Source organism: Chitinophaga fulva (genome assembly GCF_012927205.1).
Lineage (GTDB): Bacteria > Bacteroidota > Bacteroidia > Chitinophagales > Chitinophagaceae > Chitinophaga > Chitinophaga fulva.
In genome coordinates, this window is the sequence record NZ_JABBGC010000004.1 from 115,343 (window position 1) to 173,013 (window position 57,671).

Consider the following 57,671-nt stretch of genomic DNA (forward strand, 5'->3'; position numbering starts at 1 on the left):
TGTAATAAACAGAAAGTAGTCATCTGCCTAAAACGAAGAAGGTGAAAGGAAATCATCTCCATAAAACAAAGGGAAAGAGGTAGTTATCACCACAAAAAAATACCCTTGCTGTGACAATGCAGCAAGGGCTTTAAAAACATTCACATGTCATCTGCAGAAAGATAAGCTACTGACAGATGTTGATAATCAAAATTGAAGCCTAGTAATATGTTGAATAAGATGAATGCTAATGTTGGAAAGTTATCATGCAGGATGCATGTGCATAACTTCTGTTATCGAAGATAGAAATTACATTTTGTAAAATTGGTTAACCATTCGTTAACGTAAACGTATAGCCTTGAATGCTATCTTTTCTTGTACCATTTTCCCTTTCCCTGATAGCATTTTCCAGCCGCTTGCAGATGCCGCTGCTTATGTATATTTTTTGACCGGTGCTATAAAAAAATCCAGCGTTATGAAACGACTTGTACTGTTGTTATGGACGGTATGTTTGTATCCTGCCCTTTTTGCTCAGGACATGCCTGATATGTGGACCAAATCAGGCGGTAACAACACTGCCCACCCGGGCCTGAAATGGTTCACCGGAGCCAAATTCGGCCTCTTTATCCACTGGGGACTGTACTCCAAACTCGGCGGCCGCTGGAAAGACAGCAGTTACTACGGCAGCGGCGAATGGATCATGAACCGGGCAAAAGCACCGGCAAAAGAATATGCAGAGGTTGCTAAAACCTTCAACCCACAAGGATTTAACGCGGAAGAATGGGCCAATACCGCCCGGGAAGCCGGCGTGAAATACATGGTCATCACCGCCAAACACCACGAAGGATTTAGTATGTACGATTCCAAGGTGACAGACTTCGATATCGTAGATGCGTCACCGTATGGTAAAGACCCCATGAAGGCCCTCTCCAAAGCCTGTCGCGATAAAGGAATTCAGTTTGGCTTTTATTACTCCCAGTTCCTCGACTGGCATGAACCAAACGGCGGCGGCAATAGCTGGGACTTTAAAACAAAAGATAAAGATTACCAGCAGTATTACCGTACCAAATCTATCCCGCAGCTGAAAGAACTGCTCACCAATTACGGTCAGCTGGGACTGGTGTGGTTCGATATGCCGGGAGGCCTCACGCCGGAACAGACCAAACAGATGATTGACAGCCTGCGCCTGCTACAGCCCAACTGTCTGTTCAGCAGCAGGGTGGGCCACGGTCTCGGCGATTACCGCGATTTCGGCGATTCTGAAGTACCCCCGGTGCCCATCACAGGCGCATGGGAATCTATCTATACCCACAACGATTCCTGGGGATATATTCAGCATGATCTCAATTTTAAATCTCCCAAAGAAATTATACAACTCCTTTCCAACGTGGCTTCCAAAGGTGGTAACCTGATGCTCAACGTAGGGCCGGACGGTGACGGTAAATGGCCACAGTATTCCATCGATTATCTGAAAGCTACCGGTAAATGGTTAAAGCAATATGGTGAAAGTATCTATGGTACTACCTATGGGCTCATTCCCGCACAGCCATGGGGCGTTACTACCAGCAAGCCCGGCAGACTGTTCCTTCATGTATGGGAGATGCCGGCCGACCGCCAGCTGCGGATTCCCGGTGTAGATGCACAGGTTAAATCCGTTAAAATACTGGGCACGGGTGCAACACTCACCTTCAAACAGCAGCCGGGAGAAACCACCGTACAACTGCCTGTAACGCTGCCGGATACACGTAATACGGTATTGGTGATGGAATACAGCGGCAACCAGTCCGATCGCTCACAACTGCGTACGCAAACAGTCAGCAGCCAATATCCGCAGGCGGAAATACCCACCGTATGGGCCATCTATAACGGCGCTGCCAAAAACAAACTGTTTACATGGTCGCATTATTTCGGCGACTGGAAACATGATAACCTCGCGTATGATATGACGACACCGGAAGATGCATTGGTGTTCCCACTGGATGTACAGGACGCAGGAGATTATAAGATCATGCTGGATTATGCCTGTGAACAATCCAGCGCTTCACAGCAGGGCGTTGTAACCCTCAACGGGCAACAACTGCCCTTCCTGACACTATTTACCGGTCAGTTCGATAGTCATAGGCCCATGATATTTATCCGGCATGCTATCGGTATCCTGCACGTGGATAAGCCCGGGATAAACAACCTGACCGTCAAACCCGTGTCAGGCAATCAAAAGGAATTGTTCCGGTTGCGTAAGGTTATCCTGCAACCGGTGAAATAAGGACTGCTAAATTTATAGTGACCAATGAAAAAAATGACACCCCTGCTATTGACAGCAGGCTTGTATGCCACGCTGGCAACGGCTCAGACAAAGATGCCGGCCCGCGACTGGCTGATTGACCCGAAAGGGTTTACGGCCACTGCCACAGAAAAGGGAAAAGAAATTGTGCTCAGTAATGGTTTGCTGAGCCGCAGTTTTCGTACTGCCCCCAACGTTATTTGTACTGACTTCCGTAACCTGGTGAGCGGAGAACAGTTGCTGCGTGCCGTAAAACCGGAAGCCCGCCTCTTTATCAATGGCCGCGCTTACCAGGTAGGTGGCGCCACCGGTCAGCGCCAGCATGCTTATCTGTTGCCCGACTGGCTGGACAACCTGCAGGCTGGCGCCCATGATTTTGTATATACCGGCCACCAGATTACTGACCTTCAACCTGTGCTCAACTGGAAAGCCAACCGCTGGTGTTCCAATCCCCGGCAGGCTACCGGTAAAGCTGTGATCTTTACCTATAAGGCGCAGGCACCCGAATTGCAGGGCGTTACCGTAAAGGTGCACTACGAAGTTTTTGACGGTATTCCGCTGCTGGCCAAGTGGCTGGAGGTGACTAATGGTACCGGGCAAACGTTAAATCTGGACCAGGTAGTAAATGAAATACTGGCAACGCCGGAAGAAGAATCCACCGTGGTGGGCAGCCCGGATAAGATAAAGACACCGCATGGTATTTATGTGGAAAGCAATTACGCGTTCAACAACTCCATGACGGCCAGGCTCAGCGATCAGACCACCCACTGGAAAACAGACAGCACCTACACCTCACAGGTGAATTATGACCGGCTGACGCCCTGTTTGCTGGAAGTACATCCCAAAGTGCCCGTAGGTGTTGTGATGGCGGCGGGCGAACGTTTTGAATCCATCCGTACTTACGAACTGTTGCTCGACGGTTATGACCGTGAACGTAACGGGCTGGCCCAACGCCGCATGTACCGCGTACTGGCGCCATGGACCACGGAGAATCCCATCTTCATGCACCTGGTCAGCACCGACCCCGTGAAGGTGAAAAATATCATCGATCAATGTGCGGCTACCGGTTACGAAGGCGTGATCCTGAGCTTCGGCAGCGGCCTCAACATGGAAGACACCAGTGCCGCCAATATCGCGAAATACAAGGCATTGGCTGATTACGCCCATAGCAAAAAAGTGATGCTGGGTGGTTATTCCCTGTTTTCGAGCAGGCGTATCAGTGATGAAGATGATGTGATCAATCCTGCTACCGGTAAGCCCGGCGGCGCTTTCTTCGGCAACGCTCCTTGTCTGGGCAGTAAATGGGGCCTCGGATATCTCGATAAACTGAAACATTTTATTACCGCTACCGGCTTCGACATCTTTGAAAATGACGGGCCTTATCCCGGCGATGTCTGCGCTTCCACCACCCACCCCGGGCATAGTGGTAAAGACGATTCCCAGTGGAAACAAATGCAGCTGCAAAAAGGACTGTATCGTTTCCTGAACGCCCAAGGGGTATATATCAACGCACCTGACTGGTATTTCATGGACGGCACCAACAAAATCAGTTTGGGTTACCGGGAAGGGAATTTCTCTCTGCCAAGAGCAGAACAGCTGATTCTCAACCGGCAGAATATTTTTGATGGTACCTGGGAGAAAACGCCTTCCATGGGCTGGGGTTTTGTGCCGCTGAGCGAATATCATGGCGGCGGCGCTGCTGCCACGCTGGAGCCGCTTAAAGACCACCTCGATACCTATGATCAGCTGATGATGCAATACTATGGCGCCGGTGTACAGGCATGCTACCGCGGCCCGCGGTTGTATGATACCGATGCTACGCGTCAACTGGTACAACAGGTAGTAAGCTGGTATAAAAAGTACCGCGATATCCTCAATACCGATGTGATGCATCTGCGCCGCCCTGATGGCCGGGACTGGGATGGTATCATGCATATCAGTTCCACGCTGCCGCAGAAAGCGATGGTGATGCTGTATAATCCCACAACAGCGCCTATCACCCGGGAAGTGGCGCTGCCGCTGTATTATACGGGGCTTACCCAAACCGTGAAAATAAGAGAGAAAGAAGGGGCGCTGAAAACGTATAGCCTTGACCGCCAGTATACCGCTCATGTGAAAGTGACCATTCCGGCATCCGGGTATACCTGGTTGGTAGCAGAGTAAACATCAACAATGAAAAATTTTTAATTACGATTTATGAAGAAACTGACATTCGCCGTTATTACACTGCTGTGTTGCCTGCAAATACAGGTGCAGGCGCAACAGAAGAAGATCTTCAACGAAACGCCGGAGCAAACGGAAAAGCGTCTTTCCTGGTGGCTGCACGACCGCTTCGGCATGTTTATCCACTGGGGCTTATACTCCCTGCCTGCCCGCCATGAGTGGATCAAAAACTACGAGCGCATGACAGACAGCGCTTATCAGAAGTATTTCGACAACTTTGATCCTGATCTTTATAACCCGCGTGAATGGGCCCGCATGGCCAAAGCGGCGGGTATGAAGTATGCTGTGATCACCACCAAACATCATGAAGGTTTCTGTCTCTTCGACTCCAAATACACCGATTATAAAGCCACGAAGACCGCTATCAAAAAGGACCTGATCAAGGAATGGGTGGATGCTTTCAGGGCGGAAGGACTGAAGGTAGGGTTTTATTATTCGCTGATTGACTGGCATCATCCTGACTTTACCATTGACAGGGTGCATCCGCAGCGTGTCAGTGATCCGAAGGAATACGAAAGGCTCAATAAAGGCCGTGACATGGAAAAGTACCGTACTTACCTGTATAACCAGGTGCGGGAGCTGATGACCAATTATGGAAAGATTGATATCCTGTGGACGGATTTCTCTTATCCGGGCGCGAATGGTAAAGACCATAACGACTGGAATTCGTTGGAACTGATCAAAATGGTACGCAAGCTGCAGCCAGGCATCATCATCAACGACCGGCTGGACCTTGGCGAATATGATGATGGTGGTGATTTTGTGACGCCGGAACAATACAAGGTATCAGAGTGGCCTACCCGTAATGGCAAGCGGATACACTGGGAAACCTGTCAGACTTTCTCCGGTTCCTGGGGATACTACCGTGATGAGACTTCCTGGAAAGACAATAAGCAGCTGCTGGTGTTGCTGATAGAATCTGTCAGCAAGGGCGGCAACCTGTTGCTCAATGTGGGGCCTACTTCGCGCGGGCTGTTCGATACCCGTGCACAGGAGCGGTTACAAGGCATGGGGGACTGGATGAAAGTCAACGGCCGTTCTATTTATGGCTGTACAGAGGCGCCTGCCGGTATTCAACGGCCGGATAATACCCTGCTTACCTACAATCCTGACACAAAAAGACTGTATGTGCATTTGCTCGATTATCCGTTGCAGCGCATAGAGCTGCCAGGGCTGAAGGGCAAAGTAAAATATGCGCAGTTCCTGCACGATGGATCTGAACTGAAAATGAAAGAGACGGATAAAGGCGCATTGGCCATAGATGTGCCGGTGCGCAAGCCGGACGTGGAAATTCCGGTAATAGAGCTGATACTGGAATAGGTCCGCATCAATATGCAATGAGTATGAAAACGCAAAAGCGGAGGGTTTTAATAAGCCTTCCGCTTTTTGCGTTTTTTCGGCTATCAGAAAAAAGACTTCTTTTTGTGAGAAAAGGTGTTATTTTTATCGTACCATTTCTTTTTGTTAAACATTCGGAATGAAGCTATTAGTTGAGATTAAGCGCATATCTTTGACACAACCGACGTCTTAATCAGCTTCAGGATGCCGGAAACCCTGGAGCATCCCAATGTCACCAATACAGCAATGGAACAACCATATCCGTATTACCAGCCAGCTGTGTACAACAGGTGATCAGGAGTATGTCCGTTAGTAACGGGAACGTATATACCGGGTACCGGGATAAGCAGCGGCGGAACACTAAAACCATTAAAACCATATTTTCCCCGGATAAACCATCAGTCGGCAGCCGGGGCCGATGAAGTAAAAGGTACTCAACATTGTAAGGTTGTCAGGAAGTTCATCAACCAGTTATGGAACAGCAGCAATGGAGAAGCATACAAAAGCCCTATGTTTTCCCGGGTGTACATCAACCCATACCGGAAAACCAAATTTGAAAAAATAAATAAGGAAGTAGAAAAACGCGCAGAAATGGTTAAAATATAATATATATGATTAAATATAATTTGTTAGAATTGCAAAAATAGCAGGCTTTCAAAAAGCTGATAACTAGTAGATTGTAATTCAGTTAATCCTTAGTTTGTTGATTTAAACCACGTTAGTTGTTAGTTTTTATTCTAATATTGAACAAATTGTATATTAATATTTATTGAAAAACCATATACGTATCCGATTGACTACTGATCGTAATTGTTTCAAATTTGTTTGGGGTATGGAAACCGTGTGAACTTTCCATTATGCAAAATATTCAACCATACCAGCTTCCAGACTTACGATAAAAAATGGAAGATTTTCATACGAAATATACATAACCCAAAAGGAATAATATGAAAAAAGTGGGGCCTATAAATGCTGGTCATTTAGGAGAAGGGGAGGTTTATGAAGTGGCGGCATTGCATAGCGAATCAACGAACATGTTACAACAATTAGCTAAAGATATCTGTAACCTTGTTTTTATGGATATAGAGATACCTGGATTGACTGCGATTGAGGCTGCCAGTATTGTAAAAGCTGCGTATCCCGACATAAATGTGATTTTGCTGACTTTAAATGAGAAGGATAAATCCCTGATCGAGATGCCTGTCCGGGAGGAAGGGCTGGCGGTGGACCACATACCGCCCGTGTCATTGACGGAATTCATTTCACAAGTCTACGAAACAGCCCTGCAATCTAATATGGTGGCAGTGAACAAGGTATTGGCGTTTTTCCGGAAAGAACGCGGAAATACTCATGATCCCTATGGATTATCACCCCGTGAAAAGGAAATCCTGCGTTGCCTGGTCAATGGTGATACCTATAAGCAGATTGCCGAACACTGTCACATCAGTGTGGGAACAGTCCGCTCGCATATCATGAACATTTACCGTAAACTTGACGTGAATTCCCGTTCCAATGCCATTGTGAAAGCCATGAAAGAACGGCTGGTGTGAACTTTTTCGGTTAATGCTGACCTGTGCCATGAAAGTACAACTGATGTAAGTACTAGCGCCTGTGCCTGAAGCCCTCAATGGAAACCGATGTTAATGCCAACCCTGGTATGCTGGCCAAATGCATGCAGCCCATACCGGTAACCTAATCCTTTTCAATGAAAGACATGTGTCAACCACGTGACAAAACGGAGAGCCTGTAAGCGCTTACGCCGACAGGATAACTTTTGCACCAATGGACGGCCATGAAAAATCATGTATAACGGATTTAAAAGGTTGGTGAGCAGACACCGTCCGGCTATGTTTAGACAGTGTTCCGGTTTCCATGCGGGTGCCCGGTTGGGGTTTCCGAGTGCGGTCTCCATTTGTCCCTGCTTCGATCTCCGCCCATCAGGCGAATCAGCAGTAACCATGGCCATCACGGTTTAAAAAAATACCGATAAAAGACAAAATAATAGTGAAAGTTATGCAACCGTTTGCATAACTTTCACTATTCTATTTTAGGCCAGCTGCAAAAACACGTTATGAGAAAAAAAACAGCAGCCGGGAAATAGCGTCAACAACCAGATTCAGGATCGCTTTGGGAACACCGTGATACAATGAACTGCCATGGCAATGGCGGTAGCGGCGTTTCTTTTGACCAACAATTTTGACCAACAACGTATATGAAAAGAACAGGATTTTGGTGGATGTTATGGTGTCTGTTGTCCGGCAGTTATTTTTGTCAGGCGCAACAATCAACCCGCCTTACCCAACACTGGGAATATCTCCGGGGAGACCTTGGTGGTATCTGGGAAGCTGTAAGGCCCGTTGCAGACGGTAGCCCGGAGTCAGTGCCCCTGTGGCAACCGGTAACCCTTCCACACTGCTTCAACGCTGCCGACGCCGTAAGCCCGGAAGAAAACTACTATGAAGGCCCCGGCTGGTACCGCTCCCTGCTGGATGTTAAAAATCCCTATACCGACGGCCGTACCTTGCTGCATTTTGAAGGCGCCGGACAAAAAACAGCGGTATACATATACACTACCAAAGTAGCCACTCATACTGGCGGCTACGATGAATGGACTGCTGATATCACCGAAGCGGTACGGCAGTTCCTGCAATCACCGGAAGCCAAACGGTTTAAAGGAAAAGTACCAGTATCTATCCGTTGCGACAACACCCGCGATCTGGAAATGATCCCTTCAGACATGTCAGACTTTAATGTATACGGTGGCTTATACCGATACGTTAATCTCGTATATGCGCCGGCGTTATCCTTTGAAACATTGCATATACAGGCCGTTACAGACGCCGCCGGCAGCAACGGTACATTGACTATCAGCGCGGCATTCCGTAATCCCGGCCATATCAGCCGCGGCGCGCTGGAATTACGGATACTCGATCCGCAAAATAAAGTCGTAAAAGAAATCCGCCAGGACATTGATATATCATCCGGTGAACAACAACTGGCAGGCATCTCCCTGAAAAAGCCCGTGTTATGGTCACCTGACCAGCCGCGCCTGTACACAGTGGAAGCCCGCCTCACGTCCGCTGCGGGCACCACCGAATGGAGAGATCATACCGGCTTCCGCCACTTTGAATTTGTGATACAGGGCCCTTTCCTGCTCAACGGTAAACGGCTGCTCCTGCAAGGTACACACCGCCATGAAGACCATGCCGGCGTTGCGGCGGCCATGACAGAAGACATGATACGGAAAGAAATGCTGCTCATTAAAAACATGGGCGCCAATTTCATCCGCCTTGGGCACTATCAGCAATCCCGGATTGTATTGCAACTATGTGACAGCCTCGGTATCCTCGTATGGGAGGAAATTCCCTGGTGCAGAGGCGGCCTTGGCGGCGATGTCTACAAAGAGCAGGCACGCAGGATGCTCACCAATATGATCAGCCAGCATCGTAACCACCCGGCGGTCATCCTCTGGGGACTGGGCAATGAAAACGACTGGCCCGGCGATTTCCCTGAATTCGACAAAGAAAAAATCCGTGCGTTCATGTCGGAACTGAATGTCAGGGCGCATCAGCAGGATAGCACCCGCAAAACCACCATCCGGCGCTGCGACTTCTGTAAAGATATCGTGGACGTATACTCGCCCTCCATCTGGGCCGGCTGGTACCGCGGCCGCTATACGGAATACAAATCCGAAAGCCTGAAAGAAATTGCCCGCGTACCCCGCTTCTTCCACGCTGAATGGGGCGCCGATAGTCATCAGGGCCGCTTTGCGGAAGAACCGGAGCAGTTCATCAAACAAATTGCTACCGGCAAAGGCGCTGATGAACGCACCGGTGATTTTGCGCTCACCGGCGGTAATGCCAGAGCATCTAAAGATGGCGACTGGTCTGAGTCCTATGCGGTAAATCTCGTGGATTGGCACCTGAAAGAACAGGAGACCATGCCTCAACTGACCGGCACGGCATACTGGGTATTTAAAGATTTTTCCACACCACTGCGGCCGGAAAACCCTGTGCCTTATGTTAATCAGAAAGGCATTGTGGCCCGTGACCTCACCCCTAAGGAAATATACTACGTGTTCCAATCGTACTGGACCAAAACACCCATGGCACACATCTACGGCCACGGTTGGCCTGTACGCTGGGGCAGAGAAGGAGAAGCCAAAGAGATACGTGTGTATTCCAATTGCACCGAAGCAGAGCTGTTTGTAAATGGTCAAAGCGTTGGCGTTAAAAAACGCAGCAGCCAGGATTTTCCCGCTGCAGGCCTGCGCTGGCTGGTGCCATTACAAACCGGCGACAACCAGGTAAAAGTGGTGGCCCGTCAGGGTAAAGAAAGCGTTACTGATGAACTCAACTGGCAATACCAGACTGCTGCGTGGTCCAAACCTGTAAGACTGATACTGGAAGAGGATAAATCCTTTACCGGCAACGATCTCCGTAAGGTGTGCGTAAAAGCCGTTGATGAAAAAGGTGTGCTGTGCCTCGATGCGGCCAACGAGATCACTTTCTCACAGGCAGGAGATGGTCAGCTGATCATCGATCAGGGTACAGCCAGTGGCTCCCGCAAAGTACAGCTGGCTAACGGGCAAGGCTGTATTTTCCTGCGTACCAACCATCACGGCGGCACGGCAGTAGTAGCTGCTACCGCTAAAGGGATGACCTCCGGCATCACTACCATTACCTATTAACTGTACTCAAACACGATGTGCTCATGAAAAAACTTTTTACCGGAATTGGCCTGCTGATTTTTTCGTGGCAGGCAAATGCCGCCACCCCGGCCGATTCCCTGCTGAAGCTCTGGTACAAACAACCTGCCCGGCAATGGGTGGAAGCGCTGCCTGTGGGCAATGGCCGCATTGGCGCCATGGTCTTCGGCGGCGTACAAAAAGAAGAACTTCAGCTCAATGAAGGATTTCTTTGGTCCGGCACACCGCGCAACGGTGATAACCCGCTCGCCAAAGAAACGTTGCCACAGATGCGCCAGCTACTCAACGAAGGCAGGTACAAAGAAGCTGATAAGCTGGCCAAAAAAATGATGGGCACCTACAGCGCGCGTTACATCACGCTGGGGAGTCTTTTCATTGAAAATGACGTGCCGCAGAACGCTGAAAACTATTATCGTGAGCTGGACCTCAACCGCAGCATCAGCAAGGTTTCTTATACCGCTGATGGCGTGTATTATACCCGGGAAGTATTTTCCAGCTATCCCGCGCAGCTGCTGGTTGTCCGCTACACCGCCAGTAAACCGGGCATGTTGCGATTCCACAGCAGCTTCGCTAACCCGATGCCACATACGAACAAGGCAGTCAACAACCACTACCTTGTGATGAAAGGCCGTTGCCCGGAATATGTGGCCAGCCGCCCTTATGAAGCGAAACAAATCGTTTACGGCGATAAAGGCATCAACTATGAAGTGCATATGGACGCCCGCACCAATGGCGGAAAAGTAACGACCGATACGGCCGGTATTACCGTCAGCGGCGCTACCGAAGCGATGCTGCTGGTGTCTATCGGTACCAGCTACAAAAGCCCGGAAGACTGGGCCGGCGATCCTGCTGCTGCCGCGATGGCTCCGCTGAAGAAAGCGCAAAACACGCCCTATGCGGCGCTGCTGAATACTCATCTGGCAGATTATCAACGGCTGTTCAGCAAAGTAACACTTAACCTCGGTACGGATGGCAGCGAACAACTGCCTACCGACGAACGCCTGAAAGCCTATACCAGTGCCGGCGGTAACCGCGATCCGCAATTGACCACGCTGCTGTACCAGTATGGCCGCTACCTCATGATTGCAGGCTCCCGTAAAGGCGGCCCCGCGCTTTCCCTTCAAGGCCTGTGGAACAAAGAGATGCAGCCACCATGGGGCTCTAACTACACCATCAATATCAATACAGAGATGAACTACTGGCCTTCCGAAACAGCCAACTTATCGGAGTGCGGCCAGCCATTGTTTGACTTCATCCATAAAATGGCCAAACGCGGACGTGTAACCGCTGCCGTTAACTATGGTGCTTCCGGGTGGACTGCCCACCACAATACAGATATCTGGGCGATGACCAATCCGGCTGGTGGCTTTGATTTCAGCGACCCCAACGGAAATCCCAAATGGGCGATATGGCCTATGGGCGGGGCATGGCTGAGCCGTCACCTGTGGGAACATTATCTGTTTACCGGTGATAAACAACAGCTGGTACAGATGTATCCCGACCTGAAAGGCGCTGCGGAATTTATGCTCGACTGGCTCGTTAAAAACGAAAGCGGTCAGTGGGTGACGAACCCCTCCACTACGCCCGAAAATAATTTCCTTATAGACGGCAAAAGGGAAGGTTCTGTCAGCATCGCTTCCACCATGGATTTGTCTATCATCCATGATCTGTTTACCAACACCATACGGGCTGCCACGGTGTTGGGCAAAGACGCTGACCTGATCGCTAAAATGAAAGACAGGATGAAAGATATATATCCATTCCACGCAGGACAATATGGCCAGCTACAGGAATGGTATAAAGACTGGGACGACCCGAAAGACAGCCACCGGCACGTATCTCACGTGTATGGCCTCTTCCCGGGCAACTTCATCAACCCTCGCCGGGATGCGGTCCTCGCGGCAGCGGCTAAACGCAGCCTGCTGCTGCGCGGCGATGGGGGCACCGGATGGTCCAAATCCTGGAAGATCAACTGGTGGGCACGCCTCGAAGACGGCAACCACGCCTATACGATGTTGAACAAACAATTGTTCCTCGCCGGTGGACAGGAAGTGAGCGTAGCCGACAACAGCGGCGGCTCTTATCCCAACCTGTTCGATGCGCATCCACCTTTCCAGATAGACGGCAATTTTGGTGTTACTTCCGGTATCACAGAAATGCTGGTACAGAGCCATGATGGCGTAATTCACCTGTTGCCCGCCCTGCCCGACGTGTGGCCTGCCGGCTCCGTAAAGGGCTTAAAAGCACGCGGTGGTTTTGAAGTCGATATGGAATGGAAGAACGGTCAGCTCACACATGCTGTGGTGCGCTCCGCACTGGGCGGCAATCTGCGCGTGCGCACATCGAAACCGGTGCAGATCAACGGTGCTACGCTACAACAAGCCTCCGGCGTTAATAACAATCCTTTTTATCCCTTGCCCATACCTGTAAAAACAGAAGTGAAAGATGCCTCCAAACTGGCGGAGCTATCACTTAAAAAAGTGTATGAGTATGACGTGCCCACCGTGGCTGGTAAAACCTATGACATACGATGAGTTTCAGGAAAGCAATATTGAGTTTAGCCGTTGGCGTTATATCAACTGCTACCGTTGCACAGGTAAAGGGAGACGATGATGGCATCCTTGCCCAGAAAGCTGCCAGCCGTGATAAAGCAGCTATAGACTCCGCTGTCAACGGCTGGTGGACCGCCTCCATGAAAAACCATGACCAGCGCATCGCCTGGTGGCGTGAAGCGCGATTCGGCTGCTTTATTCACTGGGGCGTATATTCCGTGCCGGGCGGCGAATGGAACGGCAAAAAAGTGGAAGGCTATGCCGAACACCTGATGCGGAAAGAGAAAATCAGTCGACAGGAGTATGCGCAAAAACTGATACAACACTTCAATCCGGCACACTTTGATGCCGATGCGTGGGTGAAAATGATCCGCGACGCCGGCATGCGTTACCTCATCATCACCGCCAAACACCACGATGGCGTGGCCATGTATCCCACCGCTATTAGTGATTACAGTATCGGCCAATCGCCTTTTAAGCAGGACCCGATGGCCGCCCTGTCTGCCGCCTGTAAGAAATACGGCATCCGCTTCGGCTTCTATTATTCACACGCATTTGACTGGGAACATCCGGACGCTCCCGGCAACGATTGGGATTATGATAATCCCGGAGGAGATAAAAACCTGCATGGCGGCGCTAGCTGGTATGATGCACATCCGGAACTGCTGCCCAAAGCCGTGAAGTATGTCAACGAAAAATCCATTCCACAGATACAGGAACTGTTGCGCAAATATCATCCGGATATCCTCTGGTTTGATACACCGCACAAGCTGCCGCTGAGTGAAAATATCCACATCCTGGAAGCCATCCGTGCGGTGGATAAACATGTGGTGGTGAACGGAAGGTTGGCCCGCACAGGCAAGATCTCCTTCGGTGATTATAAAAACACTTCCGACAGGCCGGCAGAGTTTTATCCTGTCACCGGTGACTGGGAAGCGATCCCCACTACCAACGAATCGTATGGGTATTCCCGTTATGACAGCAGTCATAAGCCGGTTGGGTTCTTTATCCGCCTGATGGCCAAAGCCGCAGCTAAAGGAGGGAATCTGCTGATGAACATAGGCCCTGAAGGCGATGGTACCATCGATCCACGGGATACCGTTATTCTGCATGGTATTGGCGCCTGGATGCAGCAGAACGGAGAGAGCATCTACGGCACTGCCGCCACACCATTACCAGCACAGCCCTGGGGCGAAAGCACCCGGAAAGGAAATAAGCTGTATCTGCACGTATTTCAATGGGGCAGCCCGTTGTATGTGGGTGGGTTGTATGGAAAAGTGGAAAGAGCTTACCTGCTGGCCAATAAGCAGCCGGTAAAAGTGGTCCGCGTGAATCCCAAAGATCTGAGCATTGTTCTGCCTGAAACGGCGCCAGATAGCATTAACAGCGTAGTTGTCCTCGAAATGAAAGATATGAAGGGTGATAGCGTGCGTGTGCTCGATACCCGCCGGCTAACGAATGTGCTGCGGGCGTTCGATGCCACACAGCATGGCAAAGGCTTCTCTTTCGGTGACGGTAAAAAAGCGGCGTACTTTGTACAGGGCTGGAAAAACATGGACCAGTACGTTAGCTGGAAAATACGGACTACCCGCGACGCAGTGTTTGATATTAGCATCAAATACGCTACCGATCAGCCTCCTGGCAATGCCTACGAAATCCGCATCGGCAAAAATGTGATCCATGCTGAAGTGAAATCTGCTAAAAAAACGGAGATCGTAACACAGACATTACAGGAAATCAGGCTGCCTGCCGGAGAATATGAGATCACCGTTAAGCCTACGCAAATCAGTGGGCCGGAGCTAATGAAATTATTTGAAATCACTATGCAACCAAAATCATGATCGTTATGAAAAAACAATCCCTGATATTGACGGGCTGTTTGCTGCTGGGCCAGCTGCTGGCCAGGGCGGGAGAAACAGACCAGTTTATAAAATCACTGAAGGGCAGTCCTGCGACTGTTTATCAATCAGGCGGTGCGGTGGCGCCGGCTGCGATAAAGGTAGTACGCAACTGGTCCGGCGAGCTGTGCGATGTGCGTGTAGTCAACACCGGTAGTCAGCCAGTACGGCTGAAAGAAGTGGTGCTGGGTGCTGTTGGTAAAGTACTCGCGCCCTCTACACCGTTTTATGCTGAAGGTTTCCAGATGCTGACACAATCAGCGGGCACACTGGCAGCACCAAAGGCTTTGGGTAATTATACCGATGAGGGCCACTATAAGATACCCAAACCTGATGGCTATCTAGCGGTATACAACCTGCTGCGCCTGTATCCGGCAAAGGACGTGCAGCTGCTGTTGGGATATACTTCCAGTAACCGTTTTGTAGGCAAGTTCTATTTGTCGGCCGACACCATCAAAGCCGTGGTGGACCTGGAAGACCTGGAACTGGCGCCGGGTAAGGAGTTTAAGCTGGAAGAACTGATGGTGCTCAGCGGTAAGGATGGCAATAACCTGCTGGACCGCTTCGCAAACCGTATCCATCATTTTCATCCACGGCTGGAATTTAAAGCGCCGCCTACCGGCTGGTGTTCCTGGTATTGTTTCGGTCCAAGAGTGACCGCACAGAATATTTACGATAACCTCGATTACATCAAAACTAATATCCCCGCGCTGCAGTACATCCAGCTGGATGATGGCTATCAGCCGCATATGGGAGACTGGCTGGAAGTAGGAAATTCTTTCGGAGGTAATGTACAGCAGGTGCTGCACACCATCCGTGACAAAGGGTTTGAGCCGGCCATCTGGGTGGCGCCTTTTATCTGCGACAGCAATTCCACTATTTTCAAACAACATCCGGACTGGCTCGTGAAAGACAAGAGTGGCAAACCATTGCGCAGCGACCTTGTGACTTTCGGCGGCTGGCGCCTGAAACCATGGTATGTGCTGGATGGCACGCATCCCGAGGTACAGCGGCATTTTGAGCAATTGTTCCGCACTATGCGCAATGATTGGGGCGTGACCTACTTCAAGCTCGACGCCAATTTCTGGGGAGCCATCCATGGCGGTGTTTATTACGACAAGCAGGCTACCCGGGTAGAAGCTTACCGTCGTGGCATGGAAGCTGTGCTCAAAGGCACGCGCGATGCGTTTATCCTGGGATGTAACCATCCGTTGTGGCCGTCGCTGGGGCTGGTACATGGTTCCCGCAGCAGTATGGACATCAAACGTACCTGGACGGTATTTGAAAAGTCTGGTCGTGAGAATCTTTATCGTTCCTGGCAAAATGGCCGCCTGTGGTGGAATGACCCGGACTGCCTGGTATTGACCGGTAATATGCCTGACAATGAATTTAATTTCCATGCAGCGCTGATATATGCTACCGGCGGTATGTTGCTCAGTGGAGATGATCTTACTAAAATAACACCTGAGCGGTTGAACATGCTGCGTAAAGCGGTGCCGCCTACCGCTAAGGCAGCAGCTTTCACCGATACTGATTTTGAAGTGGGAGAAGTCAATACCACTACAGGAAAAAATATTATCTTTCTCAACTGGCAGACATCTCCCAAAAAAATAACAGTAAAACTGGACAAGCCCGGTGAGGTGCTGGATTACTGGACAGGGAAAAGTTACGGCCGGCATACCGGCAGCTTTACTATGGAAGTAGGCGGGCATGACGGAAAAGTATTCACTATAAAACGCTGATAACATCGGCGGCACAGGCAGCAAAGGAGCAACTGTCTTCTTTGCTGCTTTTTCATGAAACAAATGTCTTTACAGCATGCGGTACGTTTTACTCTTTTTGTTGTTGTTTGCAGGACAAACAAAGGCGCAGTCTCCCTTTCTGAAGAAAGTACTGCAAGACACCAGGCCGGCTATTGTGGAGCGGGCAGCCTGGGCCATGCAACAAATGCCACTGACTATTACAGCGTTTAGCTGTGACCGTAGTGCCGGCGGTAAACACGATTTTTATTCAGAAGGTGATTATTGGTGGCCCAACCCTGCGCATGCCGACAGTCCGTATGTACAGCGTGACGGGCAAACCAACCCCGATAATTTTGTGGAGCACCGTCAGGTGATGATCCGTTTCAGCCGTATTATGGGCGCGCTGGCAGCGGGTTATGTAGCTACTAAAGACAAGACTTACTTGCAACATGCGTTGGTGCATGCCCGGGCCTGGTTTGAAGAGGAGGCCACCCGGATGAATCCCAGCCTGCTGTATGCACAGGCCATCAAGGGGAGGGCAACCGGCAGGGGAATTGGTATCATTGATACCATTCATCTGCTGGAAGTGGTGCAGGCACTGCAGATCATGGAGAAGGCGGGTATGATACCCCCTTCAGACCTGGCGGCTTTTAAGCGCTGGTTTACAGCCTATCTTACATGGATGACCACGCATCCTTATGGTAAGGATGAGATGAATGCCAAAAACAACCACGGTACCTGCTGGGTGATGCAGGTGGCCGCTTTTGCAAAATTTACCGGTAACAGGCAATGGACTGATTTCTGTGTCAATCGGTATAAGACGGTGCTGTTGCCCGCACAGATGGCAGAAGACGGTAGTTTTCCACAGGAGCTGCGGCGTACTAAACCTTACGGCTACTCGCTGTTTAATCTTGATGCTATGAGCACCATCTGTCAGTTGTTGAACGACAAAAAGAATGACCTGTGGCGGTATACGTCTGAGCAGCGCAATATGGCCAAAGGCATGGCTTTCCTGTATCCTTATGTAAAAGATAAAAGTACCTGGCCGTATCCCAAAGATGTGATGTACTGGAGCGAGTGGCCGGTGGCGCAGCCTTTCCTGTTGTTTGGCGCAGCCGCTTATAACAACACCGATTATTACCGGCTCTGGCTGATGTTAAACCATGACCCGGAGGTAGAAGAAGTGCTCCGAAACCTGCCTATCCGTAACCCTGTGATTTATTTGTGATTTAGGATTTTTTTTAATATCTTTAGGTTCCTATGAAATAAAAACTTTAGAGGTATGAGTTGGATGAACGACTTGTATGTTATTTACCAGAAACTGGATGCCAACAGTTGTGAAGCGGTAAAAAATGACATTCTTAAAGCCCAGATAGATGGCTGCAGCAGAGGAGAAATTTATTTTCTGGTCCTGCAACAGTTGTTGCAGATAAAAAAGGAAAAAGCGCCTGTATACGAGTTGATAAAAGACGAAGTGGAAAGCTTTATCCATTACAGCAGTAATCCGTATAAGTTATCCGCCTAGTTCTTCTATCAGCTTCTGCACCTTGATATAATTGGGAGCCTGGGATGGTATTTTAAGTAACCAGTCCAGACATTCCTGCTTGTGTCCTTCCTTAAGATAGCTCAGTCCCATATAAAAAGCGGCTTCATATTTAAGATCGTTGCTTTGCTGGTATACCTGTACCAGATCTGCCCTGGCCGGCTCCAGCTGGTTCAGGTCAACCTTGCTTACGCCGCGGTAATAGCGGGCGTAGAGGTTATTGGGATGTTGTTGCAGTACTTTGTCGAGGATGGCGATGGCATCGCTGAAATGGCCACGGTTGAATTTCTCGATGGCTTCCCGCGGTAGCCGGAGGCTGTCAGTATCAGGCGTGAGCATTTCGGTGGAAGCAAACTGGCGGTAGATGTTTTTCCGCCAGGGGCTGATGTAGAGCATGATGGCGACACCAGCGGCGAACAGGGCGATGAGTATGACGGTGTTACGGATAGGGGTGGGCGTGCTTTCTTTCGGTGCGAACCATGCGTTGCGGCGGGAAAACAGCAGATGCAGGATAGCATCGCGCGCAGGATCTTTACAGATGCGCTGTGCCAGCAGCCGGCGGAACAGCTCAAATCTTTTTACCTGCTGCTGAAGCGCAGCATCGGTTTTCAGGCGGGCTTCGAAAAGCTTTTTTTCTGCTTCGGGCATCTGGCCTGAGAGGAAACGATCGGCGGCTGCAAGGTCTTCTGCGGCCATGCCACCGGATTTCAGCCGGGCATCGAGGTCTTTGAAGAGGGAGAGGTAGCAGGTTTGCCTGTTGGCAGGTAGTTCCTGTACCGGTATTTTAGTAGCAACGGCAATGTCTTCCTGCAGGCAATCGGTGAGCGCCCAGCTCAGCAGTTCTTTACAGGAATCGTTGAGCTGGAGATATTGACCGTAAGCGAGCCTTCTTTTTTCGCCTTCCCTTAGTACATCTTCTATATCCATCATATCATCGCGGGTGAGGGCGGCGTTTTCTTCCGCTTCCAGGCCGGCGATGCGTTGTCCCCGCTTCTCCAGTTCACGCTCCCAGATACGTTTGCAGAGCAATTGCAGAAAGGGCTCAAAAGAGCTTACCTGCAACGGATGACGCCGTGCATAGTAGTAGATGTCCATCAATGCTTCTTCAAAAATATGGGCTGCGTCTTTGACAGTGCCGCTCTTCTGCAGTATGAAACGCTTCTCTTTGGAGGCGAAACGCTGGTAGATATCATCAATTATTTCAGGGGTATGATGCAGCAAGCCCTCAATGTAGTCCTGGTCGTAGTGTATTTCAGGTGACATACCTATCGTTTTTGCCATTTCTGTCTGTATTAAAAATATTAAACCTTCCCGAGGTGGCCTAATTATTTATTCTGTGCTCCGGCTTTTGTATCTTGCCGGCTATACCAGTTTTCCAGCCACAGGACAGTAACTTTTTACACCTATGCCAGCCATTGATGAGCTGATTATACGTTTTATCCAATCTCCGCACGATCCGGTGTTACAGGAGGCTATCGCGGCTTTTGTCGCTGAAAGCCCCGAGCAGGCGCGTTATGTGGAAAACAAGCTGGCAGCATGGCTGACAGCTTCGGGCACACCTGTTGTTGCCACCACTGCGGTGAAAACAACAGCATTGCCGGCTTTCCTTTATACTGTCAAAACATGGGTGGCAGCTGCAGTGCTCATGGTGCTGGTGGCGGTACTGCTGTTGTGTTTCCGTCAGACAGCGCCGCCCCGCAAAATGTTTGCTCATGTCAACAATACCGGCCGGGTAGATTCATTACGTCTTCCGGGTGGTTATATCATACTGAACAAAAACGCGGCCATTTCGTTCGACAGCAGTGACCGGCAATCGGTTTATGCCGAGGTGTCAAAAGGAGATGTGTTTTTTGATCTCAACAGTAATACTTCGTGTACGGTGCTGGTTCCCGGAGATTACCGGCTGGAAACGGCTGCTGCGGCCTTTCATGTGCACGCGTCTGCCAAAGGGGCGAAAGTGTTCGTGACCCGTGGCAAAATCGGCATTTCGGGGAAAAGGCCGGACACCATGATGCTTACTGCCAGCATGCAGGGAATACTGGAACACCAGAAAGCGCCAGCCCGGAAAAAGCTGGCCAGCCAGGCCCCGCTGGCATGGAAGACAAGGCAGCTGGCCTTCCGCAATGTGCCCGCAGCGGAAATACTGGATGCGGTTTGCAGTTTTTATGATATTCAGATCATGATCCCCCCTTCTGCAGAAAGCCGTTGTGCGAAAAAAATCACCATCAACCTGAACAAAAAAACGGAAAAAGAAACCATTGCATTGTTACAACAAAGCCTGTCGGCCCACCTGGTAAAAGACAGTGTGGACACTTATTACCTGACGCTTAAATAAGGCAATAAACATCTATCCGGCGCCGGGAGGCCGGGCCGTTGTGGGGTGGGTTAAAGACTATTGGAATGCGTACAGTACAGGGGGTTATGGTAGTGTTACAGGTTCAGTCCTGCGTGCAGGCGCAGAAGTACCTGTTTTAAGGAGGTGATGTCTTCTTCTCCTACGACTTCAACGTAGCTTGTTTCGATTTCTTTGATAGATTCAGAGGCTTCTATCAGCAGCATTTTCCCCATATCGGTGAGGAAGATAAGGCTGGCGCGATTGTCGGTGTCATGCTTGCGGGTGGCAATGTAGCCTTCTGCTTCCAGGTTTTTGACCACTTTGCTCATCGCTTGCTTGCTGATGCGGGCTTTTTTAGCCAGTTCATTGTTGATCGTGCCGGCATCATCGATGTTGATCAGCACCACCATGTCGCCGGGGCGGAAGTTTTTGTAACCCCGTTCCAGCAGCTTTTCTGTCAGGCGCTGATCGAGGTCTTTTTTCACGAGGCTGAGCAGACGGCCCAGGCTGGACTTCCTCCGGGCCAGGGATGCCTCGTATCTTTCTTCTGTTGTACTCATAAATACTGTAGGTAGGTTTGGTATGTCGAAACAACGAAGGGCTGACATGGAGTCAACCCTTCGTTCAATATGATTATGGTAAAGAACAGTGCTGTTTGTACACGTAATCAGCCATTACGGTATTGTCTCAAATATGCTTTCTGCTCTGGCGTAGCATCTCAGTCCGACGATGGTATTGCTTATCCCCACCCTTACTCTTTGTGCAGACCTGATGCTGGTAGATGTCAGTCAATCAGAGCCTAAAGCCCCCGCTATGCCCATTTCCAGGCCTCTCAGCTCTGCCAGTCCGCGCAGGCGGCCGATAGCGCTGTAACCCGGATTGGTTTTCTTCTGCAGGTCGTCCAGCATCTGATGCCCATGGTCCGGCCGCATTGGAATGGAAACATTGCGGCGTTTCATGGTGAGCAGGATGTTTTTCACCACGGCAAACATATCTACGTCGCCTTCGAGGTGATTGGCTTCGTGGAAGTTGCCCTGTGCATCACGTTGTGTGCTGCGCAGATGGATGAAGTGGATATGATCGCCCAGTCGTTCGATCATGCCGGGCAGATCGTTATCGGCACGCACACCATAGGAACCGGTGCAGAAACACAGCCCGTTGGAAGTGTATGGAGCAGCGATCAGCAGCTCTTTAGCATCCTGTTCGGTGCTCACGATACGGGGCAACCCAAAAATCGGGAACGGAGGATCATCCGGATGGATGGCCAGTTTCACGCCCACCTCTTCGGCTACCGGTGCTATCTGTTGCAGGAAATAGAACAGGTGCAGCTTCAGTTGGGTGGCGTCAATACCTTTGTATTTGTCGAGTGCCGCCTGGAACAGTTCCAGGGTGAAGCTCTCTTCAGAGCCGGGCAGACCGGCAATAATATTTTTCTGTAACAGCTGTTTGGACTCGTCGGTCATGCTGTCGAAATGTTCTTTCGCGCGGGAGACCTCCTCCAGGGTATAATCTTTTTCTGCGTCAGGACGTTTCAGCATGAACAGGTCGAACGCCAGGAAAGCTGCTTTTTCAAAACGCAGTGCTTTGGAACCATCGGCCACTTCGTAACTCAGGTCGGTACGGGTCCAGTCCAGCACCGGCATAAAATTGTAAGTCACTACGTGGATACCGGCAGCAGCGAGGTTACGGATAGATTGCTGGTAATTGGCAATATATTCGCGGAAATTACCGCTCTGCGTTTTAATATCTTCATGAACAGGGATGCTCTCTACTACAGACCAGGTAAGGCCTGCGGCTTCGATCTCCGATTTACGCTTTAAAATTTCTTCAGTCGTCCACACTACTCCATTGGGTACATGGTGCAATGCTGTTACGATACCCGTAGCACCGGCCTGTTTTATATCAGACAGGCTAACCGGATCATTGGGCCCGAACCATCGCCATGTCTGTTCCATTCTCAGCATAATGCAATATTAGTTTTAGTAAAATCCAGAACTTGTGAATCAAACCCCAAAAATAGAATCTATCAGCAGATAATCAAAGTTTAAATAACAAAAGCTGTGTGCTTATTGCTGTGTTTAAGTGATCAACACGATCATGAGGTCCATCACGTTGGTTTGTGTAGGCCCTGTAATCAGTAACCCGCCTGCTTTTGAGAAGAATGTCCATGCATCCTGCTGTTGCAGAAAATCTTGCGCATCGAGTTGCAGGGCAGCGGCCAGCTCCAGCGTATGGTTGTCGACGATGGCGCCGGCAGCATTAGTCGGCCCGTCGGTACCATCAGTACCGGCACTGAGCAGGGTGATGCCTTCATGTCCTGCCAGTGCAATAGCTGCGGCCAATGCCAGCTGTTGATTACGGCCGCCTTTACCTTTACCGGTTACCTGTACGGTGGTTTCCCCGCCTGCGAGCAAACAACCCGGGCGTGGACCCTGCCAGTTGATGGCGGCTGCTGCCAGCATGGCGGCTACCGTATGGGCGTCGCCGGTAGTGTCGGCGGCCAGCACCTGTGGATGGTATCCCAGGCTGCGGGCTTTATCCGCCGCGGCTTGCAGGGCAATATGATTGGTGCCGGCAAAATAGTGATGTACCTGCTTAAAAAAAGGACTGCCTGCCTTAGGCGTATCCGGGATAACACCGGCCATACCATTGTCAAGGTAACGGCGTAAGGCAGGCGGCAGTTGAGCCAGTAACCGGTACTTCTCCAGGATGGCCATGGTATCGGCAAAAGTGGAGGGGTCGGGTACTGCCGGCCCGGAGCCGATCACACTCAGATCATCGCCCACCACATCACTCAGTACAAGGGCACATAACGTGGCCGGGTATATGTTTTGTGCCAGCCATCCGCCCTTTATTTTAGAGAGATGCTTACGCACGATGTTCATTTCGTGAATGCCGGCGCCACTGTTCAGCAGCAGGGTAAACAGCTGCTGTACGTCTTCCAGTGAACTGCCTTCCGGCACATCGGCCAGCAAGGCAGAAGCTCCGCCAGACAGCAGCAGTATCACCAGGTCGTGCGCTTCGGCTGTAGCAGCTATTTCCAGGAACCGCCGGGAAGCTTCCAGGCTGTATTTGTCCGGCACGGGATGACCGGCCTCCAATAGCGTAAGCTGTTGCAACGGCAAGCCATGCCCGTGTTTGGTGACGATCAGGCCCTCAGGGCGCATATGTCCTTCCAGCACTTTCTCCAGCTCCTGCGCCATAGCGGCCGATGCCTTACCTGCGCCCAGCACGATCAGCCGCCCCTGTGGGGGCAAAACATAATCATCTCCCGAAATAACAAGGGTGGAAGGGGCTTTTATCTGCACATGACGGCGTATCAGCTGAACAGGATGTACAGCAGATACCGCATGCATAAAGATCGTTTGTATGTCGCCGGTAGCTGAAATGATAATACCTTTTGGTTATGGACGCGTAGCCTGTTTACGTTGTCTTTTCTTTTCCATCTTTTCTTCCAGATGCTCTTTTTTGCTCATTTCCCAGTCGTTCCATTTTTTATATTGCGCTGCAGAGAGCACGTTTTTGAAACGCTGGCTGCGTTCTGATTCCAGCGCTTTGAACTGTTGCATCCGGTCTTTTTTGGTAAGTGCGGTATTGGCGCGGATAGCGTCCATACGACGGATAATGTCGGTATTGATGGTGTAGATCTGCTGGTACTGGTCCCGGTTCAGGCCTACCTTTCTGGATATTTTGTCGCTGATCTTATCGGCCCTGCCTTCTACCCCCCAGCGCCCACTGTTGTTGGTGCTGTCCTGGGTTTGTGCAGCGGTGGTCAGCCGGATGCCTGTCAACAGGCAACACAGGAGCAGTACCGTGGGAAGCGAAAATATCTTCATAGTCAGCAATTATTATATGAAATTTAGACAAACTTAATGGGTAAACCCTTGTCAAATTATCCCTTTTTCGTGTTAATGCAAAAACTATTCATCGCTACCACTCATAAAAAAAAGCAATAATTACTAACACCCCGGTCAATCATTTATTACATTTAAGACCAGCAACTGAAAATCTGAATCGTAAAAAAACCGAACATGAAAAGAGCTTTTGAGAAACCCGGGAGGGCACTGCTTTCCTGTGGCGTCGCCTATGCCCTGAACCGGCACCGCAGTAAGCTGTTGGTGTTCTCGCTACTGTTGGCAGGCTCCTATGCCCATGCACAGGAAACCTTTCCGGTGAACGGAATTGCGGACCCTAAAGACAGGTGTTTCGCTTTCACCCACGCTACCATCGTTAAAGATGCGCAGACAACCCTCCCCAACGCTACGCTGGTGATCCGTGACGGCAAAATCATCGATGCCGGTCCCGCCGCTGCCATCCCTAAAGACGCAGTGGTGGTGGATTGTAAAGGAAAGTACATCTATCCTTCTTTTGTAGACATCTTCAGCAGCTACGGCCAGGCTGAAGTAAAACGTATTAGCGGTGGCTGGAACGCGCCACCACAGTTCCTTTCCAACACAAAAGGCGCTTATGGCTGGAACCAGGCTATCAGGAGCGAAATAAACGCAGTAGACCAGTTCAGCACTGATGAGACCAAAGCCGCTACCCTGCGGGAAGCTGGCTTCGGCACGGTAGCTACCCAGCAGATGGACGGCGTGGCCCGCGGTACCGCCGCGCTGGTGACCCTCGCAGGCGACAAGGAAAACAAAGTGATCGTCCGCGAAAAAGTAGCTGCCGGGTACTCCTTCGACAAAGGCAGCTCCACCCAGAACTATCCCAATTCACAAATGGGATATATCGCCCTGCTGCGCCAGACTTTCCTCGATGCGCAATGGTACAAATCACAACCTGCCAAAGAAGGCGTGAACCTCAGCCTCCAGGCCTGGAACGCCAATCAGCAGCTGCCCCAGATCTTTGAAGTAAAAGATAAATGGGATGCCCTGCGGGCAGATAAAATAGGGGATGAATTTGGTGTACAATACATCATCAAAGCCGGTGGCAACGAATACCAGCGTATCTCCGAAATCGCCGCTACCAAAGCCACTTTTATCCTGCCGCTTAATTTCCCCGGCGCGATCGATGTGGAAGATCCCAACGACACCCGCTTTGTATCACTGTCAGAGATGAAACACTGGGAGATGGCGCCCTCACAGCCAGCCGCTTTTGAAAAAGCCAATATCCCGTTCTGTCTTACCGCAGCTGATCTGAAAGATTTGAAATCATTCCTGGGCAGTGTACGTAAAGCCATCGAATATGGCCTGACCGAACAAAAAGCGCTCGACGCCCTCACCAAAACACCCGCCACCACCCTGAAAGTGTATGATAAAGTAGGCAGCCTCGAAGCAGGTAAACTGGCCAACTTCCTCATCACTTCCGGTCCGGTGTTCAAAGAAAATACCCTCATCCTGCAGAACTGGGTACAGGGCAACCGCTATGTCGTTAAACAAGACGGATGGAACGATATCCGTGGCATCTATACGGTTACCCTCTCTCCGGGCAGCAGCATCACTTTGGATGTAAAAGGTACTGCCTCCGCACCTTTGGTGGCCGTATTGCAGAAAGATACCATCCCCGGCCGTATCGATATCAATGGTAAGTTAGTAACCCTGTCTTTACCACTCGTCAAAAATGGCCGCAGCAGCGTAAGGCTCAGTGGCCTGATCGGTGAAAGCGGCTGGTCCGGCACCGGTGTAGACACCAGCGGCGCCACCGTAAGATGGAATGCTGTATTTGCCCGTACCGCACCTGCCAAAAGCGATTCTGCCAGGAAAGGCACTCCTGTGGAGATGGGACCGTTGTATTATCCGTTTAGTGGTTACGGTTGGGATAAACTGCCGCAACAACAGGATATCCTCATTAAAAATGCCACGGTATGGACCAACGAGAAAGATGGCAAACTGGAAAACACCGATGTACTGGTACGCGGCGGCAAAATCGCGCAGATCGGCAAAGGCCTGTCAGCCGGTAATGCCCGTGTGATAGACGGTACCGGCAAACACCTCTCTGCCGGCATCATCGATGAGCACTCCCACATCGCTATCTCCAACGGCGTGAATGAGTCTTCTCAGGCCGTTACTGCTGAAGTACGCATCGGCGATGTGCTCAATCCTGACGATGTGAACATCTACCGTCAGTTGAGCGGCGGCGTTACCGCCTCCCATCTGCTGCATGGCAGCGCCAACCCTATCGGTGGCCAGTCACAGCTCATTAAACTGCGCTGGGGCCAGGATGCAGAAGGACTGAAAGTAACCAACTGGGACCCCTTCATCAAATTTGCACTGGGTGAAAACGTGAAACAATCCAACTGGGGCGAACGTAATACCGTCCGTTTCCCGCAAACCAGAATGGGTGTGGAACAGGTATATGTAGATGCGTTTACCCGTGCCCGTGACTACGAAAAGCAAGGCGCCGGCAAACGCCGTGACCTGGAGCTGGACGCACTCTCAGAAATCCTCAACGCCAAACGTTTCATCACCTGTCACTCTTATGTACAAAGCGAAATCAATATGCTGATGCATGTAGCGGACAGCTTCCATTTCCGTGTCAACACTTTCACCCATATCCTCGAAGGATATAAAGTGGCGGATAAAATGAAAGCACATGGCGCTGGTGCCGGCACTTTCGCCGACTGGTGGGCATACAAAATGGAAGTACAGGATGCTATCCCTTACAACGCTGCTATTATGCATAAAGTGGGCGTAGTAACGGCCATCAACTCCGATGATGCTGAAATGGCCCGCCGCCTGAACCAGGAAGCCGGCAAAATCGTGAAATATGGTGGTGTTCCGGAAGAAGATGCGCTGAAAATGGTGACGCTCAACCCTGCACGCCTGCTTCATGTGGATAACCGCACGGGCAGCATCAAAGTAGGCAAAGACGCCGACCTGGTGCTGTGGAGCGACAATCCGCTGAGCATCTACGCCAAAGCAGAAAAAACAATTGTAGACGGTATCGTGGAGTTTGACCGCGACTATGACCTGCAGCTGCGTCAACGCATTGCTGCCGAGCGTAACCGCCTCGTACAGAAACTGCTGGGCGAAAAGAAAAAAGGCACGCCTACACAGAAAGCCGCTTTCACACCGGATGAAATGTACCACTGTGAGGATTTACAGGCTGGTCACCAGGAAGGCCTCGGATTAACTACCGGCGCCGGGTTCTAAAAAACTGAAACATCATGAAAAGAAGCATATATCTACTGGCCCTGGCCCTCGGCGCAAGTTCTGCCTATGCCCAGGAAACCATTTTGCCGGCCCGCCCGCAGGACAAGCCGGTATATCTCACCAACGCTGTTATCCATGTTGGCAACGGCCAGGTGATCGAAAACGGGACAATCGCCTTTGTCAAAGGGAAAATAACCGCTGTCGGCGCGGGCGTGTCTGCCTCCGGCGACGCCACCGTGCTGGATATGAAAGGACAGCATGTGTATCCCGGCATCATTGCGCCGGACACCAAACTGGGCCTCGTGGAATTTGAAAGCGTGCGCGCTACCATCGATGCCCGTGAGGTAGGGGAGATCAACCCTTCCATCCGCTCGATCGTTTCTTATAATACCGATTCCAAAGTGATCAACACGCTGCGGTCCAACGGTATCCTGCTGGCACAGGTGACGCCTGAAGGAGGCCTGGTCAGCGGTACGTCTTCCGTTGTTCAGCTGGATGCGTGGAACTGGGAAGATGCCGCCTATAAAACAGATGACGCGCTGCATTTCGTTATGCCCCGGTTAGTGGACATCAGTTTAGGCCACGGTCCCAGAGGGCCGCAGTCGAAAGATCCCTTGAAAGAAGCATTGGAGCGGGTGGAGAAGGTACGGGCGTTTTTCCGCGAAGCCAAAGCCTATCTGCAGGAAAACAAACATGCCGCCACCAATATTAAGTTTGAGTCGATGCGTAAACTGTTCAACCGGGAACAGAAACTATTCGTTCACTGTGACCTGGTAAAGGAGATGCTCGTCGCAATTGACTTCGCCAAAGAATTCAACATGGACGTGGTGATCGTTGGCGGCGCCGACTCCTGGCAGATTGCGGACCTGCTCAAACAAAACAATATCGCAGTGGTGCTCAGGCAGCCGCATAGCCTGCCGCTGATGCAGGACGATGATATTGACCAGCCATATAAAACAGCCGCTCAGCTGCAAAAGGCAGGGGTATTGTTTTGCCTGAGCAATGAAGGTTTCTGGCAGCAGCGCAACCTTGGCTTCGAAGCCGGTACCGCCAGCACTTTTGGCCTGAGCCGTGAAGAAGCGCTGTCCGCAGTTACGCTGAATGCCGCTAAAATACTGGGTATTGATAAAATTGCCGGGTCACTGGAAGCGGGTAAAGATGCCAATATTGCCGTCAGTACCGGCGATATGCTGGATATGAAGTCCAGTGTGATCACCCGCGCTTTTATTCAGGGCCGGGAGGTGAACCTGGATAACAAACAGCATCAGCTGTATGAAAAGTATCAGCAGAAGTACGGTATCAAATAATATCGTTGGTATCAACAATAAAAAAAGGGAAGATCATCATTGATCTTCCCTTTTTTTATTGTTGTAGTATTTTTATTTATACCGCTTTGACGAGGAAATAGTTCTTCCCTTTTTGGAGCAGGATATATTTATCCCGGAGCAGAGAGCTGGTGTTGATCACCATTTCGATGCCGGGCACTTTTACTTTGTTAACGCTTACACCGCCGCCCTGCACAGTTTTGCGGGCTTCGCCCTTGCTGGGGAAGATACCGGTTTCCGCGAGGAGGCTAACGATGTCTTTACCTGTTTCGAGTTCTGCTTTAGCGACTTCGTGCTGGGGCACGCCGGCCATTACTTCCACGAGGTCTTCTTCAGACAAAGAGAGCAGGAGGTCGGCTGTATTTTTATTATACAGGATAGAAGAGGCTTCTACTGCAAATTTATAGGCTTCTTCACCGTGAATAAAGGTGGTCACTTCCTGTGCAAGCCTTTTTTGCAACAGGGTTTTGCCGGGGTCCTGTCTGTGCTCGGCGATGAGTACGTCTACTTCTTCCTTCTCCATGAAGGTGAAGATTTTGATATAGCTTTCTGCATCATCGTCGGTGGTACGCAGCCAGAACTGGTAAAACGCGTAAGGAGAAGTCCTTTTCGGGTCCAGCCATACGGTGCCTTGTTCCGTTTTACCGAATTTGGTGCCGTCTGCTTTTTTGATCAGCGGGCAGGTGAAGGCGAAGGCCTGACCTTGTGCCTTACGGCGGATCAGTTCCGTGCCGGTCACGATATTGCCCCATTGATCGGAGCCGCCCATCTGCAGTTTACAGTTTTTGGCGGTATACAGGTGAAAGAAGTCGTATCCCTGAATGAGCTGATAGGTAAATTCGGTGAAAGACATCCCGCTATCGCCTTCGATTCTTTTTTTCACAGAATCTTTGGCCATCATATAGTTAACGGTGATGTGCTTACCCGTATCGCGGATAAAGTCGAGGAAGGAAATGTGTTGAAACCAATCGTAGTTATTCACCATTTCCGCCGCATTAGGTTTGGCAGGATCAAAGTCCAGGAAGCGTTCCAGCTGTTTCCTGATACCGTCCACATTTCTCCGGAGGGTTTCGTCGTCGAGCATCTTCCTTTCTTCTGCCTTGAATGAGGGGTCGCCCACCATGCCGGTAGCGCCGCCTACTAACGCCAGGGGCTTATGTCCTGCCTTTTGCAGGTGCACCAGCAACAGGATGGGTACCAGGCTACCGATGTGCAATGATTCTGCAGTAGGGTCAAAACCAATGTAAGCAGTGGTCATTTCCTTTTGCAGTTGCTCCTCCGTGCCAGGCATCATATCCTGTAGCATACCCCGCCAGCGCAGTTCTTCTATCAGATTCATGATTCAATAACAATTTTTGCAAACCTACACAAAAATGTCTGAACAGGGGAGATAAGCTGTAAAGCACTGTTTTTTCGGCAGCTTGGAGAAATGCCGTACTTTTAACCGGAAGCCATGATCAGGCTGATCACGATCATATTTATATACCTTGTTATATATTATCTCCAAAATTTATTTGTTATGAAAAAAGGATGGTGTTTTATCCTGATGTTATTATTGGCCGGATCACTGTCAGCACAGGATTGCGCCGGTTATTATTACCTGCTCAACAATGCACAGGTGGAAATGACCATGTACGACGGGAGCAACGCCCCGGTTGGCAAAACAATTTATAAGGTAAGCAATGTACAGAAGGAGGCAACGGGCACCACTTCCAACTTTACAGCAACGGTATATGATAAATCCGATAAGATGATCACTACCAGCCAGGGCACTTTCAAATGCAGTGGTGATGGGATTGCGCTGGATATGAAAGTAGGTATGCCGTCTTTCTCACAGCTGAAAGACCTGAAAATGGAAGCTAAAACCACCAATGCCTTCCTGAACTACCCGGCTAATATGCAGGTAGGGCAGGACCTGAAAGGGGGCACGTTTGAGATGGCCGGTAATATGGGTGGTATGGACATTGGCGTAGCTTATACGGTGAGCAACCGGAAAGTAGTGGGCAAAGAAAAAATCACCACACCAGCCGGCAGCTGGAACTGCTATAAAATCAATTATGACCTGTCGTTTAAAATGCAGATGCTGGGAAACAGCGTGCCCATGGACCTTACCGCAACCGAATGGTTTGCTCCTGGATTTGGGATGGTGAAGACAGTATCTTATAAAGACGGAAAAGAGGCGGGTTCAACAATGATCACCAGCTTCAAGAAATAACGAAATCCGTAAATCAAAAAATTCCTAAATGAAAACGGCCTTGTATCACTACAAGGCCGTTTTTTATTTACATCCTCCGGAGGCATTTCACCAGGCTGTCTCGCCAGTAGGGAATATGTATGCCAAAGGTGTTCCTGATCTTTTCTTTATTCAATACGCTGTAGGCAGGCCTTGCGGCGGCTGTCTTGTATTTGTCTGAAGTAACAGGCAGCACTTTAGTAGTGGCAGCGGTAAGTTCCTTGATGGTAACGGCAAAGTCGTACCAGCTGGTCACGCCTTCATTGCTATAGTGGTAAACGCCGCCCAGCGTTGCATCGGGGTGGTCAGCTTTGTATTGCAGGATGTGCAGCAGGGCTGCTGCGAGGTCGCCTGCATAGGTCGGCGTACCTGCCTGATCAAACACTACGTTGAGTTCTTCTCTTTCCCGCATCAGTTCCTGCATGCGTTTCACGAAGTTGACTGCATATTCGGAGTACAGCCAGGAAGTACGTACCACGATGGTGTCGGGGTTGTATCCAATGGCAGCTGCTTCTCCGCGAAGTTTGGAAGCGCCGTAGATGCTCTGCGGGTCGGTATCGTCTGTTTCTGTATATGGCACGTTCTGTTTGCCGCTGAACACATAATCAGTGGAGATGTGTATCAGCTGGGCGTTATGCTGTGTGCAGATTTCTGCTAGTGATAAAACAGCCTGGAAGTTGAGCAGAAACGCATTTTCTTCATCAGATTCTGCTTTGTCTACGGCCGTATAGGCGGCACAGTTAATACAGGCATCTATCTGGTTGGCACTGAAATAAGCGGCCAGCGAGTCTGCATTGGTAATATCCAGTTCACCGGCATCGGTAAAGAGCAGGTTGAACTGTGGATAAGCTGCTGACGCGTTTTTCAGGGACTGTCCCAGTTGGCCGTTTCCGCCGGTAATAAGAATGTTTTTCATGACAAATAGCTGCTGTTAAAAGACAAAATTATGGGTAACATCTGCCAGCCTGGGCAGGACGAGATCTTTTTCTGACACCAGCGCCTTCTCCAGGTCAATGCCCCATTCGATGTCCAGTGCCGGATCATTAAAGATAATTCCGCCTTCACTGCCTTTGTGGTAGAAATTATCACATTTATACATCACTTCGGCGGTTTCGCTGATGACGGCATAGCCGTGTGCAAACCCCTTGGGGACCAGCAATTGTTTTTTATTTTCTGCGCTAAGCGTTATCGTATAGGATTTACCATAGGTTGGTGATCCTTTACGGATATCCACGACTACATCTACAATAGCACCTTCCAGTGTTCTGATGAGTTTGGTTTGCGCATAAGGCTCCAGTTGAAAGTGCAATCCTCTCAGTACGCCATAGGTGGAGCGTGCCTGGTTGTCCTGAACAAAGTTGTATTCTATGCCGGCAGCACGGAAGGTATTAGCATTGTAGCTCTCGAAAAAATATCCACGATGATCTCCAAATACGGTTGGCTCATATATGATTAATCCAGGAAGGCCGGTTTCTGAAAATGGCATAATTATAATTATCTCTTTTGATATTGCTCCTGATAATAATTTTGATAATCACCGCTGGTTACATGTTGTAACCATTCTTCATTGGTGAGGTACCAATCTACTGTTTTTTCCAGGCCTTCCTCAAACTGGAGGGATGGCTCCCAGCCCAATTCCTTGTTCAGTTTGGTGGCGTCTATCGCATAGCGCAGGTCATGGCCGGCGCGGTCTTTTACAAAAGTGATCAACTGAGCGGAAGTGCCTTCAGGGCGGCCCAGTTTCTGGTCCATGATACGGCACAACAACTGTATCAGGTCAATGTTTTTCCATTCGTTGAACCCACCGATGTTGTAGGTTTCACCAATTCTGCCTTTGTGGAAGATGGTATCGATGGCCCGAGCATGATCATTTACATACAGCCAGTCGCGCACATTCTCTCCTTTGCCATATACGGGAACCGGTTTGTTGTTTTTGATGTTATGGATAGCCAGTGGGATCAGTTTCTCAGGGAAATGGTGTGATCCGTAGTTATTGGAGCAGTTGGAGATAATGACCGGAAGATGGTAAGTATGGTAGTAAGCCATTACAAAATGGTCGGAGCTGGCCTTGGACGCTGAATACGGAGAACGCGGGTCGTAGGCGGTTGTTTCATGGAAAAAACCTTCTTCACCGAGTGAGCCATATACTTCGTCGGTAGACACATGGTAAAACAGTTTATCGTCCATATTGTCTTTCCAGTATTTGCGTGCGGTATTAAGTAATACGGCCGTACCCAGTACATTGGTTCTGATGAAAGCCAGTGGGTCCATAATAGAACGGTCCACATGGCTTTCAGCAGCAAGATGTATCACGCCATCAAACTGGTACTTTCCGAAAAGCTGATCGATGAAAGCTTCGTCAGTAATATCTCCTTTTTCAAAAATATAATTTGGAAGATCTTTTACATCCAGCAGATTTTCAAGGTTACCGGCGTAGGTCAGTGCATCCAGGTTTACGATCTGATAGTCTGGGTATTTGGTGACAAATAATCTGACTACATGTGAACCAATGAAGCCTGCCCCGCCTGTAATAAGTACTCTCCGTTTCATGGAATGGTTAATAATGTTTTCTATTTTAATAATGCCTGTTTGAAGTATTCGTAGGTGATCTTTAATCCTTCCTGTCTACCTACCTTCGGCTCCCATCCCAGCAGGGTACGGGCCTTGGTGATGTCCGGTTGCCGTTGCTTAGGATCGTCTTTGGGCAACGGGTGATAAACGATCTGCTGTTTGGAACCTGTCAGTGCGAGGATTTCCTCTGCAAACTGGTTGAGGGTGATCTCTTCCGGATTGCCGATGTTCACTGGCAGATGGTAGTCGCTCAACAGCAGGCGGTAAATACCTTCGATGAGATCGTCTACATAACAGAAAGAACGCGTTTGTTTGCCATCCCCGAACACGGTCAGGTCCTGTCCGCTCAGCGCCTGGCTCATAAAGGCCGGTAATGCACGGCCATCATTGAGGCGCATGCGCGGGCCGTAAGTATTAAAGATACGGATGATCCGGGTTTCCACGCCATGAAAGTTGTGATAGGCCATGGTAATGGATTCCAGGAATCTTTTGGCTTCGTCGTACACGCCTCGTGGTCCTACGGGGTTTACATTGCCCCAGTATTCTTCTGTTTGCGGATGTACGTTAGGGTCGCCATATACTTCGGAAGTGGAAGCTACCAGTATCCGGGCCTTCTTTTCCTTGGCCAGGCCCAGCAGGTTGTGGGTACCCAGTGATCCGACCTTCAGGGTCTGGATTGGCATTTTCAGGTAATCTATCGGGCTGGCCGGCGAAGCGAAATTAAGGATATAATCCAGCTTACCCGGTATATGGATAAACTTGGTTACGTCGTGATGATAATATTCAAAGTCCTGTAACGGGAACAGGTGTTCAATATTTTTGATGTTGCCGGTGAGAAGGTTGTCCATGGCAATCACATGAAAACCTTCTTTAATGAAGCGGTCGCACAAATGTGAGCCAAGGAAGCCGGCAGCTCCGGCTATCAGGATTCTCTTTTTTTCCATGTATCTAGGTATGTGGTGATCGTTTAAACAATGGCAGCACGACCAACGCTCTCATAATGGTATCCCATTTCTCTCATGCGTGCTACTTCAAAAAGATTACGGCCATCGAAAATGGCTTTATATTTCAGGGCTGCGGAAATCTTGTTGAAATCCGGTGTTCTGAAAACGCTCCATTCTGTGGCAATGATCAATGCATCAGCTTTGTCCAGGCAAGTGTATTGATGTTCGGCATAAGTTATTTTATCGCCTGCTATCTGCCTGACATTTTCCATGGCCTCAGGATCAAACACGGTAACGGTTGCACCGGCGTCCACTAGGGCATCGATAATGTACAATGCGGGTGCCTCGCGGATGTCGTCTGTATTAGGCTTGAACGCGAGTCCCCATAAAGCGAAATGTTTGCCTTTCAGGTCATCATTAAAATAGGCCTTTATTTTTGGTAGCAAAAATAGCTTCTGTTTTTCGTTAACGTCCATAACGGCATTCAGTATCCGGAAGTCGTAGTTTACGTCTTCGGACGATTTTACCAATGCTTGTACGTCTTTCGGGAAACAGCTACCACCATAACCGATACCTGGAAACAGGAATCTTTTTCCGATACGATCGTCGCTGCCAATACCTCTGCGGACCATGTCTACATCAGCACCCAGTTTTTCGCACAGCACGGCGATTTCGTTCATGAACGAAATTTTAGTGGCGAGGAATGAGTTGGCGGCATATTTGGTCAGCTCGGCGGATTTTTCATCCATATATATGATCGGGTTGCCCTGTCTTACAAAAGGAGCATAGAGCTCGCCCATGATTTTGCGGGCCCTTTCGGAATTGGTACCGATAACGACGCGGTCCGGCTTCATAAAATCGTCAACAGCCACGCCTTCACGGAGGAATTCCGGGTTGGATACCACGTCGAAAGATGTTTTACAGTTTTGTGCAATAGCTGCAATTACTTTTTCTGCTGTACCTACCGGTACGGTGCTTTTATCTACGATCACCTTGTAATCGGTCATCAGTTTGCCCAGCTGGTCTGCTACTTTCAGTATAAATGAGAGATCGGCAGCACCGTCTGCACCGGGTGGTGTTGGCAGCGCGAGGAAAACAACTTCCGCATCACGGATGCCGTCTTCCAGGCTGGTGGTGAAAAACAAACGCTCTTCTTTGAGGTTGCGTTCAAACAGCTTTTCCAGTCCGGGTTCATAAATGGTGACCTGTCCGGCGGATAATTTCGCTACTTTGTTGACATCGATATCTACGCAGGTAACTTCATTACCTGTTTCTGCGAAACAGGTACCGGTTACCAGTCCTACATAACCGGTGCCTACTACTGTAATCTTCATGCTAGAGGATGGTTTAGAAATGATTTGACAGAATGAATAATGTGATCTAACTGATCTATTTCCATTTCAGTGTGTATCGGCAAGGAAATCACCTTGGTGGTGAGGTTATCGGTTACGGGTAAATCAAAGGCTGCACTGCCAAAATGCTCGAACATTTTCTGACGGTGAGCTGGTACAGGGTAATAGATCATGGATGGCACCTGTTTTTCTGCCAGGTATTGTTGCAGCTTGTTCCTGTCTGCTCCGTTCAACTGGATGGTATATTGGTGGAATACATGATAACTGTTGGCGGCACGATAAGGCGTGGTGATCTGCGGCATATCGGCGAAAGCAGCGTCATAGGCGTCTGCCACGGCCCTGCGGGCATGGATGTATTCGTCGAGCAACGGCAGTTTGATGCGCAATACCGCTGCCTGTACGGAATCGAGGCGGGAGTTGACCCCTACCACATCGTGATAATAGCGGGCTGACTGGCCGTGGTTGGCCACCATTCTGATTTTGGCTGCCAGGGCGTCGTCGTTGGTAAACAGCGCGCCGCCGTCGCCATAACATCCCAGGTTCTTGGAAGGGAAGAAGGAGGTACAGCCAATGTGGCCGATGGTACCGGCTTTCTTCACGCTGCCATCTGCCAGGGTATAGTTACCACCGATGGCTTGTGCGTTATCTTCAATCACATACAGGTTGTGTTTGGCGGCAACAGCCATTAATGGCTCCATGTCTGCTACGTGGCCATAGAGATGCACAGGAACGATAGCCTTTGTCTTAGGGGTGATCGCTTTTTCCACAGCTGCCACATCGAGACAATAAGTCTTCGGGTCCACGTCCACAAACACAGGCTTCAGCTGCAGGAGTGCTATCACTTCTGCGGTAGCAATAAAAGTAAAGGAAGGGGTAATCACTTCGTCACCGGGCTGCAGGTCCAGTGCCATCATCGCGATTTGTAAGGCATCGGTGCCATTGGCGCATGGGATCACATGCTTGATGTCCAGATATTGCTGCAGCTCTTCCGCAAACTTCTGCACGGCTCCGCCGTTAATAAAAGCGGCACTTTCCAATACTTCCTGGATGGCAGCATCCACTTGCGGTTTAATCTTCGTATACTGGCGTTTCAAGTCAACCATCTGAATAGGCACCATATGATATGTATATTTTTATTTTGTTTAAAGTGTGCAAATTTACAAATTTTGGGATTGGGTGGGGATTATCTTTGCAGGACGATTAAATTTCAGTAAAAGTACGCAGGCGAATGTTAGCTAGGACAATTTATAACACAGGTATCCGTTTGTACAGGGCAGGAGTAGGCCTGGCAGCCATGGGCGGTAAAAAGAAGGCATCTTTATGGCTGAATGGCCGTCAGCACTGGCGTTCCAGGATGCAACAGGCTGGTATCGGCCAGCACCCGCTGATCTGGGTACATGCTGCCTCCCTCGGGGAGTTTGAACAGGGCCGGCCGGTACTGGAGGAGCTCCGCCGCCAATACCCTGCCTATAAAATTTTGTTAACATTTTTTTCCCCCTCCGGCTACGAGGTCAGAAAAGATTATCCAGGCGCTGATTACGTGTGTTACCTGCCGCTGGATACCCACCGCAATGCACGGGATTTTATCGACATCGCCCAACCGGCGCTGGCCGTATTTATTAAATACGAGTTCTGGTATCACTTTCTTACGGAACTGTATACACGAAAAATACCCGTGCTGCTCGTGTCCGGTATCTTCCGGGAAGGCCAGGTTTTTTTCAAAGGGTATGGCGGTATGTTCCGCCGGCTGCTGCAACAGCTGACCCATATCTTTGTCCAAAACGAAGCGTCCCTGCGCCTGTTGCAGGGCATTGGCATCCAAACGGCCAGCATCAGCGGCGATACGCGGTTCGACCGGGTGGCGGCGCTGCTTACAGAACATACTTCTTTGCCGCTGATAGAACAGTTTGCGGGCAACGACCACCTGCTGGTGGCAGGCAGCACCTGGCCGGAAGATGAGCAACTGCTGGCTTCCTGGTGGCAACAAGCGGACCGTCAGGGCATGAAGCTGGTCATCGCACCCCATGAAATCCACGAATCACATATCCGGCAGGTACAGGCCCTCTTCCCCACAGCGGTTACCTATTCCGCGGTGAAGGCGGGCGCCGCTCCCACAGATGTGCTGATCATTGATAATATTGGTATGCTCACCACCCTGTACCGCTACGCGCATATCGCTTATGTAGGCGGCGGCTTTGGGAAAGACGGTATCCATAACCTGCTGGAACCGGCGGTATACAGTAAACCGGTGCTCATCGGTCCGGAATACAGCAAATACTTTGAAGCGGTGGAACTGGTGGCGCTGAAAGGCGCACTGACAGTATCGGGGCTCACTAACCTCGATGACTATATGAAGCGGCTGCTTAACGAGCCGGTTTTTTATGGGAAAACCGCGTCTATAGCGGGCAACTACGTGATGGACAATAAAGGAGCTACCGGAAAAATCCTGCAATATATTCAGGAGAAACGTTTCCTGAGCAGAGAATAGAAGTGTTTTACCAGGTGATGGTCGTCCTGCCATCCCTGAATGATCTTGATCTCCCGCTGAATCCAATAATCGGCTTCCTGGAGTGTGTTACACTCATTAATGGTTTTGACAGAACGTTCGTAAAGGTCAGTGTCACCGCGGAACAGTTCCTGGATGAACTGGTATTTGTCGTTGATACCAATGGCTGCGCGCAGGTCTTTTACCGGCATGTCTCCCAGTTTCTGGGCTACTTCCGTTTGTTGTTGCCGCAGGCGGTCATTCAGGGAAAGGCCGCTATGGTTGCCTACCAGTTCATTAAGGTCTTTACGGATACCGTTGGTGTCAGGCACTGCATGAGATTTTGCAGGCGCCGGTGAAGGTGGCGGTACTGGTGTAGGTACCGGAGCCGGAGGTGGAGCAGGCACCTCGGTCTGGTCAAACAGCGTGACCAGGGCTGGTGCTTTCTCTTTTTCCTTTTCTTTTTCCCTGACAGGAGGGTCTTTGAAAACGGGTTCCTGTAAAGGTTCTCTGGAGGGGGAAGGCGTGCTGGCTGCCAGCGTGGGAATAGGCTGGGCCGTTATCACCGGTTCCGGTTTGGAAGGAACAGGATCTGCTGCCACAAAGGATTGTGGATAACCTGCAGCGGGTACTTCCGGTTTATCTGCCGGTAATGTTGTAGTTTGCGCTGCGGTTGTAACCGGTATGGATACGGGGGCCTGCACAGGCATGATCACAGCAATATCTTGTCTGTGCTGCATCTGTTGCTGTTGTTTGTTACGCACATACAACACCTCCGCCTGCAGCAACTGTACATAGTATGATATCGCCTGCAGATCTGCACCGGAATTTTTCAATTCCTGTAACTTCTCAATTAATGCATTTATTTTTTCCATGCCTTAATTGTTAACGCTTAGTGATAGGAATTATTTTATTTGGATAAAATTAGCGTATTTTAATTAATTAATAATCAAAATAATACAATATGTTTATTGAACCTTCTCTTGCAGGAGGACGGAGGGGCTGGATCGAGGTAATTTGCGGCTCTATGTTCTCGGGGAAAACCGAAGAACTGATCCGCCGCCTGAAACGTGCCCGTATTGCCAACTTAAAGGTAGAGATCTTTAAACCGGTGATAGATACACGTTATGATGAAGGCAGCATTGTATCACATGATGAGAATAAGATTGTTTCCACGCCGATTGAAAACTCGCAGCAAATCCTGCTGCTTGCACAGGGTGTAGATGTGGTTGGCATAGATGAAGCACAGTTTTTTGATGCGGAATTGCCTAATGTATGCGACCAGCTGGCGTTGCAGGGTATCCGTGTGATAGTGGCCGGACTGGATATGGATTATACCGGTAAGCCCTTCGGGCAGATACCGTTTATGCTGGCCAAAGCCGATTATATCACAAAGCTGCATGCCATCTGCGTGTGTTGCGGCAATATCGCCAATTATTCCTACCGCAAATCAGCGTCAACAGAAACGTTGCTGCTGGGCGAAAAAGACCTGTACGAGCCCCGTTGCAGGCACTGCTATTACGAGGTACAATAACAAGATCCGAAAATAAAAAAGTAAGGCCGATCTCTCAGAGATCGGCCTTACTTTTTAAATATATCGTAGCCCGGAGCTTCAGCCCTGGGACCCGTTATGAAGCGGTTTGTTTTACCTTAAAAGTGAATTTTTTCTGGGTAAGATAGCTGAAGATGACCACCAGTGCGGTTGTACAGATCTTGCCCACGGTAGGATAGAAGTGCAGCCTGTCTACAAACAGCTTCATGAGGAAGTAGTTGAGCAGAATGCAGATACCTACCAGCAGGAAATAGCGGAACAACTGTACACGGCCCCGGATATTGGAATCCGAGAACACAACGTACTTGCTGAGGAGGAAACCTGTAGGGAACGTCACCGCCATCGACATAAACAGGGCCGCGATGTGGGCGCTGATGTCAATAAAGGGGAGATGGATCATCTCCTTGTTCAGCACAAAATTGTAGCAGATGAAGTATAAAAGGATATCCATAGCCGTATTTCCGCCTCCACAGGCAAGGTAGCGGAAGGTCTGCCGGGGCATTACCCGGGCAAACGGCTGATAGAAGAAGTCGATTATCTGTAGTATGATCCTGCGTAACATGTTAAAAGCTGGCGCAAAGTTAGTCGTTTTCGGATTTTTTGCCGACCTATTTAAACTTATCTTAACATATTTCTTTTTTTCCAGGCAGATGAGGGCTGTTTTTCATAACCGGTCGCTGATTGTAAAGCTACGTTATGTTGCTGCCACACCTGTGCAGCCAGGATAGCGGCCAGCTTGTCTATTTCAGGACGCTCTTCCAGCAAGGCTTGCGGCGTATAATATTTATTGATAAAATTGGTATCAAAACGGCCTTCAATAAACGCTGGTTGTTGCAGTGCCCAGTGCCCAAAGGGCAGGGTGGTGCGGATGCCTTTCACCTGGTACTCTTCGATAGCCCGGATAAGGCGGTGACGCGCTTCTTCGCGGGTGCTGCCCCAGGCAATGAGTTTGGCGATCATCGGATCATAAAAGATAGGGATGTTCATGCCCTGTTCATAGCCATCGTCTACCCGTACACCGTAGCCCTGGGGGCGGATGTAGGTTTCCAGGCAGCCGGTGTCCGGCAGGAAGTTATTGGCCGGGTCTTCGGCGCATATACGCAGTTCTATCGCATGTCCGTTGATGGTGAGGTCTTCCTGTGAGAACGACAGTTTTTCGCCACGGGCCACCCGTATCTGCTCTTTCACCAGATCGAGGCCGGTGATCAACTCTGTCACGGGATGTTCCACCTGCAGGCGGGTGTTCATCTCCAGGAAATAGAAGTTCAGCTGCTCGTCTACCAGGAACTCCACGGTGCCGGCGCCATAATAGTTACAGGCTTTGGCCACATCTACGGCACATTTGCCCATAGCGGCCCGGATGGCGGGTGTTAATACGGAGGATGGCGCTTCTTCTATCAGTTTCTGGTGGCGGCGCTGGATAGAACATTCCCGCTCAAAGAGGTATACACAATTACCATGCTGGTCGCCCAGTACTTGTATTTCAATGTGACGGGGAGCGCCTACATATTTTTCAATGAAAACGGCATCATCGCCAAAGGCGCTGAGGGCTTCACTTTTAGCCAGCCGGATCTGTTCTTCCAGTTCTTCCGGAACGTTGACCACGCGCATGCCTTTACCACCGCCGCCGGCGGAAGCTTTGATCAGGATGGGGAAACCGGTCTTTTTCACTACTTCCCGCGCTTCTTCCACGCTGCGTAGCGGCGTTTCAGTACCGGGCACCATCGGCACCCCGAACTTTTGCGCTGCCTGTTTGGCGGCCAGCTTGCTGCCCATCACTTCAATGGAAGCAGCAGCAGGACCAATGAAGGTGATGCCCGCATCGGTCACCTGTTGCGCGAAACGTGCATTCTCGCTTAGAAACCCGTAACCAGGATGGATAGCATCTGCGCCCCTTTCTTTGGCCACCGCAATGATCTTTTCCCCCAGCAGATAAGACTGGCTGGAAGGCGCCGGCCCTATACACACGGCTTCATCTGCATACTGCACAAAAGGCATGGTGCGGTCGGCTTCAGAATAAACGGCTACTGTCTTGATTCCCATTTCATGCGCAGAACGCATGATGCGTAAGGCTATTTCTCCACGATTGGCTACCAGGATCTTTTTCATGCAAAAATTTTAACAAGCAGCTAATATAAGGAATCAATTACGAATGGCGAATTACGAATTAGGCGCCTGCTTGTGGAAAGGTTATTCAGTAATCTCTCTTCATTCGTAATCGGTAATTCGTAATTTCGCGCTCTGTATGAAACAAACCGTCCACCAAATATATACGCTGGTCCGGAAAGACCTGGTGCTGGAGCTGCGGCAGCAATACGCTTTTTATGGGGTGTTGCTGTACATCATTTCCACCGTTTTTGTGATCAACCTCATGATGGGCAAGCCGGACGATAAGTTGTGGAACGCCCTTTTCTGGGTGATACAGCTGTTTGTGGCGGTGAACGCGATCGCTAAAAGTTTCATGCAGGAGAACAGGGGCCGGCTATTGTATTACTATTCACTGGTGCCGCCGAGGGCCTTCATTGCGGCCAAACTGATCTTTAATGTTATCCTGATGATGCTCATGAGCCTGATCGCGCTGGTGTGCAGCTTTATGTTCCTCGGCAATCCGCTTCATAACACCGGGTATTTCGTAGGGATAGTGCTGTTGGGCGGTACGAGCCTGAGCCTGTTGTTCACCGTACTGGCGGCCATCGCGGCCCAGGCCAATCACAACGCGGCCCTGATGGCGGTCATGGGTTTCCCGCTGATGATGCCTATGCTGATGCTGCTGGCCAACGTGTCTTTATCGGCTTTTGTGACGGTGTACCAGCCAGGGCTTCCCAAAATGTTCTTTCTGCTGGGGGGAATGGACCTCCTCACCATCGCCCTTACCATGGTGCTCTTCCCCTTTCTGTGGAAAGACTGATTTTGAAATATCGAATATTTCTGCTACTTATATAAACGGATTTTAACGGGTAATTCAGGATTTTGGATAAACTTAAAATCGCGTAAAATCTTTGCGATTAAGGATAAAACGTGTAGGTTTGCCCCGGAATATAGCTGTTAAAAATGGCCAGACATTGGTGGAAAGCATTAGCGATACTGCTTCTGATTTATGTAATTATCGCCGGGTTCACTATCAGGATACCAATCATAGGAACCAATGGACAATCATCCCGTGGATTGTTTTTTCATGTGCCAATGTGGATATGTATGTATACCATGTTCACCATCTCCGTTGTCAACTCCCTCCTTTACCTGTCAAAATATGATCTGAGAAGAGACGTATATGCCTCCAGTGCTGCACGGGTAGGCGCCTTTTTTGGCGTGCTGGGTTTTGCCACCGGTTCCCTCTGGGCTACCTATACCTGGGGCGGCACACTGACAGACGATCCCAAACAGATGTGCACCGCCATCGCCATCCTGATCTATATGGCTTACCTGGTACTGCGCATCTCCATCCATGATATTGATAAAAGGGCCCGTATTTCTGCGGTGTTCAACATTTTCGCCTTCGCCCTGCTCATCCCGCTGACGTACATTATCCCCCGCATGGTGGACTCCCTTCACCCAGGAAGCGCCACTACGCCCGGATTTGCTTCAAAAGATACAGATGGCGGTATGAAAATGGTACTGTACCCCGCCTTTATTGGCTGGACCCTCCTGAGCGTGTGGATCTACACCCTGGTGGTCCGCTATAAAAAATTAGAGCTTAAAAATATTTTTAAATGATCAATAAAGCGTTTTCATTTTGCCTGACACTCACCCTCCTGCTGGTGTCTGTACTGGCAAATGCACAACAACAGGATACAGAGAAAGGGGCCTTAAACCAGTTCTTCCGCAGCAATGACAAAATATATGTGATCGTAGGCGTTTTAGTGATCATCTTTCTGGGTATAATACTCTTCCTCATTAACCTGGACAGAAAGATCAGCAAGCTGGAGCAGCGGGACAAAAAATAATCCGTGATAATCTAATCGTTATACCAAAACAATACATATTATGTCGCAAGATCAGCATTATAGCTTTTTCCAGAGTGTGGAAAGAAGTTTCGACAAAGCCGCAGCATTCACCAAGTGGGACAAGGGTATTCTGGAGCAGATCAAGGCTTGTAACGCCGTTTACCAGATCAAATTTCCGGTAAGAATCGGCGATGGTGTACAGGTAATTGAAGCTTACCGTGTGCAACACTCTCATCATAAACTGCCTTGTAAAGGTGGTATCCGCTTCAGCGATGAAGTGAACCAGGATGAGGTGATGGCACTGGCTTCCCTGATGACCTACAAATGCGCGATCGTAAACGTGCCTTTTGGTGGTGCTAAAGGTGGTCTCAAAATCAATCCCCGCAATTATACTCCTTTCCAGCTGGAAGCTATTACCCGTCGTTATACTGCGGAACTGGTAAAGAAAAACTTTATCGGACCCGGTACAGACGTTCCGGCTCCTGACTATGGTACCGGTGAAAGGGAAATGAGCTGGATCCTGGATACCTACATGAGCCTCCGTCCGGGTGAAATCGACGGCTACGGCTGTGTTACCGGTAAACCGGTATCTCAGGGCGGCGTACGCGGACGTACCGAAGCTACCGGCCTCGGCGTGTTCTACGGCCTGCGCGAACTGTGCAACATCAAAGAAGATATGGAACGCCTCGGCCTCACTACCGGTATCGAAGGCAAACGCGTAGTGGTACAGGGTATGGGTAACGTGGGTTATCACGCTGCCAAATACTTCCACGAAGCAGGGGCTAAAGTCATCTGCCTCATCGAATGGGATGGAGCCATCTTCAACGAAAACGGCCTCGATCCTGATGCGGTACTGAAACACAAAAAAGAAACCGGCTCTATCATCAACTTCCCTGGCTCTGCCAACCTGAATAAGAATACCGACGGTCTGGAACTGGAATGCGAAATTCTGATCCCTGCGGCCCTGGAAAATGTGATCGACAAACATAACGCTCCTAACGTAAAAGCGAAAATCATCGGTGAAGCCGCCAACGGCCCGCTCACACCGGAAGCTGACGAAATCCTGAACAAAAAAGGCGTTATCGTAGTGCCTGACATGTTCCTGAACGCCGGCGGTGTGACCGTTTCTTACTTTGAATGGCTGAAAAACCTGAGCCACGTGCGTTATGGCCGTCTGGGCAAACGCTTCGATGAAAATATGAATATGCACATTCTGCAAACCATCGAAGACCTGACCGGCAAAAAAGTGTCTGATAAAGAAAGGAAATTCATCGCTCATGGTGCAGACGAAGTAGATCTGGTGTACTCCGGCCTCGAAGAAACCATGCACGCTGCCCTCCACGAAGTACGCGACGTGATGATGGCCAACCCGCAAATCCATGATATGCGTACAGCCGCTTACGTGGTAGCGATCAACAAAGTGGGTGCTGCTTACGAGCAACTGGGTATCTTCCCTTGATCATTTAGGAATTTGGTTATTTTTGAATTTAGCTATTTAAAAAGCAGCGGAGATCTTAGCGGATCTTCGCTGCTTTTTTATTGGATCTTACTATCTAAAACGCCCGACTAAATATCAAAATAACAAAATATCAAAATGCGGGGAGGGCGTCGAGAAACAGCCATTGCCTCGATTCAACGTTATGCGTACAGCAAAAGGTGTGGGTACCGTTGGTCATCACCAGGTAAGTAGCCGGAATAACCATATTGTAACGGGCCACCTGTTCCAGCGTTTGCTGCCTGATGGGCACATTCATCTCCTTGCACTCAATAAGCATCCATGGCTCCATATTGCGGTTGTACACGACAATATCAAATCGCTTTTTCAGTTCCCCGAGCATAATTTCCCGCTCAATCCCAATCAGGGAAGCCGGATATCCCATGGATTTTACGAGGTAGTTAAGAAAATTTTGCCGTACCCATTCCTCCGGGGTAAGCCGTACAAACTTCTTCCGGTAGCGGTCAAAAATCAGCTCTTTGTCCTGCTCCCTGCTAATCCTGAAATCCGGCGGTGGAAAGTTAATGGTGATCAATACCTTGATATTTATACTGGTACGAAGATAGGGGGATAATATGGAGAATAGCGAATAAAACCCTATATTTGCTTGTCAAAAGGCTATGAAGACAAAAGAAGAAATTGTAGCTAATTGGCTTCCCCGCTACACTGGTGAAAAGCTGGACCGCTTTGGGTCTCACATCCTCCTCACCAATTTCAGTAACTACCTGACCATGTTTGCCGAATGGAACGACGTCGAAGTGATCGGCGCTGGTAAACCTATGCAGTGCGCTACTGCCGGCGACATTACCATCATCAATTTTGGTATGGGCAGTCCTGGTGCCGCCACCGTAATGGACCTGCTCAGTGCTATACACCCCAAAGCCGTACTGTTCCTGGGCAAATGCGGTGGCCTGAAAAAGAAAAATGCCATCGGCGACCTGATACTACCGATAGCGGCTATACGGGGTGAAGGTACTTCCAATGACTATTTCCCGGCCGAAGTGCCCGCACTGCCGGCATTTGCGCTGCAAAAGGCTATCTCCACCACCATCCGTGAACTGGGCCACGATTACTGGACCGGTACCTGCTACACCACCAACCGCCGGGTGTGGGAACACGACGCTGAATTCAAACAATACCTCGAACGCGTAAGGGCAATGGCCGTTGACATGGAAACAGCCACCATTTTCTCCGTGGGCTTCTTCAACAAAATCCCTACCGGCGCACTGCTGCTCGTATCTGATCAGCCAATGGTCCCGGAAGGCGTTAAGACAGAAGAAAGCGACAAAAAGGTGACCACCAAATTTGTGGAACGCCATCTCAAAATCGGTATAGAATCGTTGCAGAAACTGATCGACAGCCACCAGACCGTGAAGCACCTGCGTTTTTAGAATTGTTGTATCTTCCGGGCATGCATTCTACGCGCCTGGAGATACAAGATATGGAAGTCACCTTCCATGCACACGATACCACCGTTAAAGCTGTCAACCACCTGAACCTGTCTGTAGGCAGGGGAGAGATCATTGGAGTAGTGGGAGAATCCGGTTCCGGAAAATCAGTTACCTCTCTCTCCGTGATGCGCCTGATCCAGGCGCCGGGAAAGATTTCCCACGGGAAGATCCTCTATCATCATGCCGACGGTCAGGTTACAGATCTGGTGCAGCTCTCTGATACTGCCATGCGGGCTTACCGTGGCAATGAAATTGCCATGATCTTCCAGGAGCCCATGACCTCCCTGAATCCATTACATACCTGTGGCGCCCAGGTCACAGAAGCTATCCGGCTGCACAAGGGTATTCCGTTGAAGGAAGCCCGTGAGCAGGCGAAGGCGCTGTTTGCCAGGGTGAAACTGCCTGATCCGGCCGCCATCATGGAGCGTTACCCTCATGAGTTGTCCGGCGGACAAAAACAACGCGTCATGATTGCGATGGCCATCTCCTGTGAGCCACGCCTGCTGATAGCCGACGAGCCTACCACCGCTTTGGATGTGACAGTACAGAAAGCTATCCTGGAGCTGCTGAAAGAACTACAGCAACAGATGGATATGAGTGTGCTGTTTATTACGCACGATCTGGGTGTAGTGGCTGAACTGGCAGAAAGGGTGGTGGTCATGTACAAAGGCAATATCGTGGAGGAGGGCCCGGTGCAGCAGGTGTTCCTGCATCCGCAGCACCCTTATACCAAAGGACTGCTGGCTTGCCGGCCACCGTTGGACAAGCGCCTGTCGCGGTTGCCGGTGACCCGTGATTTTATGGAGACGGATGCGGAGGGACGTATACAAGAGAAGGCTGGTGCAATAGGAGAGGTGATCAACAGGCTTATAGTCAGTGAAAGTGAATTAAAAGCCCGGCAGGCATTGCTGGCCGGCAATCCGCCGCTGCTGGAGGTGCACGGGCTGCAGACCTGGTTTCCTGTGAAGAAAAGTATTACCGGTAAAGTACTGCAATGGTACAAAGCGGTAGATGATGTCAGTTTTAACGTAGTGAGCGGTGAAACACTGGGGCTGGTGGGAGAATCAGGTTGTGGTAAGACAACTTTGGGAAGATCTCTTTTACGGTTGATAGAACCAACCGGAGGGAGTATTGTTTATAAGGGGCAGGACCTGCGTAGCCTGTCACCCGCAGGGATGCGGGCGCTGCGGAAAGACATGCAGCTTATTTTCCAGGACCCGTATGCTTCCCTGAATCCGCGGAAGTCCATCGGGGCGGCTATACTGGAGCCGATGCAGGTACATGGGTTGTATGGCAATGAGCGGTCGCAGAAGGAAAAGGTGCTGGAGCTGCTGGAGAAGGTGAACCTGTTGCCTGAACATGCTAACCGTTACCCGCATGAGTTTTCCGGCGGGCAGCGTCAGCGGGTGGTGATAGCCCGGGCATTGGCGGTAGATCCTTCTTTCATCATCTGCGATGAGTCGGTGGCAGCGCTGGATGTAAGCGTGCAGGCGCAGGTGCTCAATCTGCTGATCCGGTTGCGCGAGGAGTTTGGCTTCAGCTGTATTTTCATCTCGCATGACCTGTCGGTGGTACGCTTTATCAGTGACCGCATGATGGTGATGCAAAAAGGAAAAATTGTAGAGACGGGACCGGCAGATGAGGTGTATGGCCATCCGCAACATCCTTACACGCAGCAGCTGATTGCTGCCATTCCTAAAGGAATGTAATGCATATGTTTCTGATTAGCAATCTTATATGTCATTTTTTTGATGGAATAGGTAATAATCAGTACCTTTGCACCCACTAAAAATTTCTTATTCATACCGTAATATGAAACTATCACAGTTCAAATTCGATCTCCCTTTAAACCTGATCGCACAGCACCCTTCCAAGACAAGAGATGAGTCACGCTTAATGGTGGTAAATCGCGCTACCGGAAAAATTGAACACAAGGTATTCAAGGATATCCTGGGGTATTTCAATGACAAGGATGTGATGATTGTCAACAACACCAAAGTGTTTCCGGCAAGGTTGTATGGCCGTAAGGAGAAGACAGGAGCAAAAATTGAGGTTTTCCTGCTGCGTGAGCTGAACAAGCAGAATCGCCTGTGGGACGTAATTGTTGACCCGGCACGAAAAATCCGTGTAGGTAACAAATTGTATTTTGGTGACGATGAGTCACTGGTGGCTGAAGTAATTGATAATACTACTTCCAGAGGCCGTACCATCCGTTTCTTATTTGAGGGCAACGACGACGAGTTCAAACAGGTGCTGGACACACTGGGTGAAACGCCGCTGCCTAAGTATATCAAGCGTAAACCGGAAGAAGAAGACAAAGAGCGTTATCAAACAGTGTATGCCAAGTATGAAGGTGCCGTAGCTGCGCCCACTGCTGGTTTGCACTTCAGCCGTGAGCTGATCAAACGCCTGGAAATTAAAGGGGTGAAATTTGCAGAAGTAACGCTGCACACCGGTTTGGGCACTTTCCGTCCTATTGAAGTAGAAGACCTGAGCAAACACAAAATGGATGCTGAGTACTTCCACATCGAGGAACACGCGGTAAAAGTGGTGAACAAAGCGAAAGAAGAGAACCGCAGGATCTGCGCTATCGGTACTACTTCCGTACGTGCCGTGGAATCTTCTGTCACTGCGCAGAACCACCTGAAAGCGGCAGAAGGCTGGACCAACACCTTTATTCATCCGCCGTATGATTTCGCTATTCCGAATGCGCTGGTAACCAACTTCCACCTGCCTAAAACCAGCTTGTTGATCATGGTGTGTGCCTTTGCAGGATACGATCTGATCATGGAAGCTTATCAGCAGGCCATCAAAGAAAAATATCGTTTCTTCAGCTATGGCGACGCCATGCTGATTATCTGATAACAACGGCTTACAAGTTTATTAACTGCGGATGCCTGAGAGAAGAGTGATTGAAATGTATATTTCGCACTGGTCTTCCCTCAGGCATTCGCGATTTTTACAGGGTAGTACGTACACCTTATGGGCAATAGAAAAAAAACAGCCATCATTGTTGCAGGCGGCTCCGGTTCCCGGATGCAGAGCGCCATACCCAAGCAGTTCATGGACCTTGCAGGCAAACCGGTACTGTATCATACCATTACAGCTTTTACGCAGGCTTATCCGGACATGGAGATTGTGCTGGTATTACCGGAGCAGCATATCAGCTATGCCAACAATCTGCTGTTGGCTTTTGATAATGTGCCGGCCATTACCATGGTATGGGGTGGTGAAACCCGCTTCCATTCCGTGAAAAACGGATTACGGCAGGTGAAAGGAGATGGGGTGGTGTTTGTACATGACGGGGTCAGGCCGCTGGTGTCGTCTGCGTTGGTACGTACCTGTTATGAAGCTGCATTGAGCCATGGTAGCGCTATTCCGGTTATTGATATGAAAGACAGTATCCGGGAAGTGGATGGGGAGCAGAACAGGGCGGTGGACCGGGAGCGTTTCCGGATTATTCAGACACCGCAGACTTTTTTATCTGAGTTGATATTACCGGCTTTTGAACTGCCTTATGATCCGTTATTTACCGATGAGGCCACGGTAGTAGAACGTTTGGGTCATCCGGTGCACCTGGTGGAAGGGGAGGAGTCGAACCTGAAGATCACGAAACCGCTGGACCTGGTGATGGCGAAGGCTTTCCTGGATTTGCGCGGGGAGTAGCACATGATACATAACCGCGAAACGCGAAGGGCATATAACAGCAGGTTATATGCCCTTCGCGTTTTTTATATCGATCAGATTTGTTTTGTGTATTGAGGCGTTTTATACGCTTTTAGCCGTTTCGTTGAGGCCTTTGTTGATTTTTTGCAGGATCTGATGGGCCACGTCCAGTGCTTGCAGGCCGTCGATGGCGTTTACCACCACGGGTTTGTTGAGCAGGATGGCGTCGCGGAACAGTTCCAGTTCCATGCGGATGGCATTGGATTGTTTTACTTCCGGGTTATCGATAGCGATGGTTTTTTTACCACTGTTGGTTTCGATATCGAGGGTAAAGAGGCCTTCGTCTTCCGGTGTTTTCAGTTTGATGATTTCTGATTTTTTATCGAGGAAGTCGATACCGATGTAGGCATCTTTCTGGAAGAGGCGCATTTTGCGCATCTTTTTCAGGGAGATGCGGCTGGAGGTAAGGTTGGCCACACAACCGTTATGGAATTCGATGCGCACGTTGGCGATATCGGGGGTGTCGCTCATGACGGCTACGCCGCTGGCGGATATACGGCTAACGGTAGATTTCACGATGCTGAGCACGATGTCGATATCGTGGATCATGAGGTCGAGGATCACGCTCACGTCAGTACCGCGCGGGTTGAATTCTGCGAGGCGGTGTACTTCGATGAACATGGGCTTCAGGTCATAGCCTTTTAAAGAGAGGAAGGCGGGATTGAAGCGTTCCACATGGCCTACCTGGAATTTGATGTTCGCTTCATCCACCAGTTTAACCAGTGTTTTAGCTTCTTCCATGGTGTTGGTCATGGGTTTTTCCACGAAGATGTGTTTGCCGTTGCGGATGGCCAGTTCACATAATTTATAGTGGAGGGTGGTAGGCGCTACGATGTCGATGGCGTCTACTGCCAGGATCAGTTCTTCCGCTGTGGTGTACCGGGTTATGTTGTACAGCTCTGCCACGCTGGCCGCGTTGGCGTCGCTGGGATCATAGAAGCCTACTACTTCCACATCTTTCATGGTTGAAAGTTGGGAGAGGTGAATTTTACCCAGATGTCCTACCCCGAAGATTCCTATTTTGAGCATAATGGTTCTTAATAAATAAATGCGAAAGTAAATACATTTGGTTATTTTTTGATTTTTAAATCACTCCTTCTTCCACGAGGCTATAGTAGCCTGTTTCTGACACGATAATATGGTCCAGTACATCTATATCAAAGAGCTGGCCTTGTTCCTTTATTTTCAGGGTGATGCGGATATCGGCCTGGCTGGGGCGCAGGCTGCCGGAGGGGTGGTTGTGGCAGAGAAGCAGTTTACAGGCCTGGGCTTCAAGGGCTTCACGGAAGATCATGCGGGTATCTACTACGGTGCTGGTCATGCCGCCGGTGCTGATACAGCGGTAGTTCAGCACTTTATTGGCCTGGTTGAGGAACATGACATAGAAGGTTTCGAAGGAGTGGTCTGCCAGGATAGGCTTGAAGAACAGGGCGGCATCTGCACCGGCACGGATGACGGTTTTTTTGTGGATGGGGCTTGCCTGCCGGCGCCTTGCCAGTTCCATGGCGGCTATGACGGTAACGGCTTTGGCGCTGCCCATGCCCCGGAGCTTCTGAAGCTTCCTGACACCAATGCGGCCCAGTTCCGGTAAATTATGATGTGCCAGCTGTAATACTTCCCGTGCCAGGTCCAGGGCGGATTTATTTTTATGGCCGGTGTGGAGCAAAATAGCGAGCAGTTCGGTATCGGAGAGCGTGGCTGCACCGTGTTGCAGCAGTTTCTCCCTGGGTTTTTCGGCGTCCGCCCATTGACGGATGGCCACATGGGGTTGTGGTTTCGGGCTAACAAACATACTTCATGGCATTTCTTCGAATTTACGCAATCTCCTCCGGAATTGGCTGTTCCTTCCCTACTTTCTTTTTTACAAAAACTGCCTTGAAATTAATCTAATAATTTAATTTTTAAAAGATTAAATTTTATAATTTATAATAATTTGATTTTTGATCGAAAAAAAATCACGCCGGTAGCCCTAAAAAATCATAGTTTTGCCACCTCTTTTCTACTAGTATCCAGTATGCAACCTTCAGTTAAAATCTTCACAGGCAACAGTAATCCGGCATTGGCTGAGAAAATTGCCAAAAGATATGGCAACGGACTTAACAGCCTCGGCAAGTTAAAAATTCAGAAGTTCAGTGATGGCGAGTTTCAGCCCGTTTTCCTGGAAAGTATCCGTGGTGACTATGTTTTTCTCGTGCAAGGCACCAACGCCCCGTCAGACAACCTGATGGAGCTGCTGCTGATGATTGACGCGGCTAAACGTGCATCAGCCGGTTATATTACGGCGGTAATCCCGTATTTCGGGTTTGCGCGGCAGGACAGGAAAGACAAGCCCAGGGTGGCGATCGGGTCTAAACTGGTGGCCAATCTGCTCACTTCTGCAGGAGCTAACAGGGTGATTACCATGGATTTGCATGCTCCGCAGATCCAGGCTTTCTTCGATATCCCGGTAGATCACCTGGACAGCTCCGCTATTTTTATTCCTTATATTGAGCAATTAAAGCTGGAAAATCTTACCTTTGCGTCCCCTGACGTGGGTAGTACCAACCGGGTGCGTGAAGTGGCGTCCTACTTCAATGCTGAGATGGTGATTTGCGACAAACACCGCAAAAGAGCCAACGAAATAGCATCCATGGTAGTGATCGGTGATGTGAAAGACAGGGACATCGTGCTCATTGACGATATTTGCGATACTGCCGGTACGCTGTCTAAAGCAGCTAACCTGCTGAAGGAAAAAGGAGCCAGAAGCGTTCGCGCTTTCTGTACCCATCCGGTGTTCAGCGGTAAAGCATATGAAAACATCGAGAATTCCGTACTGGAGGAAATCGTGGTATGTGATACCATTCCCATCCGTCCGGAAAGTTCTAAAGTGAAAGTGGTATCTGTGGCAGAGCTCTTTGCAGTGGCTATCCGCAACATGCATGAGAACAAGTCTATTACCAGCCTGTTCATACACAGCCATCGCAAACAATAACAACGTATATTTTTTATCATTTATATAAACTGTATAAACAATGAATACAATAACCATCGAAGGACAACTCAGGAGCGAATTCGGCAAAAAAGCCACCCGCCAGATCCGTTCTGAGGAACAAGTGCCTTGTGTTATTTACGGGGGTGCAGAAACTGTTAATTTTTCAGCTCCTGCCAAAGCATTTAAAAACCTGGTTTACACTGCTGCTTTCCAGATCGCAGAAATTAAACTGGGCGGTAAAACTTACAACTGCGTACTGAAAGATCTGCAGTTTGATGTAGTAACAGACGAACTGGCTCACATTGATTTCATGGAGCTGGTAGAAGACAAAAAAGTGTCTGTAACCCTGCCTATCAAACTGGTTGGTTCTTCTGTAGGTGTGAAAGCTGGTGGTAAACTGGTTAGCAAACTGAAAGCGCTGAAAGTAAAAGCTCTGCCTAAAGACCTGGTTGAGAGCATCGAAGTGAACATCGAAAACCTGGAACTGAACGCCAACATCCGTGTTGAAGACGTGAAAGTTGAAGGTATCGAAATCACCAACTCTCCGCGTATTCCTATCGCTTCTGTGGTAATGACCCGTCAGCTGCGCCAGGAAGAATCTGCTGCTGAAAAAGACGCTAAAAAGAAATAATCTTTTAGAAATATTTTTCCAAAAAGCCTCTCTACTTGTAGAGGGGCTTTTTAATTTGAAACACGATGAAATACCTGATCGCCGGTTTGGGCAACATTGGAGAAGAATACCGTCATACCCGCCACAATATCGGGTTTGACGTGGCAGACGCTTTTGTGGCCAAACATAACGCCAGTTTCGATAACGACCGGCTGGCAGAGGTGGCAACCTGTAAATGGAAAGGCAAAACGTTTATCGTTATCAAACCTACCACCTACATGAACCTTAGCGGTCGCGCTGTCAAATACTGGATGGACAAGGAAAAGATCACCATTGAAAACGTACTGGTGATCATGGATGAACTGGCTCTTCCGCTGGATGTGCTTCGTTTACGCCCCGGTGGCAGCGATGCCGGCCACAATGGCCTGAAAAGCATACAGGAGTCTTTGGGCTCTAATCAATACCCACGCCTGCGTTTCGGTATTGGTAACGATTATCCTAAAGGACGGCAGGCGGATTTTGTACTGAGCAAATGGAAACAGACGGAAATACCGGTGGTGCAACAGAAAATCAATGCCTGCTGTGATATCATCGAAAGTTTTGCCGGTATTGGACTGGCCCGTACCATGAATGAGTACAACAAGATGATTTTCCCCCTGTAAAGTAAATTTGCAAATCTGCCCGCTATCTGCTTAATTTATCTTCTAAAACTCACGCATTATGAAAATTATTTGCGTAGGCAGGAACTATGCCGACCATGCCAAAGAATTGAAAAATGAGGTGCCGACAGAGCCGGTGTTGTTCATGAAACCCAAGAACGCCCTGTTGCAGAGTGGCCACCCTTTTTATTATCCGGAGTTTACCACCAATCTGCACTACGAATGTGAGCTCGTATTGCGTGTCAGCAAAAACGGCAAGCACATTCAGGAAAAATTCGCAGATAAATATTATGATAAAATTTCTGTGGGGATCGACTTTACTGCCCGTGACCTACAAGATAAACAAAAAGCCAAAGGCCTGCCCTGGGAAATAGCCAAAGCTTTTGATAACTCCGCGATTGTGGGTTCTTTTATTCCCATCACGCCGGAAATGGATAAGAAGGATATTAACTTCTGCCTGTATAAAAACAAAACACTGGTACAACAGGGCAATACCAAAGATCTCCTGTTTTCCTTCGACGTTCTCGTTTCCTATATTTCGAAATTCTTTACCCTGAATATCGGTGACCTGATCTTTACCGGTACACCGGTGGGTGTAGGCCCTACCGCGATCGGTGATTCCTTTGAGGCGTTTATTGAAAACGACAGCCTGCTGGAATTTGCCGTAAAATAATTCAGACATTCAGATATTTGATTATTTACTTATTGTGTTTCGGAATTTTGAATTTTCTCCTGATATGGGGATTTCAAATTCCTAAACACAATAATCAAATGTCTAAATAATCCAATCATCAAACTTTCGTCGGGATATTGCTATAGATCGTGTCCAGTATCCTTGTTAACTCCGCATAATCCGCTTCTGTCAGCGATTTCCAGCCTGTTTTCCGCATTTCATGAACCAGCGGCTTTACCTGTTTATATTTTTCTGTTCCATCCGGTGTGAGCTGCAGATATACTTTTCTCCGGTCATAGGTATCGGCTTCCCGCTTTACCAGTCCTTTTTTTACCAGTAACTCGATAATACGGGAGACGGTGGTGATATCCTTGGAGGTATTACGGGCCAGTTCGTTATGGGTCGTTTTTTTATGCTTGTATAGATTCTCGACCAGCAGCCACTGGTCCACCGTAATATCCATCTGGCGGGAATCGAACATTTTCTGCCAGTAGTTGCGCAGTTTTTTCAGGGTCGCATCCAGCTTAAAAAAAGAGGGATTATTGACAAAAGTATCAGCCATATTAATTAATTTGCAATAGCAATAGTTGTTATAGCAACTATTTTGCTTAAACCACCATCGTCATCACCAAAACAGTTTTACGTGTTTAAAGATAGTACAAGCGTTTCAACTTTAAAAGCCGGTACTAACGGCCAGCACGGGAAGAAGAGCGAGCTGGCGGAGTTACTGGCAGCCTACCGGTGGATGTGCCAGGCAGGCCAGATGGCTGCTACCTATGAGGCCAACCGGCCCATATGCAAATATGTACATTCCACTTCACGGGGGCATGAGGCCATCCAGATTGCCACGGGAATGCAGTTACGGCCGTGGGACTTTGCCAGTCCGTATTACCGCGACGAGAGCATGCTGCTGGCCATGGGCTTTGAGCCTTATGAACTGATGCTACAGCTGCTGGCCAAAGCAGACGACCCTTTTTCCGGTGGCAGGTCTTATTACAACCACCCCAACAGCCGCCGGCCGGATAAGCCCCTGATTCCCCACCAAAGCAGTGCTACGGGCATGCAGGTAATACCCGCCACCGGGATGGCACAGGGTGTACAGTACCTCGAAACGATCCACTCTCAGTTATTACAGACAGGCCCCAACGGTGAACTACCGGTAGTAGTTTGCTCACTGGGCGACGGCAGTGTAACGGAAGGGGAAGTCAGCGAAGCTTTTCAGTTTGCCGTCCTGAAACAACTGCCGGTCATCTACCTGATACAGGACAATGACTGGGGGATCTCGGTAACCGCCGCTGAAGCCCGCGCTATGGACGCTTATGAGTATGCTGCCGGCTTTAAAGGGATGGAACGTATGCGGGTGGACGGCAGCGATTTTACGGCCAGTTACGCTGCTATGGAAACGGCCATCGGGTATGTGAGACAGGAACGCAAGCCTATTCTCGTACAGGCCAATGTACCGTTATTAGGGCATCATACTTCTGGTGTCCGGAAAGAATGGTACCGCACGGCGGAAGACCTCGAAAAACATGCGGCCAACGACCCCGTGCCCAAGCTACGGGCGCTGCTGCTGAAACACGGCGTGGCAGAGGCTACGCTGCTGGAAATAGAACAAACAGCGATTGAAGATATTGAAGCGGCCTTTGCTGCGGCGGTGAAAGCGGCAGAACCGGCACCGGAAACCGTCCGTGAGCATGTATTTGCGCCAGCGGCGGTTACACAGGAGGCGGGAACGCGCGTACCGGCCAATGGCAATAAAGTGGTGATGGTAGACGCGGCCCTGCATGCTGTGGAAGAAATCATGCAGCAATATCCCGAAGCCATCTTTTTTGGGCAGGACGTGGGTAAAAGGCTGGGCGGCGTGTTCCGCGAAGCGGCTACCCTCGGTGATAAATTCGGCGACCACCGCGTATATAACACCGCTATCCAGGAAGCTTATATTATCGGTGCCACGGCGGGCCTGTCGGCCACCGGCGTGAAACCT

Annotated in this window: 48 protein-coding genes (1 of these 48 cut by a window edge); 29 read left to right on the forward strand and 19 right to left on the reverse strand. The window is 49.7% G+C overall.

Annotation, left to right across the window (positions count from 1 at the left end; translation table 11 throughout):
* Positions 1 to 454: 454 nt before the first annotated feature.
* From HHL17_RS28805 to HHL17_RS28850, 10 genes are all read left to right on the forward strand, one after another.
* Positions 455 to 2,242, forward strand: coding sequence for an alpha-L-fucosidase (locus HHL17_RS28805; protein ID WP_169228320.1), 1,788 nt, complete (start codon positions 455 to 457; stop codon positions 2,240 to 2,242).
* Positions 2,243 to 2,266: 24 nt separating this feature from the next.
* Positions 2,267 to 4,423 carry an alpha-galactosidase gene (locus HHL17_RS28810; protein ID WP_169228321.1) on the forward strand — a complete coding sequence of 719 codons (2,157 nt, stop codon included), beginning with the start codon at positions 2,267 to 2,269 and terminating at the stop codon, positions 4,421 to 4,423.
* 33 nt (positions 4,424 to 4,456) lie between these two features.
* A complete protein-coding gene (locus tag HHL17_RS28815) occupies positions 4,457 to 5,803 on the forward strand; it encodes an alpha-L-fucosidase (RefSeq protein ID WP_169228322.1) in 1,347 nt (448 codons plus the stop codon).
* Between the two features lie 1,052 nt (positions 5,804 to 6,855).
* Complete coding sequence (locus HHL17_RS28820) at positions 6,856 to 7,371, forward strand: response regulator transcription factor (protein WP_206156216.1); 516 nt, start codon at positions 6,856 to 6,858, stop codon at positions 7,369 to 7,371.
* 662 nt (positions 7,372 to 8,033) lie between these two features.
* Positions 8,034 to 10,511: a glycoside hydrolase family 2 TIM barrel-domain containing protein gene (locus HHL17_RS28825; protein WP_169228324.1), complete on the forward strand. Its 2,478-nt coding sequence runs from the start codon at positions 8,034 to 8,036 to the stop codon at positions 10,509 to 10,511.
* 23 nt (positions 10,512 to 10,534) lie between these two features.
* Positions 10,535 to 13,063: a glycoside hydrolase family 95 protein gene (locus HHL17_RS28830; RefSeq protein WP_169228325.1), complete on the forward strand. Its 2,529-nt coding sequence runs from the start codon at positions 10,535 to 10,537 to the stop codon at positions 13,061 to 13,063.
* Complete coding sequence (locus tag HHL17_RS28835; RefSeq protein WP_169228326.1) at positions 13,060 to 14,922, forward strand: alpha-L-fucosidase; 1,863 nt, start codon at positions 13,060 to 13,062, stop codon at positions 14,920 to 14,922. Before HHL17_RS28830 ends, HHL17_RS28835 begins: the two co-directional genes overlap by 4 nt.
* Positions 14,923 to 14,927: 5 nt before the next feature.
* Complete coding sequence (locus HHL17_RS28840) at positions 14,928 to 16,721, forward strand: glycoside hydrolase family 36 protein (RefSeq protein WP_169228327.1); 1,794 nt, start codon at positions 14,928 to 14,930, stop codon at positions 16,719 to 16,721.
* A gap of 76 nt (positions 16,722 to 16,797) precedes the next feature.
* A complete protein-coding gene (locus HHL17_RS28845) occupies positions 16,798 to 17,949 on the forward strand; it encodes an alginate lyase family protein (RefSeq protein WP_169228328.1) in 1,152 nt (383 codons plus the stop codon).
* A gap of 54 nt (positions 17,950 to 18,003) precedes the next feature.
* The gene (locus HHL17_RS28850; RefSeq protein ID WP_169228329.1) at positions 18,004 to 18,246 is read left to right on the forward strand and encodes a dsRNA-binding motif domain-containing protein; all 243 of its coding nucleotides are present in this window, start codon (positions 18,004 to 18,006) and stop codon (positions 18,244 to 18,246) included.
* Here HHL17_RS28850 and HHL17_RS28855 read toward each other — a convergent pair.
* On the reverse strand, positions 18,235 to 19,527 hold the full coding sequence (locus HHL17_RS28855) for a tetratricopeptide repeat protein (protein ID WP_169228330.1): 1,293 nt from the start codon (positions 19,525 to 19,527) through the stop codon (positions 18,235 to 18,237). The genes HHL17_RS28850 and HHL17_RS28855 overlap by 12 nt on opposite strands.
* A gap of 142 nt (positions 19,528 to 19,669) precedes the next feature.
* Here HHL17_RS28855 and HHL17_RS28860 point away from each other — a divergent pair, with 142 nt between their 5' ends.
* Positions 19,670 to 20,599 (forward strand): FecR family protein, encoded by a 930-nt coding sequence (locus tag HHL17_RS28860; protein WP_169228331.1) that lies wholly within the window; start codon positions 19,670 to 19,672, stop codon positions 20,597 to 20,599.
* Between the two features lie 95 nt (positions 20,600 to 20,694).
* Here the strand turns inward: HHL17_RS28860 and HHL17_RS28865 are convergent, their stop codons facing one another.
* From HHL17_RS28865 to HHL17_RS28880, 4 genes are all read right to left on the reverse strand, one after another.
* Complete coding sequence (locus tag HHL17_RS28865; RefSeq protein WP_169228332.1) at positions 20,695 to 21,159, reverse strand: MarR family winged helix-turn-helix transcriptional regulator; 465 nt, start codon at positions 21,157 to 21,159, stop codon at positions 20,695 to 20,697.
* A 228-nt stretch (positions 21,160 to 21,387) separates the two neighbouring features.
* Positions 21,388 to 22,563 (reverse strand): mannonate dehydratase, encoded by a 1,176-nt coding sequence (gene uxuA / locus HHL17_RS28870; RefSeq protein WP_169228333.1) that lies wholly within the window; start codon positions 22,561 to 22,563, stop codon positions 21,388 to 21,390.
* Between the two features lie 114 nt (positions 22,564 to 22,677).
* On the reverse strand, positions 22,678 to 23,994 hold the full coding sequence (locus HHL17_RS33865; protein ID WP_317166682.1) for a glycerate kinase type-2 family protein: 1,317 nt from the start codon (positions 23,992 to 23,994) through the stop codon (positions 22,678 to 22,680).
* Between the two features lie 9 nt (positions 23,995 to 24,003).
* Positions 24,004 to 24,435 carry a hypothetical protein gene (locus HHL17_RS28880; RefSeq protein WP_169228335.1) on the reverse strand — a complete coding sequence of 144 codons (432 nt, stop codon included), beginning with the start codon at positions 24,433 to 24,435 and terminating at the stop codon, positions 24,004 to 24,006.
* A gap of 195 nt (positions 24,436 to 24,630) precedes the next feature.
* Between HHL17_RS28880 and HHL17_RS28885 the strand changes: the two genes are divergently transcribed.
* The gene (locus tag HHL17_RS28885) at positions 24,631 to 27,696 is read left to right on the forward strand and encodes an amidohydrolase family protein (protein WP_169228336.1); all 3,066 of its coding nucleotides are present in this window, start codon (positions 24,631 to 24,633) and stop codon (positions 27,694 to 27,696) included.
* A 14-nt stretch (positions 27,697 to 27,710) separates the two neighbouring features.
* Positions 27,711 to 29,003: an amidohydrolase family protein gene (locus tag HHL17_RS28890; protein ID WP_169228337.1), complete on the forward strand. Its 1,293-nt coding sequence runs from the start codon at positions 27,711 to 27,713 to the stop codon at positions 29,001 to 29,003.
* A 76-nt stretch (positions 29,004 to 29,079) separates the two neighbouring features.
* Here HHL17_RS28890 and tyrS read toward each other — a convergent pair whose 3' ends face one another.
* Complete coding sequence (gene tyrS, locus HHL17_RS28895; protein ID WP_169228338.1) at positions 29,080 to 30,360, reverse strand: tyrosine--tRNA ligase; 1,281 nt, start codon at positions 30,358 to 30,360, stop codon at positions 29,080 to 29,082.
* A 180-nt stretch (positions 30,361 to 30,540) separates the two neighbouring features.
* Between tyrS and HHL17_RS28900 the strand changes: the two genes are divergently transcribed.
* On the forward strand, positions 30,541 to 31,236 hold the full coding sequence (locus HHL17_RS28900; protein ID WP_169228339.1) for a TapB family protein: 696 nt from the start codon (positions 30,541 to 30,543) through the stop codon (positions 31,234 to 31,236).
* 67 nt (positions 31,237 to 31,303) lie between these two features.
* Here the strand turns inward: HHL17_RS28900 and rfbD are convergent, their stop codons facing one another.
* From rfbD to HHL17_RS28930, 6 genes are read right to left on the reverse strand one after another with little or no spacing between them, the layout of a single operon-like run.
* Positions 31,304 to 32,170 (reverse strand): dTDP-4-dehydrorhamnose reductase, encoded by an 867-nt coding sequence (gene rfbD / locus HHL17_RS28905; RefSeq protein ID WP_169228340.1) that lies wholly within the window; start codon positions 32,168 to 32,170, stop codon positions 31,304 to 31,306.
* 15 nt (positions 32,171 to 32,185) lie between these two features.
* Positions 32,186 to 32,740, reverse strand: coding sequence for a dTDP-4-dehydrorhamnose 3,5-epimerase (gene rfbC, locus HHL17_RS28910; protein ID WP_169228341.1), 555 nt, complete (start codon positions 32,738 to 32,740; stop codon positions 32,186 to 32,188).
* 8 nt (positions 32,741 to 32,748) lie between these two features.
* The gene (gene rfbB / locus HHL17_RS28915; protein WP_169228342.1) at positions 32,749 to 33,804 is read right to left on the reverse strand and encodes a dTDP-glucose 4,6-dehydratase; all 1,056 of its coding nucleotides are present in this window, start codon (positions 33,802 to 33,804) and stop codon (positions 32,749 to 32,751) included.
* 20 nt (positions 33,805 to 33,824) lie between these two features.
* Complete coding sequence (locus HHL17_RS28920; protein WP_169228343.1) at positions 33,825 to 34,769, reverse strand: UDP-glucuronic acid decarboxylase family protein; 945 nt, start codon at positions 34,767 to 34,769, stop codon at positions 33,825 to 33,827.
* A gap of 23 nt (positions 34,770 to 34,792) precedes the next feature.
* Positions 34,793 to 36,103, reverse strand: coding sequence for a UDP-glucose dehydrogenase family protein (locus HHL17_RS28925; protein WP_169228344.1), 1,311 nt, complete (start codon positions 36,101 to 36,103; stop codon positions 34,793 to 34,795).
* The gene (locus HHL17_RS28930) at positions 36,100 to 37,239 is read right to left on the reverse strand and encodes a DegT/DnrJ/EryC1/StrS family aminotransferase (RefSeq protein ID WP_169228345.1); all 1,140 of its coding nucleotides are present in this window, start codon (positions 37,237 to 37,239) and stop codon (positions 36,100 to 36,102) included. Before HHL17_RS28930 ends, HHL17_RS28925 begins: the two co-directional genes overlap by 4 nt.
* Before the next feature lie 110 nt (positions 37,240 to 37,349).
* On the opposite strand from HHL17_RS28930, the gene HHL17_RS28935 reads away from it, so the two are divergent.
* Positions 37,350 to 38,609 (forward strand): 3-deoxy-D-manno-octulosonic acid transferase, encoded by a 1,260-nt coding sequence (locus HHL17_RS28935; RefSeq protein WP_169228346.1) that lies wholly within the window; start codon positions 37,350 to 37,352, stop codon positions 38,607 to 38,609.
* Here the strand turns inward: HHL17_RS28935 and HHL17_RS28940 are convergent.
* The gene (locus HHL17_RS28940; RefSeq protein ID WP_169228347.1) at positions 38,579 to 39,481 is read right to left on the reverse strand and encodes a hypothetical protein; all 903 of its coding nucleotides are present in this window, start codon (positions 39,479 to 39,481) and stop codon (positions 38,579 to 38,581) included. The genes HHL17_RS28935 and HHL17_RS28940 overlap by 31 nt on opposite strands.
* Before the next feature lie 89 nt (positions 39,482 to 39,570).
* On the opposite strand from HHL17_RS28940, the gene HHL17_RS28945 reads away from it, so the two are divergent.
* A complete protein-coding gene (locus HHL17_RS28945) occupies positions 39,571 to 40,140 on the forward strand; it encodes a thymidine kinase (protein ID WP_169228348.1) in 570 nt (189 codons plus the stop codon).
* 94 nt (positions 40,141 to 40,234) lie between these two features.
* On the opposite strand, the gene HHL17_RS28950 is transcribed toward HHL17_RS28945, so the two are convergent.
* Together HHL17_RS28950 and accC are read right to left on the reverse strand one after the other, a co-directional pair.
* The gene (locus HHL17_RS28950; protein WP_169228349.1) at positions 40,235 to 40,720 is read right to left on the reverse strand and encodes a GtrA family protein; all 486 of its coding nucleotides are present in this window, start codon (positions 40,718 to 40,720) and stop codon (positions 40,235 to 40,237) included.
* 56 nt (positions 40,721 to 40,776) lie between these two features.
* Positions 40,777 to 42,267, reverse strand: coding sequence for an acetyl-CoA carboxylase biotin carboxylase subunit (accC, locus tag HHL17_RS28955; RefSeq protein ID WP_169228350.1), 1,491 nt, complete (start codon positions 42,265 to 42,267; stop codon positions 40,777 to 40,779).
* A gap of 136 nt (positions 42,268 to 42,403) precedes the next feature.
* Here accC and HHL17_RS28960 point away from each other — a divergent pair, with 136 nt between their 5' ends.
* The 4 genes from HHL17_RS28960 to HHL17_RS28975 all read left to right on the forward strand — a co-directional run bounded on the left by HHL17_RS28960 (position 42,404) and on the right by HHL17_RS28975 (position 45,561).
* A complete protein-coding gene (locus HHL17_RS28960) occupies positions 42,404 to 43,066 on the forward strand; it encodes a heme exporter protein CcmB (RefSeq protein WP_169228351.1) in 663 nt (220 codons plus the stop codon).
* 143 nt (positions 43,067 to 43,209) lie between these two features.
* Positions 43,210 to 43,872: a cytochrome c biogenesis protein CcsA gene (gene ccsA, locus HHL17_RS28965; RefSeq protein ID WP_169228352.1), complete on the forward strand. Its 663-nt coding sequence runs from the start codon at positions 43,210 to 43,212 to the stop codon at positions 43,870 to 43,872.
* Entirely contained in the window at positions 43,869 to 44,102 is a 234-nt protein-coding gene (locus HHL17_RS28970; RefSeq protein WP_169228353.1) for a CcmD family protein, read from the forward strand. The genes ccsA and HHL17_RS28970 overlap by 4 nt, the downstream gene beginning before the upstream one ends.
* Positions 44,103 to 44,142: 40 nt before the next feature.
* Complete coding sequence (locus tag HHL17_RS28975; protein ID WP_169228354.1) at positions 44,143 to 45,561, forward strand: Glu/Leu/Phe/Val family dehydrogenase; 1,419 nt, start codon at positions 44,143 to 44,145, stop codon at positions 45,559 to 45,561.
* A gap of 130 nt (positions 45,562 to 45,691) precedes the next feature.
* Here HHL17_RS28975 and HHL17_RS28980 read toward each other — a convergent pair whose 3' ends face one another.
* Positions 45,692 to 46,132, reverse strand: a complete 441-nt coding sequence (locus HHL17_RS28980) for a type I restriction enzyme HsdR N-terminal domain-containing protein (RefSeq protein ID WP_169228355.1) — start codon at positions 46,130 to 46,132, stop codon at positions 45,692 to 45,694.
* 85 nt (positions 46,133 to 46,217) lie between these two features.
* Here HHL17_RS28980 and HHL17_RS28985 point away from each other — a divergent pair, with 85 nt between their 5' ends.
* The 4 genes from HHL17_RS28985 (at position 46,218) to HHL17_RS29000 (ending at position 50,714) form a co-directional block, all read left to right on the forward strand.
* Positions 46,218 to 46,988: an AMP nucleosidase gene (locus tag HHL17_RS28985; RefSeq protein WP_169228356.1), complete on the forward strand. Its 771-nt coding sequence runs from the start codon at positions 46,218 to 46,220 to the stop codon at positions 46,986 to 46,988.
* Positions 46,989 to 47,008: 20 nt separating this feature from the next.
* A complete protein-coding gene (locus HHL17_RS28990) occupies positions 47,009 to 48,757 on the forward strand; it encodes an ABC transporter ATP-binding protein (protein WP_169228357.1) in 1,749 nt (582 codons plus the stop codon).
* A gap of 103 nt (positions 48,758 to 48,860) precedes the next feature.
* A complete protein-coding gene (gene queA / locus HHL17_RS28995) occupies positions 48,861 to 49,910 on the forward strand; it encodes a tRNA preQ1(34) S-adenosylmethionine ribosyltransferase-isomerase QueA (protein ID WP_168871653.1) in 1,050 nt (349 codons plus the stop codon).
* Positions 49,911 to 50,030: 120 nt separating this feature from the next.
* Positions 50,031 to 50,714, forward strand: a complete 684-nt coding sequence (locus HHL17_RS29000; protein ID WP_169228358.1) for a 2-C-methyl-D-erythritol 4-phosphate cytidylyltransferase — start codon at positions 50,031 to 50,033, stop codon at positions 50,712 to 50,714.
* 102 nt (positions 50,715 to 50,816) lie between these two features.
* Here HHL17_RS29000 and HHL17_RS29005 read toward each other — a convergent pair whose 3' ends face one another.
* On the reverse strand, positions 50,817 to 51,803 hold the full coding sequence (locus HHL17_RS29005) for a Gfo/Idh/MocA family protein (RefSeq protein WP_169228359.1): 987 nt from the start codon (positions 51,801 to 51,803) through the stop codon (positions 50,817 to 50,819).
* A gap of 55 nt (positions 51,804 to 51,858) precedes the next feature.
* Positions 51,859 to 52,566 (reverse strand): RadC family protein, encoded by a 708-nt coding sequence (gene radC, locus HHL17_RS29010; protein WP_169228360.1) that lies wholly within the window; start codon positions 52,564 to 52,566, stop codon positions 51,859 to 51,861.
* 222 nt (positions 52,567 to 52,788) lie between these two features.
* Between radC and HHL17_RS29015 the strand changes: the two genes are divergently transcribed.
* The 4 genes from HHL17_RS29015 (at position 52,789) to HHL17_RS29030 (ending at position 55,687) form a co-directional block, all read left to right on the forward strand.
* Entirely contained in the window at positions 52,789 to 53,745 is a 957-nt protein-coding gene (locus HHL17_RS29015; protein ID WP_168871657.1) for a ribose-phosphate pyrophosphokinase, read from the forward strand.
* A 40-nt stretch (positions 53,746 to 53,785) separates the two neighbouring features.
* The gene (locus HHL17_RS29020; RefSeq protein WP_169228361.1) at positions 53,786 to 54,376 is read left to right on the forward strand and encodes a 50S ribosomal protein L25; all 591 of its coding nucleotides are present in this window, start codon (positions 53,786 to 53,788) and stop codon (positions 54,374 to 54,376) included.
* 65 nt (positions 54,377 to 54,441) lie between these two features.
* Entirely contained in the window at positions 54,442 to 55,017 is a 576-nt protein-coding gene (pth, locus tag HHL17_RS29025) for an aminoacyl-tRNA hydrolase (RefSeq protein ID WP_169228362.1), read from the forward strand.
* A gap of 58 nt (positions 55,018 to 55,075) precedes the next feature.
* Positions 55,076 to 55,687, forward strand: a complete 612-nt coding sequence (locus tag HHL17_RS29030) for a fumarylacetoacetate hydrolase family protein (protein ID WP_169228363.1) — start codon at positions 55,076 to 55,078, stop codon at positions 55,685 to 55,687.
* Between the two features lie 118 nt (positions 55,688 to 55,805).
* Here the strand turns inward: HHL17_RS29030 and HHL17_RS29035 are convergent, their stop codons facing one another.
* Entirely contained in the window at positions 55,806 to 56,249 is a 444-nt protein-coding gene (locus tag HHL17_RS29035) for a MarR family winged helix-turn-helix transcriptional regulator (protein ID WP_169228364.1), read from the reverse strand.
* Between the two features lie 81 nt (positions 56,250 to 56,330).
* Here HHL17_RS29035 and HHL17_RS29040 point away from each other — a divergent pair, with 81 nt between their 5' ends.
* On the forward strand, positions 56,331 to 57,671 hold the 5' portion of the coding sequence (locus tag HHL17_RS29040) for an alpha-ketoacid dehydrogenase subunit alpha/beta (protein WP_317166631.1). The gene runs 789 nt beyond the window's last position; 1,341 of the gene's 2,130 nt are visible here — the first part of the coding sequence; it begins with the start codon at positions 56,331 to 56,333; its stop codon lies beyond the right edge, outside the window.

Bases quoted from the DNA above. Each gene is read 5' to 3' on its own strand.
- HHL17_RS28805 (WP_169228320.1), top strand. From the start codon at position 455: ATGAAACGACTTGTACTGTTGTTATGGACGGTATGTTTGTATCCTGCC.
- HHL17_RS28810 (WP_169228321.1), top strand. From the start codon at position 2,267: ATGAAAAAAATGACACCCCTGCTATTGACAGCAGGCTTGTATGCCACG.
- HHL17_RS28815 (WP_169228322.1), top strand. From the start codon at position 4,457: ATGAAGAAACTGACATTCGCCGTTATTACACTGCTGTGTTGCCTGCAA.
- HHL17_RS28820 (WP_206156216.1), top strand. From the start codon at position 6,856: ATGTTACAACAATTAGCTAAAGATATCTGTAACCTTGTTTTTATGGAT.
- HHL17_RS28825 (WP_169228324.1), top strand. From the start codon at position 8,034: ATGAAAAGAACAGGATTTTGGTGGATGTTATGGTGTCTGTTGTCCGGC.
- HHL17_RS28830 (WP_169228325.1), top strand. From the start codon at position 10,535: ATGAAAAAACTTTTTACCGGAATTGGCCTGCTGATTTTTTCGTGGCAG.
- HHL17_RS28835 (WP_169228326.1), top strand. From the start codon at position 13,060: ATGAGTTTCAGGAAAGCAATATTGAGTTTAGCCGTTGGCGTTATATCA.
- HHL17_RS28840 (WP_169228327.1), top strand. From the start codon at position 14,928: ATGAAAAAACAATCCCTGATATTGACGGGCTGTTTGCTGCTGGGCCAG.
- HHL17_RS28845 (WP_169228328.1), top strand. From the start codon at position 16,798: ATGCGGTACGTTTTACTCTTTTTGTTGTTGTTTGCAGGACAAACAAAG.
- HHL17_RS28850 (WP_169228329.1), top strand. From the start codon at position 18,004: ATGAGTTGGATGAACGACTTGTATGTTATTTACCAGAAACTGGATGCC.
- HHL17_RS28855 (WP_169228330.1), bottom strand. From the start codon at position 19,527: ATGTCACCTGAAATACACTACGACCAGGACTACATTGAGGGCTTGCTG.
- HHL17_RS28860 (WP_169228331.1), top strand. From the start codon at position 19,670: ATGCCAGCCATTGATGAGCTGATTATACGTTTTATCCAATCTCCGCAC.
- HHL17_RS28865 (WP_169228332.1), bottom strand. From the start codon at position 21,159: ATGAGTACAACAGAAGAAAGATACGAGGCATCCCTGGCCCGGAGGAAG.
- uxuA (WP_169228333.1), bottom strand. From the start codon at position 22,563: ATGCTGAGAATGGAACAGACATGGCGATGGTTCGGGCCCAATGATCCG.
- HHL17_RS28880 (WP_169228335.1), bottom strand. From the start codon at position 24,435: ATGAAGATATTTTCGCTTCCCACGGTACTGCTCCTGTGTTGCCTGTTG.
- HHL17_RS28885 (WP_169228336.1), top strand. From the start codon at position 24,631: ATGAAAAGAGCTTTTGAGAAACCCGGGAGGGCACTGCTTTCCTGTGGC.
- HHL17_RS28890 (WP_169228337.1), top strand. From the start codon at position 27,711: ATGAAAAGAAGCATATATCTACTGGCCCTGGCCCTCGGCGCAAGTTCT.
- tyrS (WP_169228338.1), bottom strand. From the start codon at position 30,360: ATGAATCTGATAGAAGAACTGCGCTGGCGGGGTATGCTACAGGATATG.
- HHL17_RS28900 (WP_169228339.1), top strand. From the start codon at position 30,541: ATGAAAAAAGGATGGTGTTTTATCCTGATGTTATTATTGGCCGGATCA.
- rfbD (WP_169228340.1), bottom strand. From the start codon at position 32,170: ATGAAAAACATTCTTATTACCGGCGGAAACGGCCAACTGGGACAGTCC.
- rfbC (WP_169228341.1), bottom strand. From the start codon at position 32,740: ATGCCATTTTCAGAAACCGGCCTTCCTGGATTAATCATATATGAGCCA.
- rfbB (WP_169228342.1), bottom strand. From the start codon at position 33,804: ATGAAACGGAGAGTACTTATTACAGGCGGGGCAGGCTTCATTGGTTCA.
- HHL17_RS28920 (WP_169228343.1), bottom strand. From the start codon at position 34,769: ATGGAAAAAAAGAGAATCCTGATAGCCGGAGCTGCCGGCTTCCTTGGC.
- HHL17_RS28925 (WP_169228344.1), bottom strand. From the start codon at position 36,103: ATGAAGATTACAGTAGTAGGCACCGGTTATGTAGGACTGGTAACCGGT.
- HHL17_RS28930 (WP_169228345.1), bottom strand. From the start codon at position 37,239: ATGGTGCCTATTCAGATGGTTGACTTGAAACGCCAGTATACGAAGATT.
- HHL17_RS28935 (WP_169228346.1), top strand. From the start codon at position 37,350: ATGTTAGCTAGGACAATTTATAACACAGGTATCCGTTTGTACAGGGCA.
- HHL17_RS28940 (WP_169228347.1), bottom strand. From the start codon at position 39,481: ATGGAAAAAATAAATGCATTAATTGAGAAGTTACAGGAATTGAAAAAT.
- HHL17_RS28945 (WP_169228348.1), top strand. From the start codon at position 39,571: ATGTTTATTGAACCTTCTCTTGCAGGAGGACGGAGGGGCTGGATCGAG.
- HHL17_RS28950 (WP_169228349.1), bottom strand. From the start codon at position 40,720: ATGTTACGCAGGATCATACTACAGATAATCGACTTCTTCTATCAGCCG.
- accC (WP_169228350.1), bottom strand. From the start codon at position 42,267: ATGAAAAAGATCCTGGTAGCCAATCGTGGAGAAATAGCCTTACGCATC.
- HHL17_RS28960 (WP_169228351.1), top strand. From the start codon at position 42,404: ATGAAACAAACCGTCCACCAAATATATACGCTGGTCCGGAAAGACCTG.
- ccsA (WP_169228352.1), top strand. From the start codon at position 43,210: ATGGCCAGACATTGGTGGAAAGCATTAGCGATACTGCTTCTGATTTAT.
- HHL17_RS28970 (WP_169228353.1), top strand. From the start codon at position 43,869: ATGATCAATAAAGCGTTTTCATTTTGCCTGACACTCACCCTCCTGCTG.
- HHL17_RS28975 (WP_169228354.1), top strand. From the start codon at position 44,143: ATGTCGCAAGATCAGCATTATAGCTTTTTCCAGAGTGTGGAAAGAAGT.
- HHL17_RS28985 (WP_169228356.1), top strand. From the start codon at position 46,218: ATGAAGACAAAAGAAGAAATTGTAGCTAATTGGCTTCCCCGCTACACT.
- HHL17_RS28990 (WP_169228357.1), top strand. From the start codon at position 47,009: ATGCATTCTACGCGCCTGGAGATACAAGATATGGAAGTCACCTTCCAT.
- queA (WP_168871653.1), top strand. From the start codon at position 48,861: ATGAAACTATCACAGTTCAAATTCGATCTCCCTTTAAACCTGATCGCA.
- HHL17_RS29000 (WP_169228358.1), top strand. From the start codon at position 50,031: ATGGGCAATAGAAAAAAAACAGCCATCATTGTTGCAGGCGGCTCCGGT.
- HHL17_RS29005 (WP_169228359.1), bottom strand. From the start codon at position 51,803: ATGCTCAAAATAGGAATCTTCGGGGTAGGACATCTGGGTAAAATTCAC.
- radC (WP_169228360.1), bottom strand. From the start codon at position 52,566: ATGTTTGTTAGCCCGAAACCACAACCCCATGTGGCCATCCGTCAATGG.
- HHL17_RS29015 (WP_168871657.1), top strand. From the start codon at position 52,789: ATGCAACCTTCAGTTAAAATCTTCACAGGCAACAGTAATCCGGCATTG.
- HHL17_RS29020 (WP_169228361.1), top strand. From the start codon at position 53,786: ATGAATACAATAACCATCGAAGGACAACTCAGGAGCGAATTCGGCAAA.
- pth (WP_169228362.1), top strand. From the start codon at position 54,442: ATGAAATACCTGATCGCCGGTTTGGGCAACATTGGAGAAGAATACCGT.
- HHL17_RS29030 (WP_169228363.1), top strand. From the start codon at position 55,076: ATGAAAATTATTTGCGTAGGCAGGAACTATGCCGACCATGCCAAAGAA.
- HHL17_RS29035 (WP_169228364.1), bottom strand. From the start codon at position 56,249: ATGGCTGATACTTTTGTCAATAATCCCTCTTTTTTTAAGCTGGATGCG.